Raw genomic sequence first — 55,223 nt, 5'->3', positions numbered from 1 at the left:
GCGGCCGGCACACCTGGGTGTCGGCGGGCGCGGTGGAGCGCGCGGCGAAGATGGTCCGCACCCAGCTTCTCCAGCCCCTGGCACAGAAGTTCGGCATGAGCACCGAACTGCTGACGATCGCGGACGGCAAGATCACGTCGTACGACGGAGTCCTGTCCACGACGGTGGACGAGGCGCTCGGCGGCAAGGAGCTGTGGGCCACCGCCCAGTGCCGCCCGCACCCCACCGAGCCGCTGGACGACACCGGGCAGGGCGACGCCTTCGTCGGGCTCGCGTTCTGCGCGATCCGCGCGGTGGTGGACGTGGACGTCGAACTCGGCACCGTCCGCGTGGTCGAGATGGCGGTCGCGCAGGACGTGGGCAAGGTCCTCAACCCGCGCCAGCTGGCGACCCGCATCGAGGCCGGCGTCACCCAGGGCGTGGGCGCGGCGCTGATGGAGAACCTCCGCACGGTCGACGGCGTCGTCCGGCACCCGGACTTCACCGGCTACACGCTGCCGACGGCGCTGGACGCGCCGGTGGTGAACATCGTCAAGCTGGTGGAGGAGCGCGACGTCCTCGCCCCGTTCGGGGCGAAGGCGGCGGGCGCGGTCCCGGTGGTCACGTCCCCGGCGGCCGTCGCCGCGGCGGTCCGCGCGGCCACCGGCCGCCCGGTCAACCGGCTGCCGATCCGCCCCCAGTCGGCGATCCTGCAGGCGGAGTAGCAGGCGGCGGCGCACGCCCTCCCGGGTGCAACAGGCCTCCCTCCACTGCTCGTCCGTCCCTATCGGGGCGTGCCTTTCCGCGCCTACAATCGCTTTCCGTGAGCCGCCGCCTCTCGCGCGACGCGTGGACCTCCGCCCTGTCCACGGGAGAGTTCGCCGCCGTACGCTCCGTGGGCTTCGAACCCGTCGGGCAGGTGATGGGGACGGCGGTGTTCCGGATGACGGACCGCCCCCTGCGCGGCGCCGACACCGGCTACTACGACTGCGGTTGCGGCCCGCAGGCCCTCGCGGCGGGCAGAGGCGTTCCGGTGGTGACCTCCGGCAGCGGGGCGGCGTCCCGTGAGCTGGTCGGAGTCCGCGGCCGGGCCCGGCAGCTGGCACTGCGGCGGATCGCCGACGAGTGCGCGGCGCTGGACGGTGACGGCGTGGTCGCCGCCCGGCTCACCGAGACGCCCTTCGCCACCGGCCAGGACTGCGTGGAGTTCCAGGTGATCGGCACCGCGGTACGGGCCGTGGCCGCGGACACCCGGCCCGGCCGGCCGTTCACCACCCATCTGGACGGCCGGGGACTCGCCCGGCTGCTGACGGCGGGCGTGGTGCCGGTCAGCGTGGTCGTCGGCCACTCCATCGGCGTCCGCCACCGGGACTGGGCCACCAGCGGCGAGACGGGCCTCGGCGCCCCCGGCCGGGAGATCCGCGGCTACACCGAACTCGTCGAGCGCACCCGCCACGACGCCCGTGACCAGCTGCGCGTGCAGGGCCGGCACAACGGCGCCGACGGGATCATCCTGCGCGACCGCGGAGAGCTGCGGATCCGCTCGGAGCACTGCCGGCGGCGCGAACTGTCCGACCACGGGCACGACGACGTCGCCGAGGCGACCCTCTTCGGCACCGCCGTCGCCTCCTTCCGCCCGGCCGCACGCCCCGCGGGGCGGATGACCGTGGTGCCGCTGGACCGGCTCACGACCGACTTCCGTAGGGGGAACGTGCGTTGACCACGACCGGACCCGATGCCGACGGCATCCCTGCCGAGGCGATGCGCCGGCTCGCGGAGCTGCAGCCCGGCCGGACCGGCGGCATCTTCACGAGCGATCTCACCGTCAACGAGTTCCTGCTGGTCCGCGAGGCGGGCTTCCGGCCCCTCGGACTGGTGCTGGGCAGCTCGATCTACCACATCGGACTGCAGGTCGGCCGCTGGGGCAGGAACCAGGAGCTGACGAGGCTGAGCGAGGCCATGTACCAAGCCCGTGACCGGGCGATGACCCGGATGCAGACGGAGGCGCAACAGCTCGGCGCCGACGGCATCGTGGGGGTACGGCTGTCGGTCGAGGCCCGCGATTTCGGCGACCACGTGACGGAGTTCATCGCCATTGGCACGGCGGTCAAGGCCGACGCCCGGGCGCCCGGCGGCAACGGGAGCTGGCGCAACGCCAAGGGCCGGCCGTTCACCTCGGACCTCAGCGGCCAGGACTTCTGGACGCTGGTCAGGGCCGGCTACGCCCCGCTCGGCATGGTGATGGGCACCTGTGTGTACCACGTAGCCCACCGGTCGCTGGCCGCCACGGTCGGCAACGCCGGCCGCAACACGGAGATCGAGGTCTTCACCCAGGCCCTCTACAACGCCCGCGAGCTGGCCATGGAGCGGATGCAGCACGAAGCGGAGGAGCTGCGGGCCGAGGGCGTGGTCGGTGTCCGGCTGGACTCCCACAACCACCGCTGGGGCGGCCACACCACGGAGTTCTTCGCCGTCGGCACCGCGGTCCGCCCGCTGCGCGACGACCATGTCATCGAACGCCCGACGATGGTGCTGAGCCTTGACGACTGACGACCGCCCGGACCTCGCCCTGCTCACCGCGGCCCTCAGCCGCGACACCGCCGATCTCGCGGTCTACGGCCAGGTACTGGCGGCCGCGCTGGCGGAGGCACTGCCCGCAGGCACGGTACGCGTGGAGCGCAGCCGCGGACTGCCGGGCCGGGCGTCCCGCGTCACCCGGCTGGAGATCGCCCTGGACGAACGCCGGTTGGTGCTCGCCATGCCGCGACGCCGGGACCGCCCCGTCGGCGAGGTGGCGACAGTCGTACGGGGCGTGGTCCTCTCCAGCCGCCCGGTGCCGCTGGCGGAGTGGACGGCGGAGCTGGCGGCGGCCCTGGCCGCCCGGGCGGCGTCGGACGCCCGCGCGCGAGCGGCGCTGGCACGGCTGCTCGACGTCCCGTAGCGTGCCCGGGACCCGCGCGAGAGGGCCACTGACCTGCGGCGTACGCTCCATGCCATGGACGAGGGCAGACGCCTCGAACGGCGTATACGCATCTGGTTGATCGTCTTCATCGTGGGCCTGGTCCTGTCGGGCGTCACGGCCTTCCCACTCCAGACGGAGATCCGCTGGCTGCACGAAGCGGTGACGTCGACGTCCCTTGCGCCGGACGGCCTGGTCGACTGGATCGCCCGGGTCCGCGAGGGTCTCGAAGAGACGGACGCCGCCTACCCGTTCATCGCCTACGGCACCGACTGGCTGGCCTTCGCGCACCTGGTCATCGCGGTGGCGTTCATCGGCCCGTACCGGGACCCGGTGCGCAACATCTGGATCATCGAATGGGGCATGATCGCCTGCGCGATGATCGTCCCCCTCGCGCTCCTCGCGGGCCCGGTCCGCGACATCCCGTTCTGGTGGACGCTGCTGGACATCTCCTTCGGCGTCTTCGGCGTGATCCCGCTGTGGATCGTACGGCGGCTGATCAAGCGGCTGGAGGGCGAGCGGGCGGCCGTGCCCGTTGCGGTCTGACGGCCCGCGTTTCGGGGATCCGGCAACGACCGTCCCTCCTGGCTGCCTGGTGACGACCTGTGCGCCCGTACGGGCCCGCCCTAGGGTCGCGAGACGTGAGGGGCACACGGTTCTGGTTCGGTGAGGCGCCGCGCCGTGAGGCGTGGACGGCCGCGCTGTCCGCCGCGGAGTTCGCCGCCGTGCGCGCGGCGGGCTTCGAGCCGGTGGGGCAGGCGATGGGGACCGCCGTGTACCAGATGGCGGACTGGCGGGGCGGCGGATCGGCCGGCTTCTACGACTGCGGGTACGGGCCGCTGCGCTGGTCGCCGGCCGAGGTCGCGCTGTCCGGCTGGGGCGCGCCCTCGGTGCGGCTCGTCTCGCTGCGGGCCGAGGCGCGGGACCGGGCGCGTGCCCGGCTGGCCGAGGAGTGCGCGGAGCTCGACGGGGACGGCGTGGTGGGGGTGCGCGTCACCGCGGAGCCCTTTCCCGGCGGCGGCGACAGCGTGCAGTTCCAGATGACCGGCACGGCGGTGCGGGCCGTGGGTGCCGACGCCCGGCCGCGGCGCCCGTTCACCACCCACCTCGACGGCCAGGGCTTCGCCAAGCTGCTGACCGCCGGCCATGTCCCGGTCGAGCTGATCGTCGGGCAGTCCGTCGGGGTGCGCCACGTGGACGGGCAAGTGCGCCGGCAGTCGGGGCGGTTCGCGCGGAGCGGCGAGATCGACGGCTGGACGGAACTCGTCGCCCGGACCCGCTACGACGCCCGCGTCGACCTGCGCCTCCACGCCCGGCGCTGCGGGGCGGACGGGGTCGTCCTCAAGGACAGCGGCACGCTGAGCGCCGTGGACCGGGACTGCTCCCGGTACGGCGGAGGGAAGGGCACCCCGGCCGTGGACTTCGTGATCGAGGCGACCTTCCTCGGCACCGCGGTCGCGGCCTTCCGCCCCGGTGAGCCGCCCGCCGCGCGGCCCGTCGCCGTACTGCCGCTCGACGGAGTCAAGGACCGCCTGACGAAAGGGAACCGACGGTGACCACCACGCCCCCGGACAGCCTCCCCGCCGAGGCGATGCGCCGGCTGGCCGATCTGCGGCCGGGCCGGCAGGGCGGCATCTTCACCAGCGACCTCACGGTCAACGAGTTCCTGCTGGTCCGCGAGGCGGGCTTCCGCCCGCTCGGGCTGGTGCTCGGCTCGTCGATCTACCACGTCGGCGTCCAGTTCCGCCGCTGGGGCCGCAACCAGGAGCTGCGGACCCTCAGCCAGGCCATGTACAGCGCGCGCGAACACGCCATGGGCCGGATGCAGCACGAGGCGGCGATGCTGGGCGCCGACGGCATCGTCGGGGTGCGGCTGACCGTCGAGCCCAGCGGATTCGGCGCCCATATCGCGGAGTTCATCGCGATCGGCACCGCGGTGCGGGCCGAGCAGCCGGCGCCCGGCTACCGCGACAGCTGGCGCAACGCCAAGGGGCAGCCGTTCACGTCCGGGCTGAGCGGGCAGGACTTCTGGACGCTGCTGCAGTCCGGTTACGCCCCGCTGGGCATGGTGATGGGCAGCTGCGTCTACCACATCGCCCGCCGCTCGCCCGCCGCGGTCGTCGCCAACTACGGCCGCAACGTGGAGATCGCCCGCTACACGCAGGCGCTGTACAACGCCCGCGAGCTGGCGATGGGGCGGATGCAGACGGAGGCGGAGGAGCTGCGGGCGCACGGCGTGGTGGGTGCGCGCCTCGCGTCGTACCACCACCGCTGGGGCAGCCAGACCACGGAGTTCTTCGCGCTCGGCACCGCGGTGCGCCCGCTGGACGCGGCGCACGTCATCGAGCGCCCGGCGATGGTGCTGAGCCTTGACGACTGACGACCCCCGCCGTGACGACCTCTCCGGCCTCCTCGCCGCCGGCCGCCGCGACGCGGCCGACCTCGCGCTGTACGCCCAGGCCCTGGCCGTGACCCTGGCCGACGCGCTGCCCACCCCCACGGTCCGCGTCGAACACCGCCGCGGCCTGCGCGGCCGCCCCCGTATCGCCCTGCTGGAACTCGCCCTGGACGACCGCCGGCTGGTGCTGTCCATGCCGCGCCGCGGGGACACCCCGCGCTGCGAGCTCCTGACGGAGATCGGGGGCGTGGTCATCGCCCGCCGCCAGGTGACGCTGGGAGAGTGGGTGTCGGAGCTGCTGGCGGCCCTGCGAGCGCACGCGCGCCGGGACGCGGCGGCACGGGAGGCGCTGGAGCGGGTGCTGGGGGTGCGGTAGCGGTGCCTCAGCCCGCCTCGTCCTCAAGAGGGTGGCGCCAGCGCAGGCCGGGGAAGCGGGCGAAACCCCGGTCGGCGGAACAGAGGGTCGCGCCCGCCTCTATGGCCAGGGCGGCGAAGTACGCGTCCGGGATCACATTGCCGCGCGCCCCGGTCTTGCGGCAGAGCCGCTCGAAGATCTCCCAGTGGCGAGGTCCCTCGCGCAGGGGCACGGCCGCAGGTGCTTCGCGCAGTGCGGTGACGAATTCGAGGGCCGCACCCACCGGGGCCGGGTCGGTGAAGATCCTCGGGTTGGTCACGATGCGCAGGAACCCGCTGGTGACCACGGAGTTGACCGCCACCGGTTCGTCGCCGCTCAGTGTGGAGCCCAGCCACTCGTGGTAGCGGGCGTGGTCGCCCGATTCCTTGCGGAAGGCATAGACGAGCACATTTACGTCGCAGAAGATCACTGCCCGTACCTCGCCCGGAGCTCGGCCTCGTCCATCATGTCGAGCAGGCCGGCGTTGTCGCTCAGATCGACCCCAGGCTGAAGACCCCCACTGCCGTACACCGGCAGCCGCACCGCAATGTTCCTGGCGGCGTCGAGATCCCGTGCGAACGAGGCACGGACCGCATCCTCTATCACCGCGCTGAGCGTCACCCGGCGGCGTGCGGCACGGAGCTTGGCCTCCTGGAGGAGGTCTTCGGAAAGGTCCACGGTCGTCCTCATGCGTCCAAGTGTGACCCCATCGCATCTTGATGCGCAAACTCTGCGGAGAGCTCCCGGACCCCCGCGCGCCCCCGCGCGCACAACGCACAACCGCGCCGGTCAGCTCCCCCCGGCTGACCGACGCGGTGTGATGGGCCCCTCCGCAGAGGCCGGACTGTGGGTTACAGGTTGCCGCGGCGCTCCTGTTCGCGCTCGATCGCCTCGAACAGGGCCTTGAAGTTGCCCTTGCCGAAGCCCATCGAGCCGTGGCGCTCGATGATCTCGAAGAAGACCGTCGGACGGTCCTGCACCGGCTTGGTGAAGATCTGCAGCAGATAGCCGTCCTCGTCGCGGTCGGCGAGGATCTTCAGCTCGCGCAGCTCGTCGATCGGCACGCGCGTGTCGCCGACCCACTCGCCGAGCGTGTCGTAGTACGAGTCCGGGACGTCGAGGAACCGCACACCCGCCGCCCGCATCGTGCGGACCGTGTTGACGATGTCGTTCGTGGCGAGCGCGATGTGCTGGACGCCGGGGCCGCCGTAGAACTCGAGGTACTCGTCGATCTGCGACTTCTTCTTCGCGATCGCCGGCTCGTTGATCGGGAACTTGACCTTCAGCGTGCCGTCGGCCACGACCTTCGACATGAGCGCGGAGTACTCGGTGGCGATGTCGTCGCCGACGAACTCCTTCATGTTCGTGAAGCCCATGACCTTGTTGTAGAAGGCCACCCACTCGTTCATCATGCCGAGCTCGACGTTGCCGACGCAGTGGTCGATGGCCTGGAAGGTCCGCTTGGCGAGCGGCTCGACGACCGGGTCCGCGGCGACGAAGCCCGGCAGGTACACGCCGTCGTAGCCCTTGCGCTCGACCAGCGTGTGCCGCGTCTCGCCGTACGTCGCGATCGCGGCGAGCACCACCGTGCCGTGCTCGTCCTTCAGCTCGTACGGCTCCTCGAGCCCCTTCGCGCCCATCGCCACGGCGTGCGCGTACGCGGCGCGCGCGTCGGGGACCTCGATCGCGAGGTCGACGACGCCGTCGCCGTGCTCCGCGACATGCTTCTCCAGCCACCGGCCGTGGTCGGTGGCGGCCTTGATGACCGACGTGAAGACGAACCGGGCGGAGCCGTTGACGAGGACGTACGAGGCGGTCTCGCGGCTGCCGTTCTCCGGTCCGGAGTAGGCGACGAGCTTCATGCCGAAGGCGGTGGAGTAGTAGTGCGCGGCCTGCTTCGCGTTGCCGACCGCGAACACCACGGCGTCCATGCCCTTCACCGGGAAGGGGTCGTCCTGCCGGGGGGTCATGGTGGCGTGATCAAGGGTCTCAGTCATAGCCGAAGCGTCTCTCTGATCCACAGGGTGCGCAACACTTCCCTGAATCGGTGGGCAGTCTGTACAGCAGGCACAGGGCAACGGCTGATGATCTGTACAGTGTGTGCACCTCGTCACACCGTACGACACGAAAGGGCACCTATGTCCATCGACGCCCTCGACGGCCGCCTCCTCACCCTCCTCGCCACCGAACCCCGGATCGGGGTCATGGAGGCGTCCCGCCGGCTGGGCGTCGCCCGCGGCACCGTGCAGGCGCGCCTGGACCGTCTGCAGTCGAACGGCGTCATCCGCGGCTTCGGCCCCGACGTCGACCCGGCGGCCCTCGGCTACCCCGTGACCGCCTTCGCCACGCTGGAGATCAGCCAGGGCCTGGGCGCCGACGTACGGGCGCATCTGGCCACCGTGCCCGAGGTGCTGGAGCTGCACACGATCACCGGGCACGGGGACATGCTGGCCCGGATCGTGGCCCGGTCGAACGCCGACCTCCAGCGGGTGATCGACCGGGTCGTGGGGTTCGACGGCATCGTCCGGGCGTCCACGGCGATCGTGATGGAGAACCCCGTCCCGCTGCGGATCGTCCCGCTCGTACAACAGGCGGCGCGGCTGGAGTAGTTGCCGGGCTCCCTGGCGGAGCGGCACTTGCAAAACTCTTTTGCAAAACCTCTATGCAAAGACTCTTTGCAAGTCGTACGGTACTCCCATGCCGCCATCCGACAAGAGGCTCCACGACCTCGACGCGAAGTCCCTCCGCGCCCTCGCGCACCCCTTGCGGGTCCGCCTGCTCAACGCCCTGCGCCAGTACGGGCCCGCCACCGCCTCCCAGCTCGCCGAGCGCCTCGGCGAGTCGAGCGGGGCCACCAGCTACCACCTTCGCCAGCTCGCCGAGGCCGGTCTGATCGAGGACGCCCCCGAGCACGGCAAGGGGCGTGAGCGGTGGTGGCGGCCGGCCCACCACGGGGTGCGGATCGAGAACAGCGAGGAGTTCCGCAACCACCCCGACGCCGAGGTCCGCGACGCCCTCGACGCCTGGCTGCGCACGCTCGCCGCCGAGCACGCCCTGGAGGTGAACACCGCCCTGGCCGGCATCCGCGACTGGCCGCCGGAGTGGCGCAACCGCTCCACGCTCAGCGACTTCAAGGTCACCCTCACCCCGGACCTGGCCTACGAGCTCTACCAGCGGATCTACGAGGTGATCCGCTCCTACGAGGACCGCGTCCCCGACGACGCCGAGCACGCCCGCAAGGTCCGTATCCACGTGCACGGCTTCCCGCTGGAAACCGAATGACGTCCCGAGGGGGGACCGAGATGGCAGACCGCCGTCCGCTGGTGAGCGTGCTCACCGCCAACGTCATATCCGTGACGGGCAGTTCGTTCAGCCTGGTCGCGGTGCCGCTGTTCGTGCTCGCCACCACCGGCAGCCCGAGCCGGATGGGCCTCGTGGCCTTCTGCGAGGGCGTGCCGCTGGTGTTCGCCGCGCTGTTCGGCGGGCCGATGATCGACCGGCTCGGCCGGCGCCGGGTCTCCATCGGCGCGGACATCGCCGCCGCGGCGGCCGTGGGCCTGATCCCGCTGCTGCACACCCTGGGCGTGCTGCACTTCTGGATGCTGTGCGTCCTGGTCGCCGTCCTCGGCATCAGCGCAGCGCCCGGCGACACGGCCCGCAGCGTGCTCATCCCGCATCTCGCGAAGCGCGCGGACGTCCCGCTGCCCAAGGTCACCAGCTACTTCGAGAGCGCCCGCCAGCTCGCCCGGCTGCTCGGCGCCCCGCTGGCCGGCCTGATGATCGCCGTGTTCAGCCCGGCGGCGGTGCTGGCGGCGGACGCGGCGTCGTTCCTCGTCTCGGCGGCGCTGATCGCCGGGGGCCTGCGCGGTATGCCGGCCGCCGAGCCGCTGAAGGACGCGCCGCGCATCGATCTGAAGGTGTACGGGTCCGAACTGCGCGAGGGCTTCGCCTTCCTGCGCCGTACCCGGCTGCTGCTGGCCATCGTGCTGATGGTGATGCTGACCAACTCCCTCAACAGCTCCTGGATGTCGGTCCTGCTCCCGCTGCACGCCGAGCGCGACCTCGGCGGATCGGTCGACATCGGCCTCGTCTCGGGCGTCACCGGCGCCGCCGCGCTGGCCGGGGCGCTGCTGTACGGGCGGTTCGCGACCCGCTTCCCCCGCTGGCTGGTCTACACCGCCGCGTTCCTGATCTGCGGCGGCCCGCGGATGCTCGTCGCCGCGCTGGTGCCGGAGCTGCCGCCGCTGCTCGTGGTGACCGCCGTCGCGGGGTTCGCGGCCGGCGTGCTGAACCCGCTGCTCGGCCCGATCATCTTCGACCTCGTCCCCGAGGAGCTGCGCAGCCGGGTGCAGAGCGTGACCACGGCCGGGGTGATGTCGGTGATCCCGCTCGGCGTGCTCAGCGCGGGTCTGCTCGCGGACGCCGCGGGCGTGACGGCCGCGCTGTGGACCCTCGGCGGCATCTACCTCGCCGTCACGCTGTGCCCGCTCGTCTTCCCGGTGTGGCGGCGGATGGACGACCCGGTGCCGGCGAAGGAAGAGGTCCTCGCGGCGTGAGGCCCGCCCAGCAGCCGGCGTGAGGCCCGCTCAGCAGCTGGGGACGCGCCCGCCCGACTTCAGCGCCTGAAGCGCGTCCAGCGCGCCGTCCAGCGTCGTCACCGGCACCAGCCGCAGCCCGTCCGGCAGTTCGGCCTCCGCCTCCGCGCACTCCGCCTTCGGTACGAGGAACACCGTCGCCCCGTCCCGCTCGGCCGCCTGCGTCTTCAGCGGGACGCCGCCCACCGCGCCGACCTTGCCCGTACCGGTGATCGTGCCCGTACCGGCGATGACCTCGCCGCCCGTGACGTCGTCCCGGGTCAGCTTGTCGACGATGCCGAGCGAGAACAGCAGGCCGGCGCTGGGCCCGCCGACGTCCGCCAGCCGCAGCTGGACCTTCACCTGGTCCGGGTCCAGGTCCAGCTGCCTGAGGGCGGCCGTGGTGGCGTCGTCCTGGGACTCCTTCATCGTCTCGGCGTTGTGCTCGCGCACCTCCTGCACCGTGTCGCCGACCGGGTAGACCGAGTCGCGCGGCATCACCGCCTCGTCGGCGGCGAACCAGCCGGTGAGCACGTCGCCCAGCCGCACCGTGGTGTCGGGCGAGGTCGCGCTGATGGTCGTCATCCGCAGCTGGCCGGTGGTGGGGTACGTCTCCGCGCCGGTGACGGTGATCACGGGCTTGCCCCGGTCCTCGCCCAGCACGTTCACCGTCGTCCCCGGCATGGCGATCGAGAACGGCAGCGGCGCGAACACGGCCGCCACCAGCAGGGCCAGCAGCGGCAGCGCGCAGAGCGCGAGGAACAGGGGGCGGGAGAGCCGGGGAGTGCGCACGGGGTCAATCTACAAGCGCGGAGCAGCCCGGGCGGACCCCCCTCAGCGCAGCGCCCGCGCCACCTCGCGCGCCGCGTCCACCACGCGCGTACCGACCTGCTCGGGGATGGTGTCCGAGAGCATGACCACCCCGACGCTCCCCTCGATGCCCGTCACGCCCAGCAGCGGCGCCGCCGCGCCGCTCGCGCCGGCCTCCAGCTCGCCGTGCGTGAAGGCGTACGCCGCCTCGGCGTCCTCCAGCGAGGCCGCCGCGCCCAGGCTGCGGCCCTTGAGGATCGCGCGGCCCGCGGCGCCCTGGTCCAGCGAGTGCCGGAAACCGGGGCGGTAGGCCACGTGGTAGTCCGTCCAGCTGGGCTCCACCACGGCGACCGCGAGGGCCTCGCTGCCGTCGACCAGGGTCAGATGGGCGGTGGCGCCCACGTCCTCGGCCAGCGCGCGCAGGGTCGGCAGGGCCGCCTCGCGGACCAGCGGGTGCACCTGGCGGCCCAGCCGCAGCACGCCGAGCCCGACGCGGGCGCGGCCGCCCAGATCACGGCGTACCAGGGCATGCTGTTCGAGCGTGGCCAGCAGCCGGTAGACCACGGTGCGGTTGACGCCGAGCTTGTTGGCGAGCTCGGTGACGGTCAGCCCGTGGTCGGTGTCGGCCAGCAGCTTCAGTACACGCAGACCTCTGTCGAGAGTCTGGGAGGTCTCTGCGGTCACGCCGCCTCCTCGGGGTGTGGCGGCTGTTCCCGGGGTCCCGGAGGTGACGCCGCCGGTCGCAGGGCACCGGCGCGCTCCGCGGCGGCGCTGCCGCGGCGCGTTCGATTTCCGCGAAGCGTCCGTGAGGTCACTCACGGACGCTTCGTGACGGGAAACCTAGCGATCCGCACCGCTCAGCGGAAGACCTCGTCCAGAATCCGGGCGCCGATCCGGCCGGATCACCGCATCCGGGTGGCCCATTCCTGAACCTTTGCGATGCGCTGCCGGATCTGTCCCGCGGTCGCCTCGGCGCTCGGCGGGCCGCCGCAGGCCCGGCGCAGCTCGGTGTGGATCACCCCGTGCGGTTTGCCGGTCTGGTGGACGTACGCCCCGACCAGCGAGTTGAGCTGCTTGCGCAGCTCCAGCAGCTCCTTGTGCGTGACCACCGGCCGCCGGTCGGCCGGCAGCTCCAGCAGATCGGCCTCCTCGGCCGGCTTCTTCTTGCTGTGGGCGATCTGGCGCTGCTGGCGCTTCTGCAGCAGCAACTGCACCTGGTCCGGCTCCAGCAGGCCCGGGATGCCGAGGTAGTCCTGCTCCTCCTCGCTGCCCGGGTGGGCCTGCATGCCGAACTCGGCGCCCTCGTAGACGACCCGGTCGAAGACGGCGTCGGACTCCAGCGCCTCGAACGGCAGCATGTCCTGCTCGCCGGTGTCCTCGTCCTGCTGCTTCTCCGCCTCCGCCAGCTCCTTCTCGGACTCGGCGTACGGATCCTCCTCGCCGTCCTTCTTCGGCTTGTCGAGGGCGTGGTCGCGCTCGACCTCCATCTCGTGGGCGAAGGTCAGCAGGTTGGGGATGGTCGGCAGGAACACGGACGCGGTCTCGCCGCGGCGCCGGGACCGTACGAAGCGGCCGACGGCCTGGGCGAAGAACAACGGCGTCGAGATGGTCGTGGCGTACACGCCGACCGCCAGACGCGGCACGTCGACGCCCTCCGACACCATGCGGACGGCGACCATCCAGCGGCTCTCGTCCTGCCGGAACTCGTCGATCCGGTCCGAGGCGCCGGAGTCGTCGGAGAGGACCACGGTGGCCTTGCTGCCCGTTATCTCCCGGATCAGCTTGGCGTACGCGCGGGCGGAGTCCTGGTCGGAGGCGATGACGAGCGCGCCCGCGTCCGGGATGGCCTTGCGGACCTCGGACAGCCGCCGGTCCGCGGCGCGCAGCACGCTCGGCATCCAGTCGCCGCGGGGGTCCAGGGCGGTACGCCACGCCTGGGCGATGGCGTCCTTGGTCATCGGCTCGCCGAGCTTCGCCTCGATCTCGTCGCCGGCCTTGGTGCGCCAGCGCATGTTGCCGCTGTACGACAGGAAGATCACCGGGCGCACGACATGGTCGGCGAGGGCGTGCCCGTAGCCGTAGGTGTAGTCGGCCGAGGACCGCCGGATGCCCTCGCGGTCCTCCTCGTACGCCACGAAGGGGATCGGGTTGGTGTCCGACCGGAACGGCGTACCGGTCAGCGCGAGCCGCCGCGTCGCCGGCTCGAACGCCTCCAGGCACGCCTCGCCCCAGGAGCGGGAGTCGCCGGCGTGGTGGATCTCGTCGAGGATGACGAGGGTCTTGCGCTGCTCGCACCGGTTGCGGTGCAGCATCGGGCGCACGCCGACGCCGGCGTACGTCACGGCGACGCCGTGGTAGTCCTTGCTCACCGGGCCGGCGCTGTACTCGGGATCCAGCCGGATCCCTATCCGCGCGGCCGCCTCCGCCCACTGCTTCTTCAGATGCTCGGTGGGCGCCACGACGGTCACCTGCTGTACGACGTGGTGGTGCAGCAGCCACGACGCGAGCGTGAGCGCGAAGGTCGTCTTGCCGGCGCCGGGCGTCGCCACGGCGAGGAAGTCCCGCGGCTGCTTGGCCAGATACGCGTCCATCGCCCCCTGCTGCCAGGCGCGGAGCTTGCCCGCCGTACCCCAGGGGGCGCGGCCGGGGAAGGCCGGGGACAGGTGGTGCGACGTGGTGGTACTCACGGTCTCCGGGGTGCGGTCGGCGGCGGGCTGCGGTCGTCGGCCGCGGGCCGGGGGACCGGCGCTGTCGCGGCAACCGCGTCAGCCTACCGGGGGGCACCCCGGCAACCCCTGTTTACGCCGCGGGGTCGCCCGCGAGTGGGATCCAGGTCACATCGAGTCGGCGCCCTTGTGCAGGGCACGCAGCCGCGCGGCGATCACCGTCACGTCCTCGGTCTTACCGGATGCGATGGCTATGACGAGGTCGTAGGCGGCGTCCTGGTCGACATCGGCCATGTCCACCCCGTTGAAGTCGAGGAACACCACGGTGCACATCCACGCGGTGCGCTTGTTCCCGTCGAGCAGCGGGTGGTTGGCGGTCAGTGACTGCAGCAGTGCCGCCGCCTTCTCGAAGAGGTCCGGGTATGCCTCGATGCCGAACGTGTACTGCTGCGGGCGGTGCAGTGCGGAGCCGAGCAGCCCCAGGTCCCGCACGGTCACCCGCTGCCCCTGGCAGGCGAACTCGGCCAGTTCCAGGGCCTCCCGGGCCGTCAGGTACTTCACGTGGTTACTCCCCCAGCCTCCGGAGCAGGTCCGCGTGCTTGCCCGCGTACTTGGCCCCCAGCTTGCGGACGGTCTCCCGGTCCGCCTCCTCGGTCAGATACCGCTCGATCGCCTGGATCACTATCGCGTGCATGCTCCGCCCCTCCGCCTCGGCGCGCTGCTTGAGTGACTCCTGGAGCTCCTCGGGCAGCCTCAGATTCATAGCCATACCGGAATGGTATCTCTGAAAGTACCGCGGTGGTACCGGTTTCGGCATCGCCTGTGGATAACTCGACGCCAACGGGGCGGGGACCCGAACCGGATCTCCGCCCCGTTGCCGTGCTGCCGTCAGGCCGACGGCTTCACCGCGATCCACGCCGCGCCCGGCGCGGTCTCCGTGCCGTCCGCAAGGACCGCCGTCACCCAGTAGTAGTGCGTGGTGCCGGACGGCGCCGCCGTGTCCGTGTACCAGGTGAACGCGCGCGGGGCGTCGACCGTCAGGCGGACGTACCGCCCGGCCTCGCGGTCCCAGCGGTAGACGTGGTAGCCCGTGGCGTTCTCGACCGCGCCCCAGGCCAGCTCCACGCCCTCGGAGCCGGTCGACGTGGAGACGTAGACCGGGGAGCCGGGAGGCGTCGCCACCGTCGGCGTCAGGTCCGGCATGGTGACGAACCTGATGTCCGCCGTCCCCGTCTTGACGTAGCTGGAGTTGCCGCTGGTGTCGATCGCGTCGATCCAGTAGCAGTGCTCACCGCCGTCCGGCTTCACGGTGTGCAGGTAGCCGGTGGCGGACGTGTTCAGGCGGGCGTACTCGTAGCCCTTGCACACCGTCTCGCCGTCGCTGCGCAGCACCTCGCCGACGTACACCGCGTACTTCGCCAGGTCCGCCTCGGTGTTCGCGTCCCAGTCCAGTTCGACGCCGTACTCGGTCGCCGTGGCCGTCACGCCCTTGACCGCCGCCGGCGGGGTCACGTCACGGACGATCTCGCCCGTCGTGACGGTCGCCGTGGCGGAGGGCACGGACATCCGGCCGCCGTTGTCGTAACCGCGGACCACGTAGTGGTACGTCGTCAGCGGCCCCGTCGCCGTGTCCGTGCAGGTGTACCGGACGCGGCCGTCGGGGAGGTAGCTCCCCTTCCAGTCGCACAGCACCGGCTCGGCGGACAGGTCCACCGGCAGCGTCGTGGAGCGGTAGACGTGGAAGTCGAAGTACTTGCCGTCCGTGGCCGGGTCCGCCGTCCAGGACACCACCGCCCGGTCGGCGGCCGCGGTGGCCGTGACGTCCTTCGGCGCGGCGACCGGGCGGATCACCCGCGCGCCGGCGTACTCGGAGTACTGGCCGCCGCCGTCCATCGCCCGCACCAGGTACCACTGCTCCTCGCTGCGCGGGGCGGCGGTGTCTGTCCAGGTGGTGCCGGTCACGGTGGTGAGGAAGGTGATGCCGCCGTTCAGCTCGCGCCGCTCGACGGAGTACTTCAGCGCACCCGGCACCGCGGTCCAGGTCAGCTTGTTGCCGGTGTCCAGGCCCTGCCCGGTCATGTCGGCGGGCACGGTCATGACGGGCCTGACGACCGGTACGTCGGTGCTGCCCGTGGAGACGTTGCCCGCCAGGTCGTAGGCGCGCACCTCGTAGTAGTAGGTGCGGCCCGGGACCGTCGGCAGATCGCTGAACGTGGTCCCGGTCGTCCGGCCCATGTAGGCGTAGACCGAGGTGCCCGCCTCGCGCCGGTAGATCTTGTAGCCGGCGAGGTCCATCTCCTTGTTCGCGGCCCAGGCGATCACCGCCTTGGCGGTGGCGCGGTCCATCCGGGCGGTCACGGAGGCGGGGGCGAACGGCTTGACCTTGTCGACGTCCGAGGTGGTCCGGGGCGCGTAGGCGAACTTCACGTTCGCGGACCCGGTCCAGGCGACGAAGTCGACGCGGAGGGTGTGCTTGCCGGCGGGCATGGTGAGGTTGAGCGTCTTGGACTGGGTGCTCGACACGTTCCGCCACATGTCGATCTTCTTGTAGCCGTCGACGTAGACGCGGATCCCGTCCTGCGACGCGGCGTAGAAGCGGAACGGGCCGCCGGAGCCGAAGTCGCGGGTCAGGTTCCAGCGGACCGAGAAGTTGTCCCGGGGCAGGCTGACGCCCGCCGGGTCGCCGGTCCCGTAGGTCTCGCTGATCGCGCTGTCGCAGGTGGTCAGCTTCGGCGTGCCGCTGAACGTGGTGTTCCCGAAGAACTGCGCCTTCCACGTGGGGGAGGCGCAGGTGACGGCCGCGGCGGCCGGGGTGGTGGCGAGCATGGTGCCGGCCACCGCACAGACGACGCCGGCCGCGCCGACAGCGCTCAGCCGGTGATGGGGTCTCACTGAGGAGTGTTCCTTTCGAGCCTGATCATCTAGGCGCGGAGTTGACCATCGAGGTGGGCGTTTGGTTGTACGGGATCACCCCGCCGTACGGGATCACACCGGCGGTACGGGACCACCCGCGGTACGCGATCACACCGCGCTCTGCGGCTCCCGGGGCCGCAGCCGCCCCGCGACCGCCGCCCCCACCAGCGCCACGCCCGCCATCGGCAGGAACACCGCCGCGAACGCCCACGGGTGTCCCGCGTCCGACGCGGCGGTGAGCGGCCCGTGGCCCACCGAGGCGCCGCCGAGCGCCGCGAAGACCACGCCGGCCACGGCGAGCAGCACGACGTTCGACAGGCTGTCGGAGAGCTGCAGGGCGGCGGAGTTGGACCCCGCCTCCTCCGGCGCGGAGAGCTTCAGCAGCAGCACGCTCGTCGCCGAGATCACCAGCCCCATGCCGAAGCAGCCGAAGAGCCAGGCCCCGGCGATGAGGGGCAGCGGGGGAACGGCGGAGACGAGCGCCAGGGGCGCCGACGCGATCGCCGCCGCCGTCAGGCACATGCCCAGGCGCACCAGCCGCTCGCGGTGCCGCTCCAGCCGGGGCCGCGCCTGCACCCACGAGCCGAACGCCCACGCCGCGCCACCGACGGCCATCGACATCCCGGCCGCCGTCACCGACAGCCCCCGCTGGGTGACGAGCATCAACGGGATGAAGGACTCCGCCGCGATGAACGACCCGGCCGCGATGCCCCGCATCAGGATCACCGTGGGCAGGCCGCGCGCCGCCAGGTACGTACCGCGGGGGAGGAGTCCCCGTACGGCGGGGATCAGCAGCGCGACGCCGAGCAGCGCGGGCGCCAGCGACAGCCACCGCACGTCCTGCCCGGCGTACTGCAGCAGGCCCGCGCCCGCCGCGATGCCGAACGCGAGCCGGATCCGGCGCCCGTCCGCCGCGGGCACGGCGCCGGGGTCGACCGGCCCGTCGGCCGTACGCCGGATCGCGGGGAGGGCGACCATCAGGGGCAGCACCACCAGCGGCGGGATGCCGAGGAAGACCCAGCGCCAGCCGAGGTGTTCGGTCACCGAGCCGGCGGCCAGCGGGCCGACGACGGACGGCACGACCCAGGACGCGGCGAACGCCGCCAGGACCGCGGGCCGCAGCCGCTCCGGGTACGCCCGGCTGACCACGACGTACAGCGCCACGATGTCCAGCCCGCCGCCGAAGCCCTGCACGGCCCGTCCGATGATGAACACCCACATCTCGGTAGCGGTGCCCGAGATCAGCAGCCCGGCCACGAAGCAGGCGATACCGGCGGCCAGCGGCCGCAGCGGCCCCGCCCGGTCGCACCACTGCCCGGACACGACCATCGCCAGCAGCGCGGTGGTGAAGTACGCGGAGAAGGCGAACGCGTACAGCGCCACCCCGTCCAGCGCCTTCGCCGCCGCGGGCATCGCGGTCCCGACCGCCGTCGCCTCGAAGGCGATGAGCAGCACCACGGTCACGATGCCCAGGGTCAGCGCCCGGTGGGGGCGCCCGAGTATCCCGGTCTCGGGAGGCAGCGCCCCGGTGGCATCGGTGGCAGCGCTCTGATCGGCGGCTATGTCGGTCATGAGGGACAGAGTAAGGGGCGTAACCGAGTTTGACCCCTGTATTTGGGCGGGGATCCGGTCGTCCGTGGGTCCTAGGACCGGCGGGCGACTGTGAACAGCTCATTGCGGGGCTGTGGCATCCGTTGACCCGCGTCCGCGGTGCGCGCGATGGTCTTGGGGAAGGCGTTGGCCGCGTGCCCGAGAGGCTGAGGGACCGGATTGCAAATCCGGGCACACGGGTTCGAATCCCGTCGCGGCCTCGATGCGGGGGCGGCCGGTTCTCCGGCCGCCCCCGCAGTTGTCCACGGCCTGGGGCTTACGGCGTCAGCCCCGTCAACCGCAGCCTCGTCAGGCGGACCTCCGCCGGGGTCGGGCCGCCCCGGCCCGCGGCCCAGCCGGCCGCGCCCCAGTCGCCGGTCAGCAGCGAGACGCTGACCTGGCCGGACGCGAGCGCCGTGGTGTCCGCGTTGCCGACCGGTTCGGGGGTGGCTGGGGGAGCGGAGAGCGCCAGCTTGTAGCACGTGGCGCAGGTCGCCGGGTCGGGGACGTAGTCCGCCGTGAAGGCGGCGGCCTCGCCGACGTTGGTGAACGCGACGCCGCCGGTGACGTGCGCCGGGTAGTTGATGTTCAGGGCCGTGCCCGGCGGGAGGAGTTCGCCGGCCGGTGCCGTCCGCGCCAGCCGGTCGACGGTACGGGCGGTGAAGGCAGCCGCCTGCGCGAGGGACGGGAACGGGTTGCGCGGGTCGGTGAGGTCGAAGCCGGCGGACACGGCGATCGCCGGGACGCCGAGGTCGTTCGCGGTGACCGTGGCGCCGACCGTGCCCGAGTGGTTGGCCAGGACCCCGATGTTCTGGCCGGCGTTCACCCCGGAGACCACCAGGTCCGGCGGCGCGTCCCGGAAGACGTGCCGTACGCCGAACGACACCGCGTCGCCCGGGGAGCCGGTGACCGACCACACGCCGGGCTCCTCCTCGGCGGCCCTGATGCCCGCCCCCTGCGTGAAGTTCATGCCCGTACCCCTGCCGGACTGGTCGTCCGCCGGGGCGACGATGACCACCTGGTGGCCAGACCCCGCCAGCGCCCCCTTCAGCGCGCGGATGAAGGGGTGGCGGTAGCCGTCGTCGTTGCTGACCAGGATCCGCAGGGGCCGGTCGATGCCGGCCGACGGGACCGCGGTGGCCTGGTTCGAGGCGGTGAGCAGGGCCGCCGCGGCGGCGACGGCCGCCGCCCCCGCGGTGAGTCTGCGCATCGTGCCGGTGCCGCTGTGCTTCATGTGCACCCCTCCCGGGCGGATGGCTCGAAGTGAGGGAACGGTAGACCTGACGGCTCGTCAGTTGAAGGCGCGCGCACCCGCGACTTTCCGGGGCGCCGGCCGCGCGTGACGGCGGCCCCGGGCGCCCGGTGGCGCAGGGCCGGCCGGAGAGGGGCCTTCCGGTGATCGCCGGATGGCGGTTCACTGGGGGTATGGGTGATCCGATTGCGGCGCTGCGCGAAGGGCTCCCCGAGTCCGCCGTCCTCACCGACCCCCAGGTGACCGCCGCCTACGCCAACGACATGGCCAGCTTCTGCCCCGCGGGAGCGCCGCTCGCCGTCGTACTGCCGCGCACGGTGGAGCAGGTCCAGCACGTGATGCGCACGGCCACCGCCCGCCGGGTGCCGGTCGTGCCGCAGGGCGCCCGGTCCGGGCTGTCCGGCGCCGCCAACGCCTCCGACGGCTGCATCGTGCTGTCCCTGGTCAAGATGGACCGCATCCTGGAGATCAACCCCGTCGACCGCTACGCCGTCGTCGAACCCGGCGTGATCAACGCCGACCTCTCCCGCAAGGTCGCCGAACGGGGCCTGTACTACCCGCCGGACCCCTCCAGCTGGGAGATGTGCACCATCGGCGGCAACATCGGCACCGGCTCCGGCGGTCTGTGCTGTGTGAAGTACGGGGTGACCGCCGAATACGTCCTGGGCCTCGACGTCGTCCTCGCCGACGGCCGGCTGCTGACCACCGGCCGCCGCACCGCCAAGGGCGTCGCCGGCTACGACCTCACGCGCCTGTTCGTCGGCGCCGAGGGCACCCTCGGCATCGTCGTACGGGCCGTCCTCGCCCTCAAGCCCGAACCCCCGCAGGCCCTCGCCCTGGCCGCGGAGTTCCCCTCGGCCGCCGCCGCGTGCGACGCGGTGTGCGCGATCATGGCCGGCGGCCACGCGCCGTCCCTGCTGGAGCTGATGGACGCCACGACGCTGAAGGCCGTCAACGCCATGACCGCCATGGGCCTGCCCGAGTCCACCGGGGCGCTGCTGCTGGCCGCCTTCGACACCCCGGATCCGGCCGCCGACCTCGCCGCGCTGGGCGAGCTGTGCACCGCCGCCGGCGCCACGTCCGTCGTCCCGGCCGACGACGCCGCCGAGTCCGAGCTGCTGCTCGCCGGGCGGCGGGCCGCGCTGGTAGCGCTGGAGAAAGTCAAGGGCACCACGATGATCGACGACGTCTGCGTGCCCCGCTCCCGGCTGGCCGAGCTGCTGGACGGCGTCGCCGCCATCGCCGCCCGGCACGACCTCACCATCGGCGTCTGCGCCCACGCCGGCGACGGCAACACCCACCCGACCGTCTGCTTCGACGCCGCCGACGAGGACGAGGCGGCCCGCGCCCGCGCCTCCTTCGACGAGATCATGGCCCTCGGCCTGGAACTGGGCGGCACCATCACGGGCGAGCACGGCGTGGGCGTGCTGAAGAAGGAGTGGCTGGCCCGGGAGCTGGGCCCGGTGGGGCTGGAGCTGCAGCGCAAGGTACGCGAGGTGTTCGACCCGCTGGGGCTGCTGAACCCGGGGAAGGTGTTCTGACGGAATGTGGCGAAGCCGGTTCGGCGAATCCGGTCCGGCACGCGGAACCCCGGGCCCCGGCACGGTGTACCCGGGGCATGACACCCACCCGACGCCAAGTCCTCGCCGGAGCCGCGGCCTTGGGTGCCGCGGCCGCGTTCACCGCCTGCAGTGACGAACCCCCGGCCGGCGGCTCCCCGCCCCGCCCGCCCGGCGCCGGGACGCACCTGCGTTCCGGCACCCTCTACGCCCGGATCGGCGACACACTCACCGCCGTCTCCCTCGCCGACGGCCGGACCCGCGCGTCCTTCCCCGGAGCGGTCCCCGACCCCGGCCGGCAGCGCCTGCACTGGCGCGACGGCTCCGGACACCTCCGTATCACCGAGACCGCGACCGGCCGCGACCTGCACCGGCTCACCGCCCCCGCGGGGGAGATCCGGGCCGCCGCGGCCGGGCTGCCGCTGGTCGCGCTGGGCCCCGCGGGCACCCGCCGGGCCCGGACCCGGATCGCCCTCGTCTCCCCGCAGGGCACCCGCGGACTGACGCTGCCCGGCGCCGTGGAGCCGGAGGCGTTCTCCGACGACGGGACGACCCTGTACGTACTCGACCACCTGGACGACGGCTACCGGGTACGGATGGTGGACCTGGCCGCCGGGGAGATGACCCCTCTCCTCACCCGGGACAAGACGCCCGTACCCGCCGAGGAGCGGATGCGCGGCCGCTACCGGCAGTCGGCGCTGTCCCCCGACCGGACGGTCCTGTACTCCCTCTACACCCACCAGGCCGACCACCTCCACACCCGCGACCTGGTCGCGGCCCGCGACAGCGCCCCCGGCGTCCACGCCTTCGTGCACGTGCTGAACCTCCGGGAGCGGTGGGCGTACTGCCTGGACCTGCCGGAGGAGATGGGCCGGGGGGAGGCGTCCGGCCACTGTCTGGCGCTCTCCGCCGACGGGCTCTCCCTGTACGTCTTCGACTCGGGCAGCGGCACGGTCGCCGCCGCCGACACCGCACAGCTGACGATCACCACCGTCCGGCGGGTGAAGACCCCGCCGGACCCGTCGTACGCCGTCGTCGTCGGCGACGAGCTGTGCCTGGCGGCGGGCGACCGCATGCACCGGCTCGCCCGTGCCAGGCTGACCCCCGCGGCCGGCTGGACCCTGCCCGGGCCGGCCGCGGGCGTCGCGCTGCGGGGGCACGAACTGCTGGTCGGCGTGCCCGGGCGGGTGCTGCTGACGTCCGTGGCGGACGGGCGGCGGAACGGGGTGCTGGCCGTGCCGGGACTGCGCGAGGTGCTGTACGCCGTGCCGGCCGGGTGGAGCCGGCCGGGCTGAGCGCCCCGCGGGTCACGCACCGTCCGCGCCCGACTCGTCCGACGGCCACGGGTCCGACAGCCACAGGTCGTCACACGCCTCGCGGCCCGCCGGGGTGAGGAGGCGCGTCAGGGCCTCGTCCATCCCCAGCTGGTCGATCTCCCTGCCCGGCGGTACGAGACGCATCGTGCGCTCCAGCCACATCGACAGGATCCCCGACGGCGCCTCCAGCAGGGCGTCGCCGTCGGGGGAGGTGAGGGCAAGACAGACGACGTTCTGCCCGGCCACCTTCGTCGGCCAGATGCGCACGTCCCCGTGCCCGCACGCGCGGAACACGCCCTCCACCAGCAACTCGCGCGCGAAGGTCCAGTTCACGGGGGCGGCCGAGCCCACGTGGAAGGTGATGTGGACGGCGTACGGGTCCGCCGTCCGGTAGGTCAGCCGGGCCGGAACGGCGATGCTGCGCTCCGGCGACAGCACCAGCTTCAGTTCGAGATCGCGTTCCACCTCGGTGTGCATGGGCCCCTCTCCTTGTCTGCTGCGGGCAGGCGGCAGTACACGCCGCTGTGGGGAGAGAGGGCCGGTGGCGCGGACTCTTACGCGACTTCGCGGGGGAATTTTCCGCGGGGGGCGGCGGTACGGCCCGGAGGCACCGCGTCCGCGGGATCTCACCCGTGCGGGTGGGGCGGTCCGCGAGGGTGTCAGCACATCGGGGGGATGGCGGTCAAGCCCGCCCGTACGGGCCCGATTTGATGGCTAATGTGGTCCGCATGAGCGCCCCGACCCCTCCCACCGGCTCCGGCATTCCCGGGCCCGGGTACTACCCGGACCCCTCGATCCCCGGCTACATCCGGTACTGGAACGGTGCGGCCTGGGTCCCCGGCACGAGCCGGCCCGCGCCGGCGGAGGGCACGGCACCGCCGCCCCCGCCCGGCCACGGGTTCGGCCCGGCCCCGTCGGTCGCGTCGCCCCCGCCGCCCACTCCGGCGCGCCGGGCTCCGGTGGCCGAGGAGACGGGGCCGGTGTTCTTCGACGAGATGCAGACGGGGGAGCGGCGGTACACGGAGATCCCGGCGGAGAGGGGGCACGCGGCGCTGCCGGGAGGGTCGGACGCCGCGGGGGGACACGGGGCGCAGCCGGGAGGGTCGGACGCCGCAGGGGGATACGGGGCGCAGCCGCCGGTCCTCGGCCCGGAGGGCTCGGGCGTGACGCCTCAACTGGGCTCGGGCCTTGCGCCACACGCGGGCTCGGGCCTTGCGCCCCACGCGGGCTCGGGCCCGCCGCCCCAACTGGACGCAGGCCGCGCGCCGCAGCTCGGCGCGGGCTCAGTCCCGCAGCCGGCGGCGGGACTGCCGCCGGGCAGGCGACACGCGGCCCTCGAGCCCCCGACACCGGCGGGAGGCGCGGAGCCCCCGGCGCCGGAACGGGCCGCCGGGCCGCCGGACCAGGCGTGGGACGCGAACCCCCCGCGGCGTACGGGGGACGAACCCGCGCCCGCCGAGCGGCCGTCGGCGCCGGGCGCACCGGTGTGGCAGGCGGCGCGGGCCCCGCAGCGCCCGCCGATCTCCTGGGGCAACGACCCGGCCGCCACCGAGCCGCCCCCGGCGGACGGCCGTCCCGCATCCCGGCCGGACGACGCCGGCAGCCCGGCACCGGCGGCACAGGTCCCCTCCGGCGTACGCACCCTGCGCCGCACCGACCGCACGGCCGACCGCCCGCAGGGCCGGCCCGTCGTGCGGACCGCCACCGAGGTGTCCCCCCGCGCGCCCGAGCACCCCCAGCCCCGCCCGGAGGCGGCACCGCCTCCGGCGACCGCACCGCGCGCCCCCGCCCCGGCCTGGGCGCGGGTCGACCAGGCCCTCACCCGCACCTCGCCCCCCGCGCAGCCGGCGGACCAGGCGCCCGCCCGCCCGGCGCCCCGGCAGCCGGCGCGCAACGCACCCGAGGCATCCGCCGCCGCGGCACCGGCACCCGCCCGCCACGCGAGCGACGCACCCGCCCGCCACCCGCGTGCCGAGCCCCCCGCCTCCGCCCAGGCCCCCCTCCCCGCCACCGCCGCGACCACGGGGCGCGGCACGGTCACCCCGCGCCAGGCGAAGGCGGCGCGTAACCGCCCCGCCGCGCCCGCCGGGATGGGCAGCCGGCTGGCCGCCCGGCTGATCGACGCACTGGTCACCGCCACGGTCACCCTGCCGCTGGCCCTGCCCCTCGCGGGCCGCGCGGCCGAGCACCTCGACCGGAAGGTGGAGGAGGCCCGCCGGTCCGGCCGTACGGTCCAGGTCTGGGTGCTCGACGGCACCACGGGCACGTATCTCGCGCTCTTCCTCGTCGTCCTGCTGCTCTTCGGTCTGCTCTACGAGGCGCTGCCCACCGCCACCTGGGGCCGGACCCTGGGCAAGAAGCTGTGCGGCATCCGGGTCCGGGACGCCCGCCGGCCGCAGCAGATGCCGTCGATCGGCGCGGCGGTGAAGCGGTGGCTGGTCCTCTACCTCTCGTGTCTGGCGCTCGTGGGCGTCTTCGGCCTGCTGCGCGGGCTGTACGACAAGCCGCGACGGCAGTGCTGGCACGACCGGGCGTCCGGAACATGCGTGACGGAGTAGACGGCCGGGACGGCGTGGACGCGGTGGACGGAGCAGACGGAGCAGCGCGGGTGGCGGAGATCATCCGGATGGCCCCGCCCATGGTGCGGACAGAGCGCGGGCAGGATCCCCTCGGGGTATGAGCGACCAGGACCGGTACGGCGACAAGCCGCTGAACGGACTGCCCTCCGACGGCACCGAGGTGCCCGCAGACCAGCCCCCGCAGCAGGGTCCGGACGGCACACCCGCGTCCGGCGACGCCGCGGGCGGCGGCCAGGAACCCCCGCCGCCCCCGCCCGGCTCCCCCTACTCCCAGCCGGACTCGCCGTACGAGTCCGGCGCCGCCGCCCGACCGCCGAGCTCCCCGTACGACGCGCCGTCCGGCGGCGCCACCCCGCCCCCCGGTGACAGCTCGCCGTACTCCGCTGCGGGTGGCACCCCCGGCCCGGACTTCTCCAAGCCGGAAGGCGGTTCGCCCTACGGCGACCAGCCCCCTCCCTACCCCGGCGGCCCGGGCGGCCCGGGTTACGGCGAGGCGCCCGGCGGCTACGGCGCCGCCTACGGCACCCCGGCGCAGGACCCGCGGCTGGCGGGCATGCCGCCGCTGGCGAACCTGGGCAAGCGGGTCGTGGCCCGCATCATCGACTACCTCATCATCTACGTCCCGCTGTCGATCCTGATCGCGATCACCGGCGGCTTCGGGGACATCGACGACGGATCCTTCGGCGGCGGCTACGGCTGGAGCCTGCTCGGCATCGCGGCGTACTTCGTCTACGAGGGCCTGATGCTGACCCGCAGCGGTCAGACCGTGGGCAAGAAGGTGATGCACATCCGGGTCGCGATGCTGGAGAACGGCGCCGTGCCGGCCGGCAACCCCGGCTGGATCCGGTCGGCGGTCTTCCACCTCCCGCCGCTGGTCCCCTGCATCGGCACGCTGTTCCAGCTCTACAACGTCCTGTCCTGCCTCTGGGACAGGCCCTACCGCCAGTGTGTCCACGACAAGGCGGCGAAGACGGTCGTCGTGGAGGCCCGCCGGGCTTAGCCGGCACCGGCGTGAGAACCACCGGCCCGGGACGGACGGCGTCCCGGGCCCGGTGGTTCAATGACCGGTATGAGTCTGGACCAGCCCTCTCCCGCCGTACGACCGCAGCCCGCCCTCGCCGAGATGGCGCCGCTCGCACCCAGCGGTCTGCGGTTCGCCGCGCGGCTGATCGACTCGCTGCTGCTCCTGGTGCTGTGGATCGTCGCGGCGATAGCCACCGGCCTGTTCGGCGACGTGCTGGCCGTGCAGGAGGACGGCGGCGGCTTCATGGACCAGGCGGGTGCCGTCGACCCGGCGAAGGCGGTGCTCGCGTACGGGCTGGTGTACGTCGCGTACTTCGTCTACGAGGGCGCGATGCTGGCGCGCCGCGGTCAGACGCTGGGCAAGATGGCCGCCGGGATCCGGGTCGCGGTGCTGGCGGACGGTGACATCCCCGGCGGCCGGGGCTGGACCCGGGCGGCGGTGTACGCGCTGCCGGGCGTGGTGGGCGGCGCGCCGGGGATCGCTCTGGTCGGCCAGGGGTTCTGGCTCGTCAACTCGCTGTGGTTCCTGCGGGACCGGCCGTACCGGCAGGCGCTGCACGACAAGGCGGCGCAGACGGTGGTCGTCCGGGCCTGAGACCGCTTCCGGCGTTACGCCGCGTCCCGACGGCCGGCGACCGCACGGGCCTTCTCGGCCTCGGGGGGCGGGGACTGCCGCGGTACGCGCAGGAGTTCGGACGCCGCGTCCAGCTGCGGGGCCGGCCGGCGGCGCGGGGCCGGTGCGGTCACGCCCACGAGCAGGCCGAGTGCGAGTGCGGTGAAACAGATCGCGAAGACCGCGAGCTGCGACTGCGCCTGTGTCAGCAGCAGCATGGCGGCCGCTGAGCAGATGACCGTGGCGGTGCCGTAGACAAGCTGTGCGACTGTGGGTCGCGGCATGGCGGGCTCCCTAGTAACGGGGCGGGCGCTCTCAGGGCTTGGATGCCCGCCCATTGTGCCAGTAAGCCTCCCCTAACCCGCCAGGAGGGGCACAAGGGGCGCAGAGGCGCGCACCCTCAGCGCCCCACCCCCCCCAACCCCCCACCCCGACCCCGCATGCACCCCCCGAGGCCGGCCCCCGGACGCCCCCATCCGGGCTCCGTCACGCGCCCGCGCCGAACTCCGGGGCGGCCCCCCGGGAAGGCATCGGAGCCGGACTTCGGGGCGGACCCTGAGGATGCGCTCCGTGTGGGCTTCGGGGCGAAGCCCCGGGAGGTGCTCGAGCTGGACTTCGGGGCTGAGCCCGGGGGTGTTCGGGCCTGGCTTTGGGGCTGAGCCCGGGGGTGTTCGGGCCTGGCTTTGGGGCGGGGCTTGGAGATGTACTCCGTGTGGGCTTCGGGGCGAAGCCCCCGGGAGGTGCCCGAGCTGGGCTTCGAGGCTGAGCCCGGGGAGGGGTCGGGGCCGGTGCTTTGGGATGGAGCCCGGGGGTGTTCGGGCCTGGCTGTGGGGCGGTGCCTGGGGATGCGCTGTGTGGGGCCTGGGGGCGAAGCCCCCGGAAGGTGCTCGAGCTGAGCTTCGGGGCTGAGCCCTGGGGTGTTCGGGCCTGGCTTTGGGGCGGGGCTTGGGGATGCGCTCCGTGTGGGCTTCGGGGCGAAGCCCCCGGGAGGTGCCCGAACTGGGCTTCGGGGCTGAGCCCGGGGAGGCGTCGGGGCCGGTGCTTTGGGATGGAGCCCGGGGGGCGGGCCTGGCTGTGGGGCGGTGCCTGGGGATGCGCTGCGTGGGGCCTCGGGGCGAAGCCCCCGGGAGGTGCTCGAGCTGAGCTTCGGGGCTGAGCCCGAGGGTGTTCGGGCCTGGCTTTTGGAGCGGTGCCTGGAGATGCGCTCCGTGTGGGCCTCGGAGCGAAGCCCCAGGATGCGTACCCGAGCCGGGTGTCGGGGCGGAGCCCCAGGGGGTGTTCGGGCCAGGCTTCGAGGTTGAGCCTGGGGATGTGCTCCGTCTGGCCTTCGGGGCGAAGCCCCAGGGGGCGCCCAGGCCGGGGCGTTGGGGCCGGGCTTCGGGCGGAGCCCCGCGGGCGTTCGGGCCGGGCTATTGGGCGGAGCCCAGGGATGCGCTGCCCCTTGCGCTTCGGGGTGGAGTTCCGGGGTGCGTTCGGGCTGGGCTGGGTGGAGTCCGGGATGTGTTCCGTCTGGGCTTCAGGGTGGAGCCCAGGGATGCGCTGTCCCTGCGCTTCGGGGTGGGGTCCCGGGGTGCGTTCGGGCTGGGCTGCCGGGTGGAGCCCGGGATGCGTTCCGTCTGGGCTTCAGGGCGGAGCCCAGGGACGCGTTCCCCCTTCGCTTCGGGCTGGGGTTCGGGGCGGAGCCCCGGGGCGGGTTTCGCTCCGGACGAAGGCGTTCGTATCGGGCCTCCCCGCCGGGGGTTGGGGGCGGGAGCCCCCAAACCGCCCCGGCGGGGGAGGGCGTGAACCCGCCACCGCGTCGAGTCGGCAAAGCGACATGCAGTCCACCCCGGAAGCGGAACGCGTTATACCTGCACGTTGCACGAAGTCAAGACTGTCATTTCCTCGTCAAGTCAGATCGAATGCACTGACCATGATTCGCGCCGCGCGCGTGGACCGATCCGGAGGGGCTCGCGCGATCGGCCGAAGGGGAGGACAGCGCATTCGTGATACGCCAACGGAGGAGCATCAGATCCGCCGCCCTGGCCACCGTGACCGTCGCCGCCATCACGGCGGCCGTGCTGCCGGGGATGACCGCCTCGGCCGCTGACGGCGCCGGTACACCCGAGCGCCGCGACCCGGCGACGGCAGCCAAGAACAGCGAGCACAACCTGAAGGGCCCGTTCACCGAGCAGCAGACGGAGGCCCGCGAGGCCGCCGTGGAGCGGCTGCTCAAGGGCGGTTCCAAGGGCAAGACGGTGGAGAAGAACGGCTCGACCGTGATGCAGCTCGACGACGGCAAGTACGTCGAGCTCGCACGCGAGAAGACCGACAAGATCTTCACGATCCTCGCCGAGTTCGGCGACAAGGTCGACAACACCACGATGTACGACCCGGACGGCCCCGACGGCCCCGAGGCGCCCGTCGTGAAGTACGGCGGCGACGCGGGCCCGGCCCACAACACCATCGCCAAGCCGGACCGCACCACCGACAACTCCACGGACTGGCACCCGGACTACAACCGGGAGCACTACCAGGACCTCTACTTCTCGCACGACGCCGACAAGGAGTCCGTCGCGAAGTACTACGAGAAGCAGTCCTCGGGCCGCTACTCGGTCGAGGGCCAGGTCCAGGACTGGGTGAAGGTCGAGTACAACGAGGCCCGCTACGGCTCGAACTACTGCGGCGACAACTCCTGCGCGAGCGTCTGGGACCTGGTCCGCGACGCCGTCAACAAGTGGGCCGCCGACCAGAAGGCCGCCGGCGCCACCACGGAGCAGATCAAGTCCAAGCTGGCCGAGTACGACCAGTGGGACCGCTACGACTTCGACGCCGACGGCAACTTCAACGAGCCCGACGGCTACATCGACCACTTCCAGATCGTGCACGCGGGCGAGGACGAGTCCGCGGGCGGCGGCGTCGAGGGCGAGAACGCCATCTGGGCGCACCGCTGGTACGCGTACGGCACGCAGGCCGGCTCGTCCGGCCCGGCGGACAACAAGGCCGGCGGCACGCAGATCGGCGACACCGGCATGTGGGTCGGCGACTACACCGTCCAGCCGGAGAACGGCGGACTCGGCGTCTACGCGCACGAGTACGGCCACGACCTCGGTCTGCCGGACCACTACGACACCAACGGCGGCGAGAACAGCACCGGCTACTGGACGCTCATGTCCTCCGGTTCCTGGCTCGGCGAGGGCAAGGACTCCATCGGCGAGCTGCCGGGCGACATGAGCGCCTGGGACAAGCTGATGCTGGGCTGGCTCGACTACGACCTGGCCCAGGCCGGCACGAAGTCGACGCACAAGCTGGGCGTGGCGGAGTACAACACCGCCAACCCGCAGGCCCTGATCACCGTTCTGCCGAAGAAGCCCGTCACCACCACCATCGCGACGCCCCCCGAGGGTGCGCAGCAGTGGTGGAGCGGCAGCGGCGACAACCTGTCGAACACGCTGACCCGCACGGTGGACCTCACCGGCAAGACCTCGGCCGCCCTGTCCTTCAAGGGCTGGTACGAGATCGAGCAGAACTACGACTACCTCTACACCGAGGTGTCGACCGACGGCGGGGCGACCTTCACCCCGATCGACGGCACGATCGGCGGCAAGCAGATCCCGCGCGACGGCGGCGACAAGCCGGCGCTGCACGGCGAGTCGGGCGGTTACCAGGACCTGGTCTACCCGCTGGACGCGTACGCCGGTCAGAACATCCAGCTCCGCTTCCGCTACTACAGCGACGGCGGCGTGGCCCTCAAGGGCTTCGCGGCCGACGCCCTGAAGATCACCGCCGACGGTGCGGAGGTCTTCGCGGACGGTGCCGAGGGCACGGACGACAACGGCTGGACGAAGAAGGGCTTCTCCAAGGTCGGCGCCTCCTTCACCAAGGAGTACGCGCAGTACTACATCGCGGAGAACCGCCAGTACACGTCGTACGACAAGACCCTCGAGGTCGGCCCGTACAACTTCGGGTTCCTGGACTCGCGCCCGAACTGGGTCGAGCACTACCCGTACCAGAACGGTCTGCTGATCTCGCTCTGGGACACCTCCCAGTCGGACAACAACACCTCGGTCCACCCGGGCCAGGGTCTGATCCTGCCGATCGACTCCCACGCCAAGCCGATGAACTGGCGCTACGGCGGCGGGATGATGCGCAACCGGATCCAGTCGTTCGACGCGACGTTCAGCACCTACCCGGTCGACGGCTTCACCCTGCACATGGACAGCAAGGGGACGCCGATCGCGCCGAAGGCGGGCGCGTCGTACTTCGACGACCGTTACGGGACGTACTGGTACAAGTCGAACCCGGGCGGCAGCGTCCAGGTTCCTGACACCGGTACCCGGATCTCGATCGTCGACGAGCCGGTCAGCGGCGAGACGATGACCGTCGAGGTGGGTTCGAGCCAGCGTTAACGATCATTAACGCAGGTCACACGCGAATCGGCCGTCGCCCTCTAGCGGGCGGCGGCCGATTTCGTTTAGATGATTCTTACGTTGTCTTGCTGACAGCGAGTCTCATCACGGGGGTGTACGGACGTATGGCAGGTGGCGGATTCTCCCGTCTTCCGGACGGCAGTGTGGTCGTGGCGATCAGGCTGCCGGCGGGACCCGGGTCGACCCATGTCCGGGTGCTGGTGCACGCCGCGACGCGGCCGCGGGCGCTGACGCGGCTGCGGAACCTCGGGCTGCGCGCGGTCTATCTGCGCGGCAACGCGGAACCGCCCACACCGGACGAGATCACCGCGGTCCTCCACCACCCCGAGGGCGTCCTGTGGCGGGCGAAGCTCGACGACGACACGGAGTCGTGGCACCCCATCCGCCGCCTGCTGAGCCCGGCGACCGCGTAGGGGCCCCTGCGGGCGGCTCCCCGGGGCCGCCCTCCGGCCTCGCGGAGGGGTCAGCCGGTGGCCACCACCGGCTTGCCCGTGAGCTCCACGCCCGCGTCGCGGAGCTCCTCCAGGGCCCGCTTCGTCGTCTGCGGGGCGACGCCGGCCGTGAGGTCGAGCAGCACATGGGTGCGGAAGCCCGCCGCGGCCGCGTCCAGGGCCGTGGCCCGGACGCAGTGGTCCGTGGCGATGCCGACCACGTCCACCTCGGTGACGTCCCGGGCGCGCAGCCAGTCCACGAGCCGCACGCCGTTCTCGTCCGCGCCCTCGAAGCCGCTGTACGCCGCGGCGTAGGCGCCCTTGTCGAAGACGGCGTCGATCGCGCCGGACGCGACGACCGGGGCGAAGTTCGGGTGGAAACCGACGCCCTCCGTGCCGGCCACGCAGTGCCGGGGCCAGGAGTCGACGTAGTCCGGGTGCTCGGCGAAGTGGCCGCCCGGGTCGATGTGGTGGTCCCGGGTCGCCACGACATGGCGGTAGCCCGCCGTCGCCTGGCCGACCAGGTCCGTGATGGCTGCGGCCACGTCCGCCCCGCCGCGTACGGCGAGGCTTCCGCCCTCGCAGAAGTCGTTCTGCACGTCCACGACGATCAGTGCGCGATGCATGGTGTTGGATTCTCCCAATCCGCTTGCGCCTGGGGGGTGTTGAGTGCTGGCGGGGGCGTATTGATGATGTCTCCCCGGATCCGGTGGAGCTCATACGCCCGGTGCGGCCGGACGCCGGCGCGGCGGCGACGGTGTCCGCCGCCGATCCGCACGCATGTGCCCGGTGTCATACGTACTCCGTAGGCAGGACCGGCTCGCCGCGGGACAGCTGGGTGGCCGACAGGGGGAGGCCGGCCCGCGCCTCCACGTGCCGGGCGCGTGCCGCGTCCAGCGGCTCACGGCCGATGATGTCACCGCCGCGGACCAGCGGCACGAGCAGCTGGCGGTCCGCCAGCCCCGGCGGGACCGCGCCGGATCCCACGACCTCCGCCTCGGCGAAGCCGTCGCCGTCGAGGCGGCGCGCCGCCCACTTGCGGCCGCCGACGGACGTCTTGCCGCCGAGGGACTTCTTGGCGACGGGCTGCAGGGGCGCCGAGGTGTCGGGCGACTTGGCGCGGGCGACGAGCTTGTAGACCATCGAGCAGGTGGGGTGGCCGCTGCCGGTGACGAGCTGGGTGCCCACGCCGTACGCGTCGACGGGGGCGGCGGCCAGGGAGGCGATGGCGTACTCGTCGAGGTCGCTGGTCACCACGATCTTGGTGCTCCGCGCGCCCAGCTCGTCGAGCTGGTGCCGTACGCGGTGCGCCATGAGGAGCAGGTCGCCCGAGTCCAGCCGGACCGCGCCGAGCCCGGGTCCGGCGACCTCCACGGCGGTCTGCACGGCCTCCTTCACGTCGTACGTGTCGACCAGGAGCGTCGTACCGCTGCCCATCGACTCGACCTGTGCGGTGAAGGCGTCCCGCTCGCTGTCGTGCAGCAGGGTGAAGGCGTGGGCGGCGGTGCCGGTGGTGGGGATGTTGTAGCGGAAGCCCGCGGCGAGGTCGGAGGTCGCGGAGAAGCCGCCGACGTACGCGGCGCGGGCGGCGGCCACGGCGGAGAGCTCGTGGGTGCGGCGGGCGCCCATCTCGATCAGGGGGCGCCCGCCCGCGGCCACGGACATCCGCGACGCGGCGGCGGCGATGGCGGAGTCGTGGTTCATGATCGAGAGGATGACGGTCTCGAGCAGCACGCACTCGGCGAAGGTGCCCTCGACGCGGAGGATCGGGGATCCGGGGAAGTAGACCTCGCCCTCGGGGTAGCCCCAGACGTCACCGCTGAAGCGGTACGCCGCCAGCCACGCGAGGGTCTGCTCGTCCACGATCTCCCGCTCGCGCAGGAAGCCGAGCACGCGCTCGTCGAACGTGAAGCTCTCCAGGGCGTCCAGGACGCGGCCGGTGCCGGCGACGACGCCGTAGCGGCGGCCTTCCGGGAGGCGGCGCGTGAAGCACTCGAAGACGCATCGGCGGTCGGCGGTGCGGGCTCGCAGGGCGGCCTGGAGCATCGTGAGCTCGTACTGGTCGGTGAACAGTGCCGTGGACGGCACGGTGACCGGGAGCCTCAAGTCCGTCATGGAACGCAATGCTAGCGCAGATTTCGTCAGGGTGACGATATGACCTCCGGTCGCGGGGTTGCCGTGGGTGGCGTCGCGTGGTTTGCGGTGAGTGACGCGGTCGGCGTCGCGCGTCCTCAGGCGCCGGACGGGCTGGTGTCGGTGCCGGTCGCGCTGCGCGGTGGGGGTCGCGCTGGCGCCTGCGGCGCGGTCGGCGCTTCGCGCCTCGTCCTCAAACGCCGGACGGGCTGGGGTGGGGGTGCGGTGGCGCTGGAAGGTATCCGGTGCCGCTGGCGCCTGCGGCGCGGTTCGGCGCTGCGCGCCTCGTCCTCAAGCGCCGGACGGGCTGGGGTGGGGGTGCGGTCGCGCTGGAAGCGTTCCAGTCCCGCTGGCGCCTGCGGCGCGGTTCGGCGCTTCGCGCCTCAGTCCTCAAACGCCGGACGGGCTGGAGGGCGCCTTGCGCCGGCTGACGCGGTCGGCGCTTCGCGCCTCGTCCTCAAGCGCCGGACGGGCTGAGAGCGGTGCCGGTCACGCCGGCAGGTGCGCATTTGCCGGTGGAGCGCAGCGGAGTCGGCCCACTCGCAACCGGTCGCCTGCGGCATGCCTCGGCGGAGCGCCAGCGGAGCCGTTCGCTTCGCATCTGGCCGGCGGAGCGCAAGCGGAGCCGGCGCAGCCCCACCGGGTCACCGGACGGCACACCCCGGCGGAGCGTCAGCGGAGCCGCCGTGCTCCGCATCGGCGCAGCGTCAGCGGAGCCGTTCGCTGGGCGGCGCCCAGGCGCCGTCCCCCCGCGCTCCGCCCGGCAAGGCCCCCTGGGGCCGCAGAATCGCTCCGCATCAAAAGAGCGGCCGCCGGGTGGCCCGGCGCCGCAGTCGCCGGCTGGTGAACGCCCGCGCCGAGCCGTGCCGGCAGCGGCCGCCATCCGTGCCCTGGCTACCCGTCGGGGGACCGCCCGCGCAGACCATGGGTGTCTCCGGATCGCGACCGGATGCTGCAGGACAGCCTGACCGGTGGTCGCTGGGGGGCTTACCAGCCCCCCAGACCCCCCGTCCCCAGACCCCCGACCGGTCAGTCGAATGGCTGCGGCGGCCGCCGCAGTGGCAGCATGGGGGGTGACGGCCGTACGCAACGCGAATGAGGGGCTACAGGTGAGTGTCGCGCCCACCGAGATCGAGCGCTCGGAGACCCTCGAGGCCGAGAGCCCGGCAGCGGTGCCCGAACCGGACGTCCCCTGGGTGACGATCGTGCACAACGACCCGGTCAACCTGATGAGCTACGTGACCTACGTGTTCCAGGCGTACTTCGGCTACCCCAAGGAGAAGGCCCGCAAGCTGATGATGGACGTACACACCAAGGGGCGGGCCATCGTCTCCAGCGGGACCCGCGAGGAGATGGAACGCGACGTCCAGGCCATGCACGGCTACGGCCTGTGGGCCACACTCTCCCAGGACCGCTGATGGCATCCCACTTCGAAGCCGTTCCCGGTGGCGGGGCCGCCGTCGCCCTCGACGAGGTCGAGATCTCCATCCTGCGCTCGCTCGCCGTACAGCTGCTGGAGCTGATCGGCCCCGGCGAGCAGCCCGAGGGCGAGTCGCTGGACCCCCTGGACGCGCTGTTCGCGGAGGGTCCGAGTGAGCGGCCCTCGGATCCCGCCCTGGCCCGGCTCTTCCCGGACGCCTACGGGGACCCGGAGCGCGAGCCGAAGGGTGAGGCCGAGCGCGCCGAGGAGGCGGCCGCGGCGGCGGAGTTCCGCCGCTACACCGAGAACGACCTGCGCGCGGGCAAGCGCGAGAACGCGCTGGCGATCGTGCGGACGCTGGACTCGATGTCCGTACAGGGCGAGGGCGGGGGCGTGCTGAAGCTCGACCCCGAGCAGTCGAGGCAGTGGCTGGGCGCCCTGAACGACCTGCGGCTGGCCATCGGGGCCCGGCTGGACATCCGCGAGGACCAGGACAGCGAGCTGCTCTACCGCCTCCCGGACGAGGACCCGCGCAAGCCGATGGCGATGGCGTATCTCTGGCTCGGCGGCCTGCAGGAGTCCCTCATCGACACCCTGGCCGGCTGAGACCGCGGCCCCGACCGCCTGAGACCGCGGCCTCGACTGCCTGAGACCGCGGCCCCGACCGCCGGAGACCACCCCCGGTAGGTGTCCACTCCCCGGGCACCCCTGTGTCTCGGCATGCGGACATGTGTAGTCACCGCACGCCCCGATCCCCCCTTACGCCCCCGGATCGAAACCTCAGCGCAACCTCATGTCCGGATAACGAACACGCATCGAGCCGTCCCCCCTTGTCCGAAATGAAGTGATCAGCCCCATTTGACGGGTGAAGTGCCTCACTCGGCGTCGTCTTTCCGCGTGGTAGACCTTCCCAACTCGCTGACACGGCCGTCAGCGGTGGAAGGAAAACCGTCCCGGGGGGAAACGCAGACCGGTCCAGCCGCTCCTGGACCGTTCGAGGAAAGGCGCTACACCATGAGCGAAGTGCAGACCCTGCGCAGCGGTGAGGCCGCTGCGGAGGAGGGATACGAGCGCGGCCTCGGGAGCCGCCAGGTCCAGATGATCGCCATCGGCGGCGCCATCGGTGTCGGTCTCTTCCTCGGGGCCGGCGCGAACATCGCGAAGGCCGGTCCCTCCCTCATCCTGATGTACGCCCTCGCCGGCGTGATCATCTTCTTCATCATGCGGGCGCTCGGCGAACTGCTCCTCTACCGGCCGGTGTCCGGCTCCTTCGCCGAGTACGCGCGGGAGTTCCTCGGCCCGTTCTTCGGTTTCGTCACCGGCTGGACGTACTGGCTGATGTGGGCCGTGACCGGTATGACGGAGCTCACCGCCGCGGCGATCTACGTCAACTACTGGTTCCCGGGCGTCCCCCAGTGGGTGAGCGCCCTGACCTTCCTCGTCGTCCTCTTCGGCGTGAACCTGATCTCCGTGAAGATCTTCGGTGAGCTCGAGTTCTGGTTCTCCATGGTCAAGGTCACCGCGATCATCGGCATGATCGTCATCGGCCTCGGCGTGCTGACCCTCGGCTTCTCCGACGCGGGCGACACCGCCGCCGTCAGCCACCTGTGGGACCACGGCGGCATGTTCCCCAACGGCGTCGGCTCCAGCCTGATGACCCTGCAGGGCGTGATGTTCGCCTACCTCGCCGTCGAGCTGGTCGGCGTCACCGCCGGCGAGTCCGAGAACCCGGAGAAGACCCTCCCCAAGGCGATCAACACCCTGCCGTGGCGGATCATCGTCTTCTACGTCGGCGCGCTCGTCGTCATCCTCTCGGTCGTGCAGTGGACGGAGTTCCAGGAGGGCGTCAGCCCGTTCGTGGCCGCCTTCGGCAAGATGGGCATCCCGCTGGCCGCCGGCATCGTCAACTTCGTGGTGCTGACCGCGGCGCTGTCGTCCTGCAACTCCGGCATGTACTCCACCGGCCGGATGCTGCGGGACCTCGCGTCGAACGGCGAGGCCCCGAAGTTCCTCGGGAAGCTGAGCTCGCGCAAGACCCCGGCCACGGGCATCGCGCTCTCGGTGGCCGTGATGGGCATCGGCGTCGTCCTCAACTACCTGGTGCCGGAGAAGGCGTTCGGCTACGTGATGTCCGTGGCCACCGCGGCGGGCATCTGGACCTGGATGATGATCCTGGTCAGCCACATCCGCTACCGCCGCGCCGTGGTCGCGGGCCGGCTGCCGGCCTCGTCCTTCCCGGCCCCGGGCGGCTCGGTGTGCAGCTGGATCGCGCTCTTCTTCCTGATCTTCGTCACCGTCCTGATCGCCAAGGACCCCGACTCCCGGGTGTCGCTGTACGTCGGCGCGGGCTGGGCCGTGGTGCTGGGCATCGGCTGGACGGCCCTGAAGCGCAGGGCGCCGCGGGAGGCGCTGGAGCCGTCGTACGCGGACGCGCGGTAACGCGCTCGCCGTATGCAGAAGACCCGGTCCTCCGCCGCTGTCCGGTGCGGAAGGCCGGGTCTTCCGGTGTCCGGTGGGGACAGCCAGCTCACGCCCAGAGCTGCCCCTGCAGGACCGCCACCGCCTCCTCCGTGGTCGCGGCCGTGTAGATGCCCGTCGAGAGGTACTTCCAGCCGCCGTCCGCCACGATGAAGACGATGTCCGCGGGCACGCCCGCGCGGACCGCCCTGCGGCCGACGCCGATCGCCGCGTGCAGTGCGGCGCCCGTCGAGACGCCCGCGAAGATCCCCTCCTGCTGGAGCAGCTCGCGCGTGCGCGCCACCGCGTCCTCGGAACCCACCGAGAAGCGGCTGGTCAGCACGGAGGCGTCGTACAGCTCGGGGACGAAGCCCTCGTCCAGGTTGCGCAGGCCGTAGACCAGGTCGTCGTAGCGCGGCTCGGCGGCCACGATCTGGATGTCCGGGCGGTGCTCCCGCAGATAGCGGCCCGCGCCCATCAGCGTGCCCGTGGTGCCCAGGCCCGCCACGAAGTGGGTGACGGAGGGCAGGTCCGCGAGGATCTCCGGGCCGGTGGTGGCGTAGTGGGCGCCCGCGTTGTCGGGGTTGCCGTACTGGTAGAGCATCACCCAGTCGGGGTGCTCCGCCGCCAGCTCCTTCGCGACCCGCACCGCCGTGTTGGAGCCGCCGGCCGCGGGGGAGGAGATGATCTCCGCGCCCCACATCGCCAGCAGCTGGCGGCGCTCCTCGGAGGTGTTCTCCGGCATCACGCAGACGATCCGGTAGCCCTTGAGCCGGGCCGCCATCGCCAGGGAGATCCCGGTGTTGCCCGAGGTGGGCTCCAGGATGGTGCAGCCGGGGGTGAGCCGGCCGTCCTTCTCCGCCTGCTCGATCATGAAGAGCGCGGGGCGGTCCTTCACCGAGCCGGTGGGGTTGCGGTCCTCGAGCTTCGCCCAGATCCGTACGTCGTCGGCAGGCGAGAGCCGCGGCAGCCGCACCAGCGGTGTGTTGCCGACCGCGGCGAGGGGGCTGTCGTAACGCATCAGGCCCCACCGGCGACGGCGGGGAGGATGGTCACGCTGTCGCCGTCGGCGAGCTTCGTGGAGATGCCGTCGAGGAAGCGGACGTCCTCGTCGTTCAGATAGACGTTGACGAAGCGGCGCAGCTCGCCGCCGTCCACCAGTCGGTCGCGGATGCCCGCATGACGGGACTCCAGATCGGCGAAGAGGTCGGCGACGGTCTCGCCGTCACCGGTCACGGCCTTCTGGCCGTCGGTGTAGCTGCGGAGGATGGTCGGGATGCGGACCTCGATGGCCATGGCATGGGCTCCAGACGACGGGTCGCTCCGGCCGAAGGGGCTGCGCACGGAGCGGAGAGCGGGAAGCGGGGAATCGCGGGGACCGGGAGGGAAGCGCGGCCCCGGGGCGCCGCCGGCGGGCGGTCGGGCGCAGGTCAGGCCGCGGCTGGGCGGCCAGGACACATGGCGCTGGCGAGGCGGCACAGGTCGACATGGAGGCGCGCCACGAGCAGCGTGCCCGGCGTCTTCTCCATCCTGTCCCTCACAGAGCCGTCAACCATGCGCTCATGGTATCGATTCCCGGACGCCCTTCCCGAGGGTCGTCCCAGCATGTGGATGCTCATGCGGACACGGGGGCCGTGTCCTCGTACGAGGCGACGATCCGCACCTCTTCCTCGCTGACCTCGCCGTCCACGATGCGGAACGAGCGGAAGGAGACGGGGCCCTCGTCGTTGCCGCACTCGGCGGTGGAGACCAGGACGTAGTGTGCGTTCGGCTCCCCGGCGTAGGAGACGTCGGTGCGGGAGGGGTACGCCTCCGTCGCTGTGTGTGAGTGGTAGATCACGACCGGTTCCTCGTCCCGGTCGTCCAGTTCGCGGTAGAGCCTCAGCAGGTCCTGGGAGTCGAATTCGTAGAACGTGGGGGAGCGGGCCGCGTTCAGCATGGGGATGAAGCGCTCGGGCCTGCCGTCCGCCGGTGCGGGCGCCCGACCTGCGACGATGCCGCACGCCTCGTCGGGATGGTCGGCGCGCGCGTGCGCGACGATGCTGTCGTGCAGGGCCTGGGTGATGGTGAGCATGGCCGCAAGGATAAAGACCCGGTGACGATCTTCTTGCAACATCCCATCAGATGAGAAATTTTGCCGTAAGCGCACCCCAGGACGCGACTCTCTGTGATTGGCTGGCGGTCCACCTACTCCGGTGACAGATCGCCCGCGCCCTCACCCGGGGCGCGGTGGCGTGCGTGGAAGGCATTATCCGTGCGGTTTACCCGACTCATCGCTCCTCTCGCGGCCGTCCCCCTGGCCGTCTCACTGCTTGCCGGCTGCGGCTCGTCCGGGCTCCTGGGCGGTGATGACAATACGGATCCGATCGTGGTCGGCACGACGGACGCGGTCTCCGCGCTGGACCCGGCCGCGGCCTACGACGCGCCGTCGTGGGCGATCCTCAGCACGCTCCACCAGAGCCTGCTGACGTTCAAGCCCTCCGGCTCCGAGCCGGTGCCGGACGCGGCGAAGAGCTGCGACTTCACCGACGAGACGCTCAAGGTCTACGAGTGCACGCTGCGTGACGACCTGAAGTTCTCCAACGGCAACAAGCTGACGTCCGAGGACGTGGTCTTCTCCCTGGAGCGGGTGAAGGCCTACTTCAAGAAGTCCGACGGCGACGGTCCCTGGCCGGTCATATCCACGCTGGACAAGGTGGAGGAGGACGGTCCCGACAAGGTGATCTTCCACCTCACCACCGCCGACGCCACGTGGCCGTTCAAGCTGGCCAGCACGGCCGGCGCGATCGTCGACCACACGGTCTACCCCAAGGACGGCCCGCTCAAGGGCAGCGGCGTCGTGGGCTCCGGGCCGTACATCCTGAAGAGCTACGACGAGGGCAAGTCGGCCGTGCTCGAGCGCAACCCCGACTACAAGGGGCGCTTCGAGGTGCGCAACGACGGCGTGGAGATCAAGTACTTCCCGACGCCGGAGAAGCTGCACCAGGCCTGGCAGGACAAGAAGCTGGACGTGGCCAGCCGGGACATGACCTCGAAGATGTACAAGGACATCGAGGACAACCCGAAGGACGACGTGCGCGTCTCGTCGCTGAAGGGCACCTCGCTGCGCCACCTGGTCTTCAACAGCGCCCCGGCGTCGCGCACCAAGGACGTGGCGGTCCGGCGGGCCGCGGCGGCCCTCATCGACCGCGAGCAGCTCGCGAGCGAGGTGCACCTGCGGACCGTCGAGCCGCTGTACTCGCTGATCCCGGCCGGTATCGCCGGCCACACCACGGCGTTCTACGACAAGCTGCCCAAGAAGAACCCGGCGGCGGCGCGGAAGATCCTCCAGGAGGCCGGGATCCAGACGCCGTACGCCTTCACCCTGGGCTACCGCGCGGACGCCGGCTTCGAGGACGAGACCAAGGCGCTCGTCAAGCAGCTGGAGACGGGCGGGCTCTTCAAGATCACGGAGAAGCCCATCCCCTCCGACAAGTTCTTCGGTGTGGTCTCCTCCGGTGAGGAAGACGCCTTCACGGTGGGCTGGCTGCCCGACTACCCGGACCCGGACACCTATGTGTCGCCGATCGTCGGCAAGACCAACGCCTACAACAACGGCTACGAGAGCCCGGTCATCGAGGACGCCATCAAGGACAGCCTGAAGGTCTCGCAGCGCACCCGCGCGCTGCCCGACTACCAGGCCATCGACGAGAAGGCGGCCGAGGACGTCCCGGTGCTGCCGCTCTACCAGGCCAAGGACTACACGCTGACCACGGACCACATCCTGGGCGGCGAGAACCTCCTCGACTCCACGGGCGCGTGGCGCGTCTGGGAGCTGGGCCGCGAGTGACGACGCGACGCGTCTGAGACACCGCACACCACGGAGGGCGCCGGGGATCCCCCGGCGCCCTCCGGCGTTCCCGCACGGAACGCCTCCGGCGGGGTGCGTCGACCGGTCGGATCCCGGGTGCTCGGCCCTGCGCAGACCCTGCGGGCTTTGCCCTGCGCAGACCCTGCGGGCAGTGCCCTCAGACCCCGCGGGGAAGGTGGTCGCGTGTATGGGGCGGGTGCGGATCAGCGCCGCATGGCGTGCCCGGTCCCGGACCGGCGTCGGGTGCCACGGCTCCGGCGGGGTGCGCGGCCGGTCGGATCCCGGGGGCTTCGGCCGTCGTGCAGACCCTGTGGGCTTCGCCCCTGCGCAGGCCCTGCGGGTTTTGCCTCGCGCAGATCCTGGGGCTGTGCCCCCGGACCCCGCGGGGAGGGTGGTTGCGTGAGTGGGGCAGGTGCGGATCAGCGCCGCGCAGCGTGCCCGGTCCCGGACCGGCGTCGGGCGCCACGGCTCCGGCGGGCGGCTGCCCGGTCGGATCCCGGGTGCTCCGGAGCCACGGGGCGGGTCCTGGGGCTTTGCCCCCTGGGGGGCGGGGGCTACCGACGAAATGGGCTGCCTCAGGTGACGAAACGCAGTCGGTTCGGCGGGCCCTATCGGGACCGAGTTCGTCCGCGTCGGCACCGACGCTCAAGGGCGGGAACGCGGGCACCCCTGCGCGGGGATCCAACTCGGCGCAAGCCGCGTTCCGGCTGGTCAACGAATTCCGTCGGTTGCCCGCTCACGGCGGACCAACTCGTCCAACGGACAGCGGACACCGACGAAGACCACGTCCTCGGCTGACAGCACCCGCAGGCAATCAAGCAGCCGCCAGGGTTCACTCAGCACATGGTCGACCACGACATGGTTGCCCACCCCGGCCATGGCCGCGATCGAGCGGTGGAATCCCAACCTGGTCCGCCGAAGCGCGCCGTCGAATTCCTCAGCGCTGAGCTCGCGCTTGGTGCGCATCGCGTTGAAGCCGTCGACCGCGAGGTGGAAATGCACTCCATCGTCCAGAACATCCAATAGCTCCCGGGCGACGCCCGACTTCCCCGAGCTCGACGTTCCGTTCAAGAGGATGATCCGACCAGATGTCACACCCGCGTGATCACATTCGTTGGAACAGGGCACACGTGAGGTCAGCGGCTGAGCTCGGTCTCCTGCTCCACCCGAGACAGCTTCTCGGGGTTACGCACGAAGTAGAGCCCGGTGATGAGGCCGCCTTCGACTCGCATGGCCACAACGGTCTCGATCTCGCCGTCGCGGCGCACGATGAGCCCAAGGTGGCCGTTGACCTGAACGGGTTCGGCCGACCTTTCGGCAGCGAACCTGCTCAGGCCGGCGGCCAGCGTGCGGACCACCTTGTCGGCTCCGACGATGGGCTTGGGCAGGGTCCGCATGAGCCCGCCGCCGTCGACCAGGGCGACAACATCGGGCGCGAGGATGTCGATCAGGCTTTGCAGCTCGCCGGTTTCGACTGCCCGCTGGAAGGCCGTGATCGCGGCCCGCGCCTTGGCAGGGGAGACGGTGTCGCGTGGTCGGCGGGCGGCGACGTGTGTCCGTGCCCGGTGGGCGATCTGGCGTACCGCGGCCGGGGTCTTGTCGACAGCTTCGGCGATCTCGCTGTAGGGGAGGGCGAATACCTCACGCAGCACGAACACCGCCCGTTCGGTCGGTGCGAGGGTCTCCAGCACGAGCAGCATCGCCATCGAGACGCTGTCGGCCAGTTCGACGTCCTCGGCCACGTCGGGCGCGGTCCGCAGGGGCTCAGGCAGCCAGGCGCCGACGTAGGACTCCTTGCGCCGACCGAGCACGCGAAGCCGGTCCACCGCCAGCCTGTTGGTGATCCGCACCAGGTAGGTGCGCTGATCCTGCACCGCATCGAGGTCGACGCCCACCCAGCGCAGCCAGGTCTCCTGCAGAACGTCCTCGGCGTCAGCGGCAGACCCGAGCATCTCGTAGGCGACGGTGAACAGCAGATTGCGGTGGGCCAGGAACGCTTCGGTGGCAGGGGTCACGCGGTCGTCGCGTACGAGTCGCCCGGCTGTGCCCGCCGTCGGCTCGCTGGGCTCGCGCATCGCCGGTTCTCCTGTCTGCTCGCCTTTGCCGTCACGCACAAGACGACGTCCCGTGCCGCTCTGTGACATCGGCGAGCGGTGTCGCACGTCACAGAGCGGCAGCTGTCACGGACTGGTGATGGCCGTCGTCTGGTGTTCGTCCGAGCCGCGGGAACACTGCACGCGGCACGCATCACGGAGGAATCCATGAAGACGAACGCTGCACAGGCGGCACCCGCTGACGAGAGCGGCGGTGGCGTGCCGGATGCGCGTCATCTGCGCGCGATCCTGACCACGGTCTCGCTGGCGCTGATGGCCGTCATCGCGTCAGTGGCCGGGCTGATCGTCGCTCAGACCCAGATGGCCGTCGAGTTCGGCAGCTCGCAGAACACGGTTCTGTGGATCATCAACATCTACACCCTCGCCCTGGCCGCGCTGCTCCTGCCGGCCGGAGCGATCGGTGACCGCCTGGGCCGAAAGCCCATGCTGATCGCCGGTCTGGCCGTCTTCGGTATCGGGAGCATTGCGGCAGCTGTGGCCCCGACCGCCGAGGTGATGCTCGCCGCGCGTTTGGCCGGCGGCGTCGGCGCAGCAATGATCATGCCCATCACCCTGGCCGTCATCACCTCCACCTTCCCTGAGGAGCAGCGCGGAAAGGCCATCGGCGTGTGGACCGGCGTCGCCGGTGGCGGTGGCGTCCTGGGAATGTTCGTTTCCGCCCTTCTCGTTGACGTCGCCGACTGGCGCTGGCTGTTCGCCCTGCCCGTAGTCCTGGCCGTCGTGGCCGTGGCCATGACGCTGAAGTCGGTCCCCAACTCCCACGAGCGTTCTGCCCACCGATTCGACGCCGTCGGCGCGCTGGTATCCGTCGTCGCCGTCGCGGGCCTCGTTTTCGTCCTGCAGGAAGGGCCGGAGCGCGGCTGGACAGCACCTGAGACTCTGATCAGCCTCGCCGTCGGCCTCGTCGCCGGGGCCGGCTTCGTGGCCTGGGAGCTGCACCGCCGGGACGCCGCGCTTCTGGACCTACGTCTGTTCCGCGAGCGCGGCCTGGCCGGCGGCTCGATCACGCTGGTCGTGGTCTTCGGAGTCCAGGGAGGTACGCAAGTGGTCCTCTTCCCGTTCCTCCAGGCCGTGCTCGGCTGGTCGGGGCTGCTGTCCGCGGCGGCTCTGATGCCCCTGGCCATCGCGGTGATGATGTCCTCCAACCTGGCCCCGCGGATGGCCTCGCGGATCGGCGCTCGCTCGACCATGGCCGTGGGAATCGCACTGACCGGCCTCAGTCTGGCGCTGATGGCCCTGTTCGCCTCCGTCGACGGCGGCTACCTGTCGATCCTGCCCGGCGTGATCGTCATGGGCGTCGGCATGGGCCTGTCCATGGTGCCCTCCACCGAGGCCATCACCCGCTCCCTGCCGGGCGAGAAGCAAGGCGTGGCCTCCGCCCTCAACGATGTCACCCGCGAATTCGGCACCGCGCTCGGTGTCGCCATGCTCGGCGCGCTCCTGTCGGCCGGCTACCGCAACGCCATCGACGACAGGCTGCACGGCATCCCCCAGGGAACCGCGGAGACCGCACGGGAGGGTATCGCCAACGCGATCGAGGCCTCGGGCAGCACCGGCTCACACGCACCGGACCTGGTCCACGCCGCACGGCAGTCCTTCGTCGACGGGTGGCACCAGTCCATGTGGGTAGGCGCCGCCGTCATGGGCGTACTGCTCGCCTACATCGCCTTCCGCGGTCCGAAGAACGCCACCTCCGCACCCGCGCCGGTGGAGGCGCAGGAGACCGAGACAGTCGCCGCCCTCTGACCCCGGGAGTGGGCGGGCGCGTGCGTACTCCCAGCTCGACTCAAGCGCTTCGAAGCGCGCCCGCCCGGGCAGAACGGGCTACCGACGAAATGGGCTGCCTCAGGTGACGAAACGCAGTCGGTTCGGCGGGCCCTATCGGGACCGAGTTCGTCCGCGTCGGCACCGACGCTCAAGGGCGGGAACGCGGGCACCCCTGCGCGGGGATCCAACTCGGCGCAAGCCGCGTTCCGGCTGGTCAACGAATTCCGTCGGTCGCCCTCGGGTCTTGGAGGAGCTTTCGGGGGCTTCGCCCCAGGCCCCGTGGGAGCGAGGGGTGCGGGTCGGCGTCGTATGGGCACCGCATGGGCTTCGCCGGGCTGCGGGCGACGCGCTCCGGCAGGGGCGTGCGCGGTCCCGGGGCGGCGTTCCGGGCTAAGGCTCCGCCAGGTAGCGGACCTGGTCCCAGATCAGCGGGTCCACCGTGCCCGCGCGGCGGCGGAAGTCCCAGGCGTCCACCTCGCGGAGTTCGGCGGTCTCCAGATAGCTGGCCCGGCCCCGGGCGTCGCCCACGGAGCCGGGCGGGAGCGGGATCACGCCCGGCCGTTCGTCGCTGTACCGGCTGGTGATCTTGGCGACCAGCGCGGTGTCCCCGGTGACCCGCAGCACCAGGCAGGGCCGGTCCTTCGACCCCGGCCGGTCCTCGAAGGGCACCTTCGCCCACCAGATCTCACCCTGCCGCACCTCCGGCCGCGGCCCGCCCGCCCGAGGCACCCGCGTGCGCCGGCGGCGTGCGCCGAGCAGCCGCCCCCAGGCGTCGACCAGCCCGGCGGCCACGGCCAGCGCCACCACGGCGCCGAGAGCCCACCACCACGAGGTGTCCATTGCCCGCATCGTAGATTCCCCCCGCGGCCGGGGCACGCCGGAGCGGCTGCCCGGGCGGGCGTCAGGGGTAGCGTCGAGCCGTGTTCCATCGCTCCCACCTGTGGCTTCTCGCCCCGTTCGGCTTCTACTGCGTCGCGCTGCCCTGGGCCAACCGCCTGCGCCCCGCACCGGGCGGCGTCCCCTTCCTCTGGCTCTGGCTCGCCGGGGCCACCCTGCTGACACCCGCAGCGGTCTGGCTCGCCTACCGCGGCGACAAGCGCCGGGGCGGCCGCGGATGAACGCCGCCGTCGCCACCTCCGTGTTCGGCGCCGCGATGCTGCTCACCGTGGTCCTGGGCCTCACGGCCGTGCGCGGGCGCGGGCGCGGGAAGGCCGGGCTCGCCGAGTGGTCCGTGGGGGGACGCAGCCTCGGGGCGGTGTTCATCTGGGTGCTCATGGCCGGCGAGGGCTACACGAGCTTCAGCTATCTGGGCGCAGCGGGCTGGGGCTACAACTACGGCGCCCCCGTGCTGTACGTCATCGCGTACATGTCCTGCGGCTACGCCGTCGGGTATCTCGCCGGGCCGCTGCTCTGGTCGTACGCCCGCCGGCACGGCCTCGTCTCGATCACGGACATGATCGCCCACCGCTACGCCAGCCCCCGGACGGGCGCCGCGGTCGCGGTGCTGGCGACGGTCTTCCTGCTCCCGTACATCCAGCTGCAGATCACCGGCATGGGCGTGGTCGTCGCCACCATCTCGTACGGCACGATCAGCCTGAACTGGGCGTACTTCGTCGCCTTCGCCGTGGCGACGGGCTTCGTCGTGGTCAGCGGGCTGCGCGGCAGCGCCTGGGTGTCGGTGCTGAAGGACCTCCTCGTCATCGTGACGCTCGCGTTCCTCGCGGTCTACGTCCCGCTGCACTACTTCGGCGGTTACGGCGAACTGCTCGGCCGGCTGGATGCGGAGAAGGCGGAGTGGCTGACCCTGCCCGGGCACGACTCGGGCGGGCTGGGCACCGCGTGGTTCGCCTCGACGACCTTCCTCAACGCCCTCACCGTGGTGATCTTCCCGACCACGGTCGCCGGCTATCTGGGCGCCCGCGACGCGGACGTGCTGCGCCGCAACGCGGTCGCGCTGCCCTTCTACAACGTGCTGCTGTTCGTCCCGATGCTGCTCGGCCTCGCGGCCCTGTTCGTCGTACCGGGGCTGACCGGCGCGGACTCGAACCTGGCGCTGTTCGAGCTGGTCACCGACTCGCTGCCCGCCTGGGCGGTGGGTGTCGTCGGTGCCGCGGCGGCGCTGTCGTCGATCGTGCCGATGGCGGTGTTCATGCTGGTGATCGGCACGATGTGGGGGCGCAGCGTGATCCCGCTGGTGCGCGGGCTGCGGGTGCGGGAGAAGGCCGCGGCGCAGACGGTGGTCGTGCTGGCGGGCGCGGTGGCGCTGCTCATGACGTACACCGCGCCGAACACGCTGGTCCGCCTCTCCCTGATCAGTTACGCCGGTATGGCGCAGCTCCTCCCGATGCTGCTGCTCGGGCTGCTGTGGCGCCGCCTCACGCTCGGGGCGGCCCTCGCGGGGCTGGCGGCCGGGGTGGGGCTGGTGGCCTGGCTCATCTACGAGCACCACGACCCGGTGTGGGGGGTGAACGCGGGCCTGGTCGCCCTGGCGGCGAACGTCCTCGTGACGCTGGCGGTCACGGCGCTGACGCCGCGCCCCGCGGCGGACCCCCGCCGGGACGAGGAGATCCTGGCCACACTCTGACCGCCCCGGGCGGGGCGCGCGATCGGGTCCGGGGGCCTCTCGCCCGGCCCCACGGACGCGGCGCCCCGCGTCCGTGCGGAACCGCACGCGGCCTCCCCGCGTTACGATCCAGGGAGCCCACGTACGGAGAGGAGACAGCCGCATGCCCGGACGCGCCGCGACCGTCTGCCGCCTTCTCGTGGGTGCCCTGCTCTACCTCCTCGGGGAGTCCCTCTACGACGAGGCCGGCCTCTCCGCGGGCTTCGCGGCATCGGCCGCCTCCGCCGCCCTGCTCCTGCTGAGCGTCACGCTCATCCACCGCACGGCGACCGCCCCCGCGCCCCCGGGGCGCATCCGCACCGCCATCCGCGAACGCGCCCTGCGCACCGCGTTCCTGCCGCAGCGCGATCCCGACGCCGCCGGCCGTGCCCGCCCCAGGGCACCAGGACACGCCCTTCCGACGGCCGCGTAACCCCGCCGCGCACCGGACCCGGACCACGGGCCCGTACACCCGCGCGTGCGGAGGTGCACACGGCTCGTCACGCCGACCATCCCTCGGTACGACGCCCGGAAGGCACCCCGATGTTCGACGCCCTCAGCTCCGCCCTGTCCGCGGTCGCGGACGCCCTGTCCCCCCTGTTCGGCGCGTCCGCGACCGCGGCCGCCGTCATCGCGTTCACCCTCTGCGTACGACTCGCCCTGCACCCCCTGGCCCGGGCGACCGCCCGCGGCCAGAAGGCCCGTGAGGCCCTCGCCCCGCAGCTGGCCGAGCTGCAGCGCAAGCACAAGAAGAACCCCGAGAAGCTGCAGAAGGCCACGATGGAGCTGTACCGGGAGTCCGGCGCCTCGCCGCTGGCCGGCTGCGGCCCGATGCTGCTGCAGCTGCCCGTGTTCATGGTGATGTACCGGCTGTTCTCCGGCCACGACCACGATCTGCTCGGCCACACCCTGCTCGGCGCCCCACTGGGCGGCAACTTCTCGGACGCGCTCGACGACGGCGGGCTGCTCGGCACGCACGGCCTGGTGTACGTCGGACTGTTCGCCGTGGTCGCGGTCGCCGCGACCTGGAGCTTCCGGCACAACCGCAAGGTCATCGCGCTGGCCGCGGCCAAGCGCGCCGCCCAGAAGAACCCCGCCCCGACACCGCCCGGTATGGCGGGCATGACGAAGTGGATGCCGCTGATGTCCTTCGGCACCCTGCTCACCGCGGCCGTCGTCCCGCTGGCCGCCGGCCTCTACCTCGCCACCACGACGGCGTGGTCCGCCGCCGAGCGCACCTTCCTGCACCGCACGATCATCAGCGCCCCGGAGACCCGCCCGGCCGTCAAGTCCCCCCGGTCCGCTACCTGAACAGGGTCTTGCGGACTGGACCTCGCTCTTGGAGGATCAGCCGAATACCGGACAAGGAGTGATGATCATGAAGCTGCTGCGCGTGGGCCCGGCCGGGGCCGAACGCCCGGCCCTGCTCGACGGCGACGACGTACTGCGGGACCTCTCGGCACTGGTCGACGACATCGACGGACGCCTGCTCCAGGACGACGCGCAGCTCACCGCCATCCGTGAGGCGGCGGCGGCCGGCACGCTCCCCGTGCTGGACGCCGCCGGACTGCGGACCGGCGCCCCGCTGGGCCGGATCGGCAAGATCGTGTGCATCGGGCTGAACTACCACGACCACGCGGCGGAGACCGGCGCGCCGGTGCCGGGGGAGCCCGTGGTGTTCATGAAGGCCCCGGACACCGTGGTCGGCCCGTACGACACGGTGCTCGTGCCGCGCGGCAGCGAGAAGACGGACTGGGAGGTGGAGCTGGCGGTCGTGATCGGCCGTACGGCCCGCTATCTCGGCTCGCACGAGGAGGCGCTGGCCTGCGTCGCGGGCTACGCGGTCGCGCACGACGTGTCCGAGCGCGCGTTCCAGATCGAGCGCGGCGGCCAGTGGGACAAGGGCAAGAACTGCGAGACCTTCAACCCGCTGGGCCCCTGGCTGGTCACCGCCGACGAGGTCCCCGACCCGCAGGCGCTGAGCCTGAGGCTGTGGGTCAACGGCGAGCTCAAGCAGGACGGCACGACGGCGGACCAGATCTTCCCGGTCGCCGAGGTGGTCCGCTACCTCAGCCACTTCATGACCCTCTACCCGGGCGACGTCATCAACACGGGCACCCCGGCGGGCGTGGCCCTGGGCCACCCGGACCCCAAGCCGTATCTGCGGTCGGGGGACGTCGTGGAGCTGGAGATCGCCGGCCTGGGACGGCAGACCCAGACCCTGAAGCAGGCGTAGCAGCAACAGCGGGCGGGTCCGTGCTTCACGCGAAGCACGGACCCGCCCGAGGTTCTGCGCAGGGTCAGCCGACGAGCTCCCGCACCACCGGGACGAGCGCCCGGAACGCCTTGCCCCGGTGGCTGATGGCGTTCTTCTCCTCGGGCGACAGCTCCGCGCAGGTACGCGACGATCCCGTCGGCTCCAGGACCGGGTCGTAACCGAACCCCCCGGATCCGGCCGGCTCGAACCGCAGCGTCCCCTCGAGCCGCCCCTCGACGACCCGCTCCGTCCCGTCGGGCAGCGCCAGCGCCGCCGCGCAGGCGAAGTGCGCCCCGCGGTGCCCGGCGTCGATGTCCGATAGCTGGTCGAGCAGCAGCCGCAGGTTCGCCGCGTCGTCGCCGTGCCGCCCCGCCCAGCGGGCGGAGAAGATGCCCGGCGCCCCGCCGAGCACGTCGACGCACAGCCCGGAGTCGTCGGCGACGGCCGGCAGCCCCGTGCCCTGCGCGAGCGCGTGCGCCTTGAGCAGCGCGTTCTCGGCGAAGGTCACGCCCGTCTCCCGTACGTCGGGAATCTCCGGGAACGCGTCCGCGCCGACCAGCTCCACCGTCAGCCCCGCGTCGGCGAGGATGGCCCGCAGCTCGCCGACCTTGTGGGTGTTGCGGGTGGCGAGCACCAGCTTCGCGCCCGTCACGAGGTGCACACCTTCGAGACCTCGCCCGCCGCGTCCGCGATGGGGGTGACGTCCGGGACGGTGCCGTCCTCGGCGGACTGGCGGGCGCTGTCGACGGCCTTCTGCAGATCGTCGACGGCCTGGGTCAGGTCCGCGTTGTCGGTCTGTCCCTTCCAGTCCTTCAGATCGGTGTTGATGGCGTCCAGCGCGTCGACGAACGCCTGCGGGCTGTCGCCCGCGTTGGACGCGGTGTTCTGCAGGTCCTGTACGTCGTCCGCGATGTTCGCGGCCAGCCGGCCGCAGTCCAGCGCCTTGTCCACGGAGTCGCAGCCCGTGAGCGAGACGGTGAGCGCGGCGGCCGCCGCGAGGGTCAGGGCGAGCGGGGTGGTGCGTACACGACGACGGGTCACAGAAGGCCTCCAAGCGCCTCACGCTGCAGCAGGTCCAGCTCGGCGCAGCCGGCGACCGCGAGGTCGAGCAGCCCGTCGAGCTCGGAGCGGGCGAACGGCTCGCCCTCGGCGGTGCCCTGCACCTCGACGAAACGGCTGTCGCCGGTGCAGACCACGTTCATGTCGGTCTCGGCCCGTACGTCCTCCTCGTAGCACAGGTCGAGCAGCGGAACCCCGGCCACGATGCCCACGCTGACGGCGGCGACCGTGCCGGTGAGCGGCTGGGCCTTGGCGCGGACCAGCTTGTGCTGCTGGGCCCAGGCGACGGCGTCGGCGAGGGCCACATAGGCGCCGGTGATGGCGGCGGTACGGGTGCCGCCGTCGGCCTGCAGGACGTCGCAGTCCAGCACGATCGTGTTCTCGCCCAGCGCCTTGAAGTCGACGACGGAGCGCAGGGAGCGGCCGATCAGCCGGGAGATCTCATGGGTCCGGCCGCCGATCTTGCCGCGTACGGACTCGCGGTCGCCGCGGGTGTTGGTGGCGCGCGGCAGCATCGCGTACTCGGCGGTGACCCAGCCCTCTCCCTTGCCCTTGCGCCAGCGGGGGACGCCCTCGGTGACACTGGCGGTGCACAGCACCCTGGTGTCCCCGAAGGAGACGAGGACGGAGCCCTCGGCGTGCTTGCTCCAGCTGCGCTCGAGGGCCACGGGACGCAGCTGCTCCGGGGTGCGGCCGTCGATCCGGAGTGCGTCGGCGGACGTGGGGGCGTTGGTTCCTGACATGGGAGTGACCCTATCGGGCGTCGCCCGGATGCCGCGGCCCTCCGCCCCGGACGGGACGGAGGGCCGTGTGCTGCCTGCCTGTTGGGTGGGCGGTGGGACGCTCACCCGGCGGGTGCGTACGGGCTCACATCATGTCTTCGATGTCGGCGGCGATCGGGTCCGCGTCGGTGCCGATGACGACCTGGATCGCGGTGCCCATCTTCACGACGCCGTGGGCGCCGGCGGCCTTCAGCGCCTTCTCGTCGACCAGCGACGCGTCCTCCACCTCGGTGCGGAGGCGGGTGATGCAGCCCTCGACCTCGACGATGTTCTCGATGCCGCCGAGGCCGGCGACGATCTTCTCAGCCTTGCTGGCCATGTCCCACACTCCACTTTCTTCAAACGGGCCACTGGTCTACGCCAGTATGCGTTACGCCCGGCCCGCGGACCTCTTCGGCGGGAGCAGCAAAACAGGACCAACTCCCCCATCGCGGATAGCCTGCGACCAACAGAGGTTTCTTTACGCACGACCTACGTGTTAGAACTGGTCTACACCAGTCATTGGTGTAGACCACGCGTGTCCATGCCCGGACGTGCGAAGGATGGACGCCGCCGTCCCCCACAGACCTCTGTCCCCCTGGCGGCGCCTGCCCCATGGAGGAAATTCATGTCGACGGGTAGTGCTCCCGCCAAGGCGGCACCCAAGAAGAAGCGGAGTTCTGGTCTCTTCCAGGGCCTGCAGAAGGTCGGCCGCAGCCTGCAGCTCCCGATCGCGGTGCTCCCCGCCGCCGGTCTGCTGCTGCGCCTCGGCCAGCCGGACGTGTTCGGCGCCGACGGCCTCGGCTGGGACAACGTCGCCAAGGTCTTCGCGGGCGCCGGCGGCGCCCTGCTGAACGGCTCCTTCGGTCTGCCGCTGCTGTTCTGCATCGGTGTCGCGATCGGCTTCGCGAAGAAGTCGGACGGCTCCACCGCGCTGGCGGCCGTCACCGGCTTCCTCACCTACTACGCCGTCATCCACTCCTTCCCGGCCAACGACCCGGGCAAGGGCGCGGCCCTGCAGGGTGCCGAATCCTTCGGCGGCGGCGCCTGGGTGGACGCGAACGGCGCGTTCCTGCAGGGCGCGACGTACGAGAACCCCGGCGTCCTCGGCGGCATCGTCCTGGGTCTGCTCTCCGCGGTGCTCTGGCAGCGGTTCCACCGCACCAAGCTGGTCGACTGGCTCGGCTTCTTCAACGGCCGCCGCCTGGTCCCGATGATCACCGCCGTGGTGGGCACCGCCCTCGGCGTCCTGGTCGTGCTGGGCTGGGAGCCGGTCGGCAACGTCATCACCGACTTCGGTGAGTGGATGACCGGCCTCGGCTCGGGCGGCGCGGCCATGTTCGGCCTGATCAACCGCGCACTGATCCCGATCGGCATGCACCAGTTCGTCAACGCCGTCGCCTGGTTCCAGATCGGCAGCTTCACCGACTCCGCCGGCCAGGTGGTCCACGGCGACCTGCCGCGGTTCTACGCCGGTGACCCGACCGCCGGAATGTTCATGACCGGCTTCTACCCGATCATGATGTTCGGCCTGCCGGCCGCCGCGCTGGCCATCGCGCACTCCGCCCGTCCGGAGCGCCGCAAGGCCGTGTTCGGCATGATGATCTCGCTGGCGCTGACCTCGTTCGTCACCGGTGTGACCGAGCCGATCGAGTTCTCGTTCATGTTCATCGCCCCGGTGCTGTTCGCGCTGCATGCGGTGCTGACCGCCGTGTCCATGGGCGTCACCTGGGGCCTGGGCGTCCACGACGGCTTCACGTTCTCCGCGGGTCTGATCGACTACCTGCTCGCGTGGAACAAGGCCACGGATCCATGGAAGATCATCCCGATCGGTCTGGTCTTCGCGGCCATCTACTACGTGGTGTTCCGCTTCGCGATCACCAAGTTCAACCTGCTGACCCCGGGCCGCGAGCCCGAGGAGGAGGTCGAGGACATCACCAAGGACTGACGTCCTTCGCGCATCCGCCACGAAGCCCCCGGCGCCGTCTCGGCTCCGGGGGCTTCGGTGTGTTCCGGACCGGTGGTCAGATCTCGTAGACCGCGCCCGTGCGCGCCACGTCCACCGGACCCCGGTACGCCGAGCGGGCGTCGCGCAGGTTGACCTCCGGGTCCGTCCACGGCGGGATGTGGGTCAGGACCAGCCGGCGGACCTGGGCCGCGTCGGCCAGCTCGCCCGCCTGCAGACCGTTCAGATGCAGGTCGGGGATGTCCTCCTTGCCGTGCGTGAACGCCGCCTCGCAGAGCAGCAGGTCCGCGTCCTTGCTCAGCTCCGAGAGCGCCGCGCAGGGGCCGGTGTCGCCGGAGTAGACCAGCGCGCGGCCGGCGTGCTCCACCCGGAACGCGAACGCCTCCACGGGGTGGCTGACCCGGTCGGTGTACACGGTGAACGGGCCCGCCTGGAAACGGCCCGGCTCCAGGGTGCGGAAGTCGAAGACCTCCGACATCGAGTGCTTCGACGGCGTCGAGGCGTGCGCCTCGGTCAGCCGCTGCTCCGTGCCGGCCGGGCCGTAGACCGGGAGCAGCGCGGGGCGGCCGCCGTCGAGGCGGTAGTAGCGGGCCACGAAGTAGGCGCACATGTCGATGCAGTGGTCCGCGTGCAGATGGCTGAGCACGACCGCGTCCAGGTCGTACAGCCCGCAGTGCCTCTGCAGCTGGCCCAGCGCGCCGTTCCCCATGTCGAGCAGCAGGGAGTAGCCGTCCGCCTCGACCAGATAGCTGGAGCAGGGCGAGTCGGCGGACGGGAACGAGCCGGAGCAGCCAATGACGGTGAGCTTCATGTGCGGCAGGAACCTCCGGCGGTCAAGAGGTGCGTTGTCCGTCGGGGGCTGGGGCCCCGACGGACGGCGTTCGGCCTGTCGAGCGTAAGCCGGGATCCCTTCCCCGGTACCCGTGGTCACCCCATGTGTGCGCGGAATCACCAGGCTGGCGGTTCGCTGCGCGGTGCGGTTCGCGCTTTGCGCGTGGGGCGGGCTTCGGCGCTCCGCGCCTCAGTCCTCAAACGCCGGACGGGCTGGGGTGGTGGTGCGGTCGCGCTGCATCGTGCGGTTTGTGCTGGCGCCTGCGGTGCGGTTCGGCGCTTCGCGCCTCAGTCCTCAGGCGCCGGACGGGCTGGGATCGGTGCCCGTCACGCTGCATCGTGCGGTTCGCGCTTTGCGCCTGCGGCGCGGTTCGGCGCTCCGCGCCTCAGTCCTCAAACGCCGGACGGGCTGGAGGGCGCCTTGCGTCGGCTGACGCGCATCCGGCCTTCGGCCGGAGTCCTCAAACGCCGGACCGGCTCTGGGTTTGCGTGGGGGCGGGTTCGGGCGTGACCGGCTCACTGCGCGACAGCCGCGACGCCA

The 55,223-nt window shown here is 72.0% G+C and carries 55 protein-coding genes, 1 tRNA gene and 1 pseudogene (1 of these 57 running past the window's edge); 30 read left to right on the top strand and 27 right to left on the bottom strand.

What is annotated here, in order from left to right; translation table 11 throughout:
* The 8 genes from AB0M28_RS19895 to AB0M28_RS19860 all read left to right on the top strand — a co-directional run.
* Positions 1-704: the 3' end of a xanthine dehydrogenase family protein molybdopterin-binding subunit gene (locus tag AB0M28_RS19895; RefSeq protein WP_365406228.1), read on the top strand. The gene continues 1,609 nt to the left of window position 1, outside the view; 704 of the gene's 2,313 nt are visible here — the last part of the coding sequence; its start codon lies beyond the left edge, outside the window; it ends in the stop codon at positions 702-704.
* A gap of 98 nt (positions 705-802) precedes the next feature.
* Entirely contained in the window at positions 803-1,699 is an 897-nt protein-coding gene (locus tag AB0M28_RS19890; protein ID WP_365406225.1) for a hypothetical protein, read from the top strand.
* Positions 1,696-2,529 (top strand): heavy metal-binding domain-containing protein, encoded by an 834-nt coding sequence (locus AB0M28_RS19885; RefSeq protein WP_365406223.1) that lies wholly within the window; start codon positions 1,696-1,698, stop codon positions 2,527-2,529. Before AB0M28_RS19890 ends, AB0M28_RS19885 begins: the two co-directional genes overlap by 4 nt.
* Positions 2,519-2,920, top strand: coding sequence for a hypothetical protein (locus AB0M28_RS19880; protein ID WP_365406220.1), 402 nt, complete (start codon positions 2,519-2,521; stop codon positions 2,918-2,920). The genes AB0M28_RS19885 and AB0M28_RS19880 overlap by 11 nt, the downstream gene beginning before the upstream one ends.
* Positions 2,921-2,974: 54 nt before the next feature.
* A complete protein-coding gene (locus AB0M28_RS19875) occupies positions 2,975-3,484 on the top strand; it encodes a hypothetical protein (RefSeq protein ID WP_365406218.1) in 510 nt (169 codons plus the stop codon).
* A gap of 95 nt (positions 3,485-3,579) precedes the next feature.
* Positions 3,580-4,494 carry a heavy metal-binding domain-containing protein gene (locus AB0M28_RS19870; RefSeq protein ID WP_365406215.1) on the top strand — a complete coding sequence of 305 codons (915 nt, stop codon included), beginning with the start codon at positions 3,580-3,582 and terminating at the stop codon, positions 4,492-4,494.
* Positions 4,491-5,318, top strand: coding sequence for a heavy metal-binding domain-containing protein (locus AB0M28_RS19865; RefSeq protein WP_365406212.1), 828 nt, complete (start codon positions 4,491-4,493; stop codon positions 5,316-5,318). The genes AB0M28_RS19870 and AB0M28_RS19865 overlap by 4 nt, the downstream gene beginning before the upstream one ends.
* The gene (locus AB0M28_RS19860) at positions 5,308-5,712 is read left to right on the top strand and encodes a hypothetical protein (RefSeq protein WP_365406209.1); all 405 of its coding nucleotides are present in this window, start codon (positions 5,308-5,310) and stop codon (positions 5,710-5,712) included. Before AB0M28_RS19865 ends, AB0M28_RS19860 begins: the two co-directional genes overlap by 11 nt.
* A 7-nt stretch (positions 5,713-5,719) precedes the next feature.
* On the opposite strand, the gene AB0M28_RS19855 is transcribed toward AB0M28_RS19860, so the two are convergent.
* The 3 genes from AB0M28_RS19855 to hppD all read right to left on the bottom strand — a co-directional run bounded on the left by AB0M28_RS19855 (position 5,720) and on the right by hppD (position 7,727).
* Complete coding sequence (locus AB0M28_RS19855) at positions 5,720-6,160, bottom strand: type II toxin-antitoxin system VapC family toxin (protein ID WP_365406206.1); 441 nt, start codon at positions 6,158-6,160, stop codon at positions 5,720-5,722.
* On the bottom strand, positions 6,157-6,420 hold the full coding sequence (locus AB0M28_RS19850; protein WP_365406203.1) for a CopG family transcriptional regulator: 264 nt from the start codon (positions 6,418-6,420) through the stop codon (positions 6,157-6,159). Before AB0M28_RS19850 ends, AB0M28_RS19855 begins: the two co-directional genes overlap by 4 nt.
* Before the next feature lie 161 nt (positions 6,421-6,581).
* Complete coding sequence (hppD, locus tag AB0M28_RS19845; protein WP_365406200.1) at positions 6,582-7,727, bottom strand: 4-hydroxyphenylpyruvate dioxygenase; 1,146 nt, start codon at positions 7,725-7,727, stop codon at positions 6,582-6,584.
* A 141-nt stretch (positions 7,728-7,868) separates the two neighbouring features.
* Between hppD and AB0M28_RS19840 the strand changes: the two genes are divergently transcribed.
* The 3 genes from AB0M28_RS19840 (at position 7,869) to AB0M28_RS19830 (ending at position 10,286) form a co-directional block, all read left to right on the top strand.
* The gene (locus tag AB0M28_RS19840) at positions 7,869-8,339 is read left to right on the top strand and encodes an Lrp/AsnC family transcriptional regulator (protein WP_365406197.1); all 471 of its coding nucleotides are present in this window, start codon (positions 7,869-7,871) and stop codon (positions 8,337-8,339) included.
* Between the two features lie 88 nt (positions 8,340-8,427).
* The gene (locus AB0M28_RS19835; RefSeq protein WP_365406195.1) at positions 8,428-9,012 is read left to right on the top strand and encodes a metalloregulator ArsR/SmtB family transcription factor; all 585 of its coding nucleotides are present in this window, start codon (positions 8,428-8,430) and stop codon (positions 9,010-9,012) included.
* A gap of 20 nt (positions 9,013-9,032) precedes the next feature.
* Positions 9,033-10,286 carry an MFS transporter gene (locus AB0M28_RS19830; protein ID WP_365406192.1) on the top strand — a complete coding sequence of 418 codons (1,254 nt, stop codon included), beginning with the start codon at positions 9,033-9,035 and terminating at the stop codon, positions 10,284-10,286.
* A 30-nt stretch (positions 10,287-10,316) separates the two neighbouring features.
* Here the strand turns inward: AB0M28_RS19830 and AB0M28_RS19825 are convergent, their stop codons facing one another.
* The 7 genes from AB0M28_RS19825 to AB0M28_RS19795 all read right to left on the bottom strand — a co-directional run bounded on the left by AB0M28_RS19825 (position 10,317) and on the right by AB0M28_RS19795 (position 18,265).
* Positions 10,317-11,096: a S16 family serine protease gene (locus AB0M28_RS19825; RefSeq protein WP_365406189.1), complete on the bottom strand. Its 780-nt coding sequence runs from the start codon at positions 11,094-11,096 to the stop codon at positions 10,317-10,319.
* 42 nt (positions 11,097-11,138) lie between these two features.
* Complete coding sequence (locus AB0M28_RS19820; RefSeq protein ID WP_365406186.1) at positions 11,139-11,798, bottom strand: helix-turn-helix domain-containing protein; 660 nt, start codon at positions 11,796-11,798, stop codon at positions 11,139-11,141.
* Positions 11,799-12,016: 218 nt separating this feature from the next.
* Positions 12,017-13,801 (bottom strand): DEAD/DEAH box helicase, encoded by a 1,785-nt coding sequence (locus tag AB0M28_RS19815; protein WP_365406183.1) that lies wholly within the window; start codon positions 13,799-13,801, stop codon positions 12,017-12,019.
* Positions 13,802-13,948: 147 nt separating this feature from the next.
* Positions 13,949-14,341 carry a type II toxin-antitoxin system death-on-curing family toxin gene (locus AB0M28_RS19810; protein WP_365406180.1) on the bottom strand — a complete coding sequence of 131 codons (393 nt, stop codon included), beginning with the start codon at positions 14,339-14,341 and terminating at the stop codon, positions 13,949-13,951.
* 4 nt (positions 14,342-14,345) lie between these two features.
* Positions 14,346-14,543: an Arc family DNA-binding protein gene (locus AB0M28_RS19805; RefSeq protein WP_365406240.1), complete on the bottom strand. Its 198-nt coding sequence runs from the start codon at positions 14,541-14,543 to the stop codon at positions 14,346-14,348.
* A gap of 125 nt (positions 14,544-14,668) precedes the next feature.
* Positions 14,669-16,672, bottom strand: a complete 2,004-nt coding sequence (locus AB0M28_RS19800; protein ID WP_365406177.1) for a PA14 domain-containing protein — start codon at positions 16,670-16,672, stop codon at positions 14,669-14,671.
* Positions 16,673-16,801: 129 nt separating this feature from the next.
* A complete protein-coding gene (locus AB0M28_RS19795; RefSeq protein ID WP_365406174.1) occupies positions 16,802-18,265 on the bottom strand; it encodes an MFS transporter in 1,464 nt (487 codons plus the stop codon).
* Between the two features lie 167 nt (positions 18,266-18,432).
* On the opposite strand from AB0M28_RS19795, the gene AB0M28_RS19790 reads away from it, so the two are divergent.
* Positions 18,433-18,504: transfer RNA gene (locus tag AB0M28_RS19790), tRNA-Cys, on the top strand.
* 56 nt (positions 18,505-18,560) lie between these two features.
* On the opposite strand, the gene AB0M28_RS19785 is transcribed toward AB0M28_RS19790, so the two are convergent.
* Positions 18,561-19,517: a 5'/3'-nucleotidase SurE gene (locus AB0M28_RS19785; RefSeq protein ID WP_365406171.1), complete on the bottom strand. Its 957-nt coding sequence runs from the start codon at positions 19,515-19,517 to the stop codon at positions 18,561-18,563.
* A 191-nt stretch (positions 19,518-19,708) separates the two neighbouring features.
* Here AB0M28_RS19785 and AB0M28_RS19780 point away from each other — a divergent pair, with 191 nt between their 5' ends.
* Both AB0M28_RS19780 and AB0M28_RS19775 read left to right on the top strand, forming a co-directional pair.
* Positions 19,709-21,076 (top strand): FAD-linked oxidase C-terminal domain-containing protein, encoded by a 1,368-nt coding sequence (locus tag AB0M28_RS19780; RefSeq protein ID WP_365406168.1) that lies wholly within the window; start codon positions 19,709-19,711, stop codon positions 21,074-21,076.
* 77 nt (positions 21,077-21,153) lie between these two features.
* Positions 21,154-22,389 (top strand): twin-arginine translocation signal domain-containing protein, encoded by a 1,236-nt coding sequence (locus AB0M28_RS19775; protein ID WP_365406165.1) that lies wholly within the window; start codon positions 21,154-21,156, stop codon positions 22,387-22,389.
* Positions 22,390-22,401: 12 nt separating this feature from the next.
* Here AB0M28_RS19775 and AB0M28_RS19770 read toward each other — a convergent pair whose 3' ends face one another.
* Positions 22,402-22,887 (bottom strand): SsgA family sporulation/cell division regulator, encoded by a 486-nt coding sequence (locus AB0M28_RS19770; protein ID WP_365406162.1) that lies wholly within the window; start codon positions 22,885-22,887, stop codon positions 22,402-22,404.
* Between the two features lie 251 nt (positions 22,888-23,138).
* Here AB0M28_RS19770 and AB0M28_RS19765 point away from each other — a divergent pair, with 251 nt between their 5' ends.
* The 3 genes from AB0M28_RS19765 to AB0M28_RS19755 all read left to right on the top strand — a co-directional run bounded on the left by AB0M28_RS19765 (position 23,139) and on the right by AB0M28_RS19755 (position 26,607).
* On the top strand, positions 23,139-24,968 hold the full coding sequence (locus AB0M28_RS19765) for an RDD family protein (RefSeq protein ID WP_365406160.1): 1,830 nt from the start codon (positions 23,139-23,141) through the stop codon (positions 24,966-24,968).
* 118 nt (positions 24,969-25,086) lie between these two features.
* Entirely contained in the window at positions 25,087-25,989 is a 903-nt protein-coding gene (locus tag AB0M28_RS19760; protein WP_365406157.1) for an RDD family protein, read from the top strand.
* 69 nt (positions 25,990-26,058) lie between these two features.
* Positions 26,059-26,607, top strand: coding sequence for an RDD family protein (locus tag AB0M28_RS19755; RefSeq protein ID WP_365406154.1), 549 nt, complete (start codon positions 26,059-26,061; stop codon positions 26,605-26,607).
* 14 nt (positions 26,608-26,621) lie between these two features.
* On the opposite strand, the gene AB0M28_RS19750 is transcribed toward AB0M28_RS19755, so the two are convergent.
* On the bottom strand, positions 26,622-26,909 hold the full coding sequence (locus AB0M28_RS19750; RefSeq protein WP_365406151.1) for a hypothetical protein: 288 nt from the start codon (positions 26,907-26,909) through the stop codon (positions 26,622-26,624).
* Positions 26,910-28,694: 1,785 nt separating this feature from the next.
* Here AB0M28_RS19750 and AB0M28_RS19745 point away from each other — a divergent pair.
* Positions 28,695-31,013: an immune inhibitor A domain-containing protein gene (locus AB0M28_RS19745; protein WP_365406237.1), complete on the top strand. Its 2,319-nt coding sequence runs from the start codon at positions 28,695-28,697 to the stop codon at positions 31,011-31,013.
* 125 nt (positions 31,014-31,138) lie between these two features.
* On the top strand, positions 31,139-31,447 hold the full coding sequence (locus tag AB0M28_RS19740) for a hypothetical protein (RefSeq protein WP_365406148.1): 309 nt from the start codon (positions 31,139-31,141) through the stop codon (positions 31,445-31,447).
* Positions 31,448-31,497: 50 nt separating this feature from the next.
* On the opposite strand, the gene AB0M28_RS19735 is transcribed toward AB0M28_RS19740, so the two are convergent.
* Both AB0M28_RS19735 and AB0M28_RS19730 read right to left on the bottom strand, forming a co-directional pair.
* On the bottom strand, positions 31,498-32,091 hold the full coding sequence (locus AB0M28_RS19735) for an isochorismatase family protein (protein WP_365406145.1): 594 nt from the start codon (positions 32,089-32,091) through the stop codon (positions 31,498-31,500).
* 166 nt (positions 32,092-32,257) lie between these two features.
* Positions 32,258-33,580, bottom strand: coding sequence for a nicotinate phosphoribosyltransferase (locus tag AB0M28_RS19730; protein WP_365406142.1), 1,323 nt, complete (start codon positions 33,578-33,580; stop codon positions 32,258-32,260).
* A gap of 1,127 nt (positions 33,581-34,707) precedes the next feature.
* Here AB0M28_RS19730 and clpS point away from each other — a divergent pair.
* From clpS to AB0M28_RS19715, 3 genes are all read left to right on the top strand, one after another.
* Positions 34,708-35,016 (top strand): ATP-dependent Clp protease adapter ClpS, encoded by a 309-nt coding sequence (gene clpS / locus AB0M28_RS19725; protein ID WP_365406139.1) that lies wholly within the window; start codon positions 34,708-34,710, stop codon positions 35,014-35,016.
* The gene (locus tag AB0M28_RS19720; RefSeq protein ID WP_365406136.1) at positions 35,016-35,624 is read left to right on the top strand and encodes a DUF2017 domain-containing protein; all 609 of its coding nucleotides are present in this window, start codon (positions 35,016-35,018) and stop codon (positions 35,622-35,624) included. The genes clpS and AB0M28_RS19720 overlap by 1 nt, the downstream gene beginning before the upstream one ends.
* Before the next feature lie 408 nt (positions 35,625-36,032).
* Positions 36,033-37,457: an amino acid permease gene (locus AB0M28_RS19715; protein ID WP_365406133.1), complete on the top strand. Its 1,425-nt coding sequence runs from the start codon at positions 36,033-36,035 to the stop codon at positions 37,455-37,457.
* A gap of 88 nt (positions 37,458-37,545) precedes the next feature.
* On the opposite strand, the gene AB0M28_RS19710 is transcribed toward AB0M28_RS19715, so the two are convergent.
* The 4 genes from AB0M28_RS19710 to AB0M28_RS19695 all read right to left on the bottom strand — a co-directional run bounded on the left by AB0M28_RS19710 (position 37,546) and on the right by AB0M28_RS19695 (position 39,549).
* Complete coding sequence (locus tag AB0M28_RS19710) at positions 37,546-38,496, bottom strand: cysteine synthase (protein ID WP_365406130.1); 951 nt, start codon at positions 38,494-38,496, stop codon at positions 37,546-37,548.
* Positions 38,496-38,771 (bottom strand): MoaD/ThiS family protein, encoded by a 276-nt coding sequence (locus AB0M28_RS19705; protein WP_365406127.1) that lies wholly within the window; start codon positions 38,769-38,771, stop codon positions 38,496-38,498. Before AB0M28_RS19705 ends, AB0M28_RS19710 begins: the two co-directional genes overlap by 1 nt.
* A 134-nt stretch (positions 38,772-38,905) precedes the next feature.
* Complete coding sequence (locus AB0M28_RS19700) at positions 38,906-39,031, bottom strand: putative leader peptide (protein ID WP_365406124.1); 126 nt, start codon at positions 39,029-39,031, stop codon at positions 38,906-38,908.
* A gap of 59 nt (positions 39,032-39,090) precedes the next feature.
* Positions 39,091-39,549, bottom strand: a complete 459-nt coding sequence (locus AB0M28_RS19695) for a M67 family metallopeptidase (RefSeq protein ID WP_365406121.1) — start codon at positions 39,547-39,549, stop codon at positions 39,091-39,093.
* Positions 39,550-39,843: 294 nt separating this feature from the next.
* On the opposite strand from AB0M28_RS19695, the gene AB0M28_RS19690 reads away from it, so the two are divergent.
* Positions 39,844-41,304, top strand: coding sequence for an ABC transporter substrate-binding protein (locus AB0M28_RS19690; protein WP_365406118.1), 1,461 nt, complete (start codon positions 39,844-39,846; stop codon positions 41,302-41,304).
* A gap of 750 nt (positions 41,305-42,054) precedes the next feature.
* Here the strand turns inward: AB0M28_RS19690 and AB0M28_RS19685 are convergent.
* Positions 42,055-42,420: pseudogene (locus AB0M28_RS19685) on the bottom strand (AAA family ATPase); the annotation flags it as partial.
* Between the two features lie 41 nt (positions 42,421-42,461).
* Entirely contained in the window at positions 42,462-43,400 is a 939-nt protein-coding gene (locus AB0M28_RS19680; RefSeq protein WP_365406115.1) for an RNA polymerase sigma-70 factor, read from the bottom strand.
* Positions 43,401-43,586: 186 nt separating this feature from the next.
* On the opposite strand from AB0M28_RS19680, the gene AB0M28_RS19675 reads away from it, so the two are divergent.
* On the top strand, positions 43,587-45,185 hold the full coding sequence (locus tag AB0M28_RS19675) for an MFS transporter (RefSeq protein WP_365406112.1): 1,599 nt from the start codon (positions 43,587-43,589) through the stop codon (positions 45,183-45,185).
* Positions 45,186-45,596: 411 nt separating this feature from the next.
* Here AB0M28_RS19675 and AB0M28_RS19670 read toward each other — a convergent pair whose 3' ends face one another.
* On the bottom strand, positions 45,597-46,046 hold the full coding sequence (locus AB0M28_RS19670) for a type II toxin-antitoxin system PemK/MazF family toxin (protein WP_365406109.1): 450 nt from the start codon (positions 46,044-46,046) through the stop codon (positions 45,597-45,599).
* Positions 46,047-46,126: 80 nt separating this feature from the next.
* Here AB0M28_RS19670 and AB0M28_RS19665 point away from each other — a divergent pair, with 80 nt between their 5' ends.
* The 5 genes from AB0M28_RS19665 (at position 46,127) to AB0M28_RS19645 (ending at position 50,044) form a co-directional block, all read left to right on the top strand.
* Positions 46,127-46,324, top strand: coding sequence for a DUF3311 domain-containing protein (locus tag AB0M28_RS19665; RefSeq protein ID WP_365406106.1), 198 nt, complete (start codon positions 46,127-46,129; stop codon positions 46,322-46,324).
* A complete protein-coding gene (locus AB0M28_RS19660) occupies positions 46,321-47,790 on the top strand; it encodes a sodium:solute symporter family protein (protein WP_365406103.1) in 1,470 nt (489 codons plus the stop codon). Before AB0M28_RS19665 ends, AB0M28_RS19660 begins: the two co-directional genes overlap by 4 nt.
* A 142-nt stretch (positions 47,791-47,932) precedes the next feature.
* Positions 47,933-48,241 carry a DUF6412 domain-containing protein gene (locus AB0M28_RS19655; RefSeq protein WP_365406100.1) on the top strand — a complete coding sequence of 103 codons (309 nt, stop codon included), beginning with the start codon at positions 47,933-47,935 and terminating at the stop codon, positions 48,239-48,241.
* A gap of 110 nt (positions 48,242-48,351) precedes the next feature.
* Entirely contained in the window at positions 48,352-49,119 is a 768-nt protein-coding gene (locus AB0M28_RS19650; protein ID WP_365406097.1) for a YidC/Oxa1 family membrane protein insertase, read from the top strand.
* Positions 49,120-49,186: 67 nt separating this feature from the next.
* Positions 49,187-50,044, top strand: coding sequence for a fumarylacetoacetate hydrolase family protein (locus tag AB0M28_RS19645; RefSeq protein ID WP_365406094.1), 858 nt, complete (start codon positions 49,187-49,189; stop codon positions 50,042-50,044).
* Between the two features lie 64 nt (positions 50,045-50,108).
* On the opposite strand, the gene rdgB is transcribed toward AB0M28_RS19645, so the two are convergent.
* The 4 genes from rdgB to AB0M28_RS19625 all read right to left on the bottom strand — a co-directional run bounded on the left by rdgB (position 50,109) and on the right by AB0M28_RS19625 (position 52,225).
* Positions 50,109-50,717 (bottom strand): RdgB/HAM1 family non-canonical purine NTP pyrophosphatase, encoded by a 609-nt coding sequence (rdgB, locus tag AB0M28_RS19640; RefSeq protein WP_365406091.1) that lies wholly within the window; start codon positions 50,715-50,717, stop codon positions 50,109-50,111.
* Positions 50,714-51,106, bottom strand: a complete 393-nt coding sequence (locus AB0M28_RS19635) for a hypothetical protein (protein ID WP_365406088.1) — start codon at positions 51,104-51,106, stop codon at positions 50,714-50,716. Before AB0M28_RS19635 ends, rdgB begins: the two co-directional genes overlap by 4 nt.
* On the bottom strand, positions 51,103-51,867 hold the full coding sequence (gene rph / locus AB0M28_RS19630; RefSeq protein ID WP_365406085.1) for a ribonuclease PH: 765 nt from the start codon (positions 51,865-51,867) through the stop codon (positions 51,103-51,105). The genes AB0M28_RS19635 and rph overlap by 4 nt, the downstream gene beginning before the upstream one ends.
* A gap of 124 nt (positions 51,868-51,991) precedes the next feature.
* The gene (locus tag AB0M28_RS19625) at positions 51,992-52,225 is read right to left on the bottom strand and encodes a PTS glucose/sucrose transporter subunit IIB (RefSeq protein WP_365406082.1); all 234 of its coding nucleotides are present in this window, start codon (positions 52,223-52,225) and stop codon (positions 51,992-51,994) included.
* Positions 52,226-52,513: 288 nt separating this feature from the next.
* Here AB0M28_RS19625 and AB0M28_RS19620 point away from each other — a divergent pair, with 288 nt between their 5' ends.
* Positions 52,514-53,833 carry a PTS transporter subunit EIIC gene (locus AB0M28_RS19620; protein ID WP_365406080.1) on the top strand — a complete coding sequence of 440 codons (1,320 nt, stop codon included), beginning with the start codon at positions 52,514-52,516 and terminating at the stop codon, positions 53,831-53,833.
* 76 nt (positions 53,834-53,909) lie between these two features.
* Here the strand turns inward: AB0M28_RS19620 and AB0M28_RS19615 are convergent, their stop codons facing one another.
* Entirely contained in the window at positions 53,910-54,662 is a 753-nt protein-coding gene (locus AB0M28_RS19615; protein ID WP_365406077.1) for an MBL fold metallo-hydrolase, read from the bottom strand.
* Positions 54,663-55,223: the final 561 nt, after the last annotated feature.

This window comes from Streptomyces sp. NPDC051940 (genome assembly GCF_040680895.1).
Taxonomy (GTDB): domain Bacteria; phylum Actinomycetota; class Actinomycetes; order Streptomycetales; family Streptomycetaceae; genus Streptomyces.
This window is presented reverse-complemented; position numbering and strand designations above follow the sequence as displayed.

Coding starts and splice junctions, on each gene's coding strand:
- AB0M28_RS19875 (WP_365406218.1), top strand. CDS start 2,975: ATGGACGAGGGCAGACGCCTCGAACGGCGTATACGCATCTGGTTGATC.
- AB0M28_RS19850 (WP_365406203.1), bottom strand. CDS start 6,420: ATGAGGACGACCGTGGACCTTTCCGAAGACCTCCTCCAGGAGGCCAAG.
- hppD (WP_365406200.1), bottom strand. CDS start 7,727: ATGACTGAGACCCTTGATCACGCCACCATGACCCCCCGGCAGGACGAC.
- AB0M28_RS19840 (WP_365406197.1), top strand. CDS start 7,869: ATGTCCATCGACGCCCTCGACGGCCGCCTCCTCACCCTCCTCGCCACC.
- AB0M28_RS19835 (WP_365406195.1), top strand. CDS start 8,428: ATGCCGCCATCCGACAAGAGGCTCCACGACCTCGACGCGAAGTCCCTC.
- AB0M28_RS19830 (WP_365406192.1), top strand. CDS start 9,033: ATGGCAGACCGCCGTCCGCTGGTGAGCGTGCTCACCGCCAACGTCATA.
- AB0M28_RS19805 (WP_365406240.1), bottom strand. CDS start 14,543: ATGAATCTGAGGCTGCCCGAGGAGCTCCAGGAGTCACTCAAGCAGCGC.
- AB0M28_RS19795 (WP_365406174.1), bottom strand. CDS start 18,265: ATGACCGACATAGCCGCCGATCAGAGCGCTGCCACCGATGCCACCGGG.
- AB0M28_RS19785 (WP_365406171.1), bottom strand. CDS start 19,517: ATGAAGCACAGCGGCACCGGCACGATGCGCAGACTCACCGCGGGGGCG.
- AB0M28_RS19780 (WP_365406168.1), top strand. CDS start 19,709: ATGGGTGATCCGATTGCGGCGCTGCGCGAAGGGCTCCCCGAGTCCGCC.
- AB0M28_RS19775 (WP_365406165.1), top strand. CDS start 21,154: ATGACACCCACCCGACGCCAAGTCCTCGCCGGAGCCGCGGCCTTGGGT.
- AB0M28_RS19770 (WP_365406162.1), bottom strand. CDS start 22,887: ATGCACACCGAGGTGGAACGCGATCTCGAACTGAAGCTGGTGCTGTCG.
- AB0M28_RS19765 (WP_365406160.1), top strand. CDS start 23,139: ATGAGCGCCCCGACCCCTCCCACCGGCTCCGGCATTCCCGGGCCCGGG.
- AB0M28_RS19760 (WP_365406157.1), top strand. CDS start 25,087: ATGAGCGACCAGGACCGGTACGGCGACAAGCCGCTGAACGGACTGCCC.
- AB0M28_RS19755 (WP_365406154.1), top strand. CDS start 26,059: ATGAGTCTGGACCAGCCCTCTCCCGCCGTACGACCGCAGCCCGCCCTC.
- AB0M28_RS19750 (WP_365406151.1), bottom strand. CDS start 26,909: ATGCCGCGACCCACAGTCGCACAGCTTGTCTACGGCACCGCCACGGTC.
- AB0M28_RS19745 (WP_365406237.1), top strand. CDS start 28,695: ATGACCGCCTCGGCCGCTGACGGCGCCGGTACACCCGAGCGCCGCGAC.
- AB0M28_RS19740 (WP_365406148.1), top strand. CDS start 31,139: ATGGCAGGTGGCGGATTCTCCCGTCTTCCGGACGGCAGTGTGGTCGTG.
- AB0M28_RS19735 (WP_365406145.1), bottom strand. CDS start 32,091: ATGCATCGCGCACTGATCGTCGTGGACGTGCAGAACGACTTCTGCGAG.
- AB0M28_RS19730 (WP_365406142.1), bottom strand. CDS start 33,580: ATGACGGACTTGAGGCTCCCGGTCACCGTGCCGTCCACGGCACTGTTC.
- AB0M28_RS19720 (WP_365406136.1), top strand. CDS start 35,016: ATGGCATCCCACTTCGAAGCCGTTCCCGGTGGCGGGGCCGCCGTCGCC.
- AB0M28_RS19715 (WP_365406133.1), top strand. CDS start 36,033: ATGAGCGAAGTGCAGACCCTGCGCAGCGGTGAGGCCGCTGCGGAGGAG.
- AB0M28_RS19710 (WP_365406130.1), bottom strand. CDS start 38,496: ATGCGTTACGACAGCCCCCTCGCCGCGGTCGGCAACACACCGCTGGTG.
- AB0M28_RS19705 (WP_365406127.1), bottom strand. CDS start 38,771: ATGGCCATCGAGGTCCGCATCCCGACCATCCTCCGCAGCTACACCGAC.
- AB0M28_RS19700 (WP_365406124.1), bottom strand. CDS start 39,031: ATGGTTGACGGCTCTGTGAGGGACAGGATGGAGAAGACGCCGGGCACG.
- AB0M28_RS19695 (WP_365406121.1), bottom strand. CDS start 39,549: ATGCTCACCATCACCCAGGCCCTGCACGACAGCATCGTCGCGCACGCG.
- AB0M28_RS19680 (WP_365406115.1), bottom strand. CDS start 43,400: ATGCGCGAGCCCAGCGAGCCGACGGCGGGCACAGCCGGGCGACTCGTA.
- AB0M28_RS19675 (WP_365406112.1), top strand. CDS start 43,587: ATGAAGACGAACGCTGCACAGGCGGCACCCGCTGACGAGAGCGGCGGT.
- AB0M28_RS19670 (WP_365406109.1), bottom strand. CDS start 46,046: ATGGACACCTCGTGGTGGTGGGCTCTCGGCGCCGTGGTGGCGCTGGCC.
- AB0M28_RS19660 (WP_365406103.1), top strand. CDS start 46,321: ATGAACGCCGCCGTCGCCACCTCCGTGTTCGGCGCCGCGATGCTGCTC.
- AB0M28_RS19655 (WP_365406100.1), top strand. CDS start 47,933: ATGCCCGGACGCGCCGCGACCGTCTGCCGCCTTCTCGTGGGTGCCCTG.
- AB0M28_RS19650 (WP_365406097.1), top strand. CDS start 48,352: ATGTTCGACGCCCTCAGCTCCGCCCTGTCCGCGGTCGCGGACGCCCTG.
- AB0M28_RS19645 (WP_365406094.1), top strand. CDS start 49,187: ATGAAGCTGCTGCGCGTGGGCCCGGCCGGGGCCGAACGCCCGGCCCTG.
- rph (WP_365406085.1), bottom strand. CDS start 51,867: ATGTCAGGAACCAACGCCCCCACGTCCGCCGACGCACTCCGGATCGAC.
- AB0M28_RS19625 (WP_365406082.1), bottom strand. CDS start 52,225: ATGGCCAGCAAGGCTGAGAAGATCGTCGCCGGCCTCGGCGGCATCGAG.
- AB0M28_RS19620 (WP_365406080.1), top strand. CDS start 52,514: ATGTCGACGGGTAGTGCTCCCGCCAAGGCGGCACCCAAGAAGAAGCGG.
- AB0M28_RS19615 (WP_365406077.1), bottom strand. CDS start 54,662: ATGAAGCTCACCGTCATTGGCTGCTCCGGCTCGTTCCCGTCCGCCGAC.